This is a genomic window from Streptomyces toyocaensis (assembly GCF_000725125.1).
Taxonomy (GTDB): Bacteria; Actinomycetota; Actinomycetes; order Streptomycetales; family Streptomycetaceae; genus Streptomyces; species Streptomyces toyocaensis.
The window spans coordinates 1-41,543 of sequence record NZ_JFCB01000047.1 but is presented as its reverse complement, the minus strand read 5'-3'; the positions used below and the strand labels follow the sequence as shown (position 1 = coordinate 41,543).

Sequence of the window (41,543 nt, the reverse complement as noted above, 5' to 3'; positions counted from 1 at the left end):
TGCCCGGCCGCGTCGTACATGTACAGGGCGTGGTGGGCCACCTGGTTGGAGTGGCCGTACATGCCCATCCGGACGTCCCGCGCCTCGATCATCTCGTGGATGACACCGCCGTAGGAGCCCTTGAGGTCCGGGGAGGCCGTCTCGGGCGTGGACAGGTACGCGTCGAGCTTGTCCCCGAGTCCCTTGCGCCCGCCGTACAGGTTGGCCAGACCGCGGCTGTCCTGCGCGGCGGTGAAGGCATAGCCCCAGCCGTTGGTCTCGGTGTAGTCGTGGCCCCACACGCGCGGGTCGTACTTCGACGACTGCACCCGCCAGTCTCCCTCGGCGTCCTTGCCCTGGAAGAAGCCGGCCTCGGAGTCGAAGAGGTTGACGTAGTCGCGGGCGCGGTCGAGGAAGTACGCGGACTCCTCCTTGTAGCGCTTCTCGCCCGTCCTCTTGTGCAGGGCCTCGCCCATCTTCGCGATGCCGTAGTCGTTGAGGAAGCCCTCCAGCGCCCAGGACAGGCCCTCGTGCGTCTCGGTGCTCGTGTAGCCGAGGAAGGGCGAGGTGGCCATGCCCTTGCGGCCCACACCGGACGAGGGCGGCACGACGGTGGCGTTCTTCACCGCCGCGTCGTACGCAGCCTCCGCGTCGAAGTCGACGCCCTTGACGTACGCGTCGGCGAACGCGACGTCCGAGGAGGTGCCGGTCATCAGGTCGGCGTAGCCGGGGGAGGACCAGCGGGAGGTCCAGCCGCCGTCCTTGTAGTGCTGCACGAACCCGTCGACCAGCTCACCGGCCTTGGACGGCGTGAGGAAGGAGTACGCCGGCCAGGTGGTCCGGTAAGTGTCCCAGAAGCCGTTGTTGACGTACACCTTGCCGTCCACGATCTTGGCGCCGGTGTGCGTCGGGGTGTCCGGCTGGGGCATCTTCGAGAAGGGCGAGGCGTACTTGTCCTTCCCGTCGACCTTCTCGAAGCCCGAGTTCGGGTAGAGGTACAGCCGGTAGAGGCTGGAGTAGAGCGTCGTCAGCTGGTCCGGCGTGGCACCCTCGACCTCGACCTTGCCGAGGATGCTGTCCCACTGGCGCTGGGCGCTCCTCTTGACCGCCTCGAAGTCGCGGCCCCCGGGGATCTCCTGGCGCAGGTTGTCCTCGGCCTGCTCGACACTGATCAGCGAGGTGGCCAGGCGCAGCGTGACCCGACGGTCGTCGCCCGCGTCGAACCGCAGATGGCCCTTGACACCGCTGGAGGCGCCGTCGGTGACCTTCTTGTCGAACTCGCCGTACACGAACATCCGGGTCGCGCCCGTGGACAGCCCGGACTTGACGTCCGAGTAGCCGCTGAAGGTCCCGTTCTCCCTGTCGAGGGTCAGACCGGCCTCGTCGGTCACGTTGTCGAACAGCACGCTCGCGTCGTCACCGGGGAAGGTGAAGCGCATCATCGCGGCGTGGTCCGTCGGCGCCATCTCGGCCTTCACGCCGTTCTCGAACCGCACCCCGTAGTAGTACGGCCTGGCCGTCTCGTTCTCGTGCCGGAAGGCCAGTTCGCGGGCGTCCCGGCCGGTGTCCGGGGTGCCGGAGGCGGCCGAGGGCATCACCTGGAAGGTCTGCCGGTCGCCCATCCAGGGGCTGGGCTCGTGACTCGCGCTGAAGGCCTGGATCGTGGGGAGGTTGTCCGCGTTGTTGCCGCGGGCGTAGTCGTAGAGCCAGCTCAGCGATCCGGCGTTGGTGACCGGGGTCCAGAAGTTGAACCCGTGCGGCACGGCGGTCGCGGGGAAGTTGTTGCCGCGTGAGAAGCCGCCGCTGGAGTTGGTGCCCCGGGTCGTCACCGCGTAGTCGGAGAGATGGGCCTTCGGGCGCTCGGGCTTCACCGGCTTCAGCGCCACGTCGTCCAGCCAGCCGCGGAACTTCGCCGGGCCCTCGGGGGAGTCGTACGCCACCAGGATCCGGTCGACGGTCCTGCCCGCGGCCACCGAGCCGATCCGGGAGAGCACGTTGTTCCACTGGTTGACGTAGAGGACCTTCGAGGCGCCCTGTCCCCGCGGGGTCAGCGGAAACCCGTGCTGGTCGGTGGCGCCCAGATCGCTCAGGTACGTGCCGTCGGTGAAGGCGAGGTCGACGGAGACGTGGGTGGCGTCGTAGTCGAGGTCGCCGTCCGCCATCGACGGGAGGACGCGGTACGACAACTGGGTGTCCCGCCCGACCTTGACGTCGACGTCGAACACCTTGTTGTACGAGTACGCGCGTCCGTCGGCGGTGTGCCGGCCGGCGTACCGCAGCGCCCGCTTGCCGGTGAACCCGGCGCCCGACTTCGCCGTGGGCGAGCCGGTCGGGCCGCGGTCGACCAGCGAGAGCATGTCCTGCGGAACGGGCGCCTCGTCGTCGCCGGTCGAGAACTGGACGTCGGCGAGCTGGAGTATGCCGCCACTGCCGTTCTTCGTGATCTCCAGCCGGAAATGCCGGTACTCGGCGACGGCGGAGGCGTCGATGTCGTAGATCCTGGTCTGGAAGCGCTCCGCGAACGTCTCGCCCGAGCGGGTGTCGAGGGTCGTCCATTCCTCGCCGTCGGTGGAGCCCTTGAGGGTCCAGTCCCTCGGATCCCGCTCGGCGGCGTCGTTGGCGGACGTGAGGGCGTAACGGACCGCCTTCACGGGGGAGTCCAGGTCGAACTCCACCCAGCCGGTGGGCTCGAAGGCCAGCCACTTGCTGCTCGGCTCGCCGTCGACGAGGTTCTCCTTCACCTCCCCGCCGCCGGTGTTCTCCGCACTCGCACGGACGTCCGTCACCCGGTCGGTGACGTTGCCCGGTATGCCGGAGCTGTATCCGCCGTCCACGCCCGAGGCGCGCTTCCCGCCGCCCGGTGTGGTGTCCACGGTGTTCAGCCAGTCGGGGGCGGGGTCCCCCGACTCGAACGACGACGCGAACTCACGGTCCGCCTCCGGCGGTGCCTGGGGCAGGGCGACCGCGACGCCCTGTGAGCCCGCGGCCAGAGCGAAGGCGGTCGCCGCGACGACCGCCGTGCTCCATCTGTGCCGAACCCTGTGTTGCATGCGCGAGCACCTTCCCTGCGCTGGACAACGTTGTCAACTCCACTGCGCAAGGAACAGTAGTGGGTCAAGTGGCCCATGGTGTCAAGGGGTTGATTGTGGCATTCGGGACCCTCGGCGGGGACTTTTCCGTTGTGGAACATGCCGGACGCTCGCATTTCCGTGAGGTCTCAACTCGGAAAAGACGTGCGGGGAACCTTGCATTCGATCTTGCTCCGTCGGCGTGAAGTGGACTATACCTGTCGGCACTCCGGGGCATCTTCACCGCACCCGACCCGTACCAGCCGCACTTCCTGCACGACCCAGCTTGACCCGAACGCGGTGCCGGGAAGGATCCGGTTCACCGCCTGAGTCCTGGAGAAGGCGAGGACTTGAGCATGGGATCCACTTCCGCCGAGAACCACGGCACCGGCGACAACGGCACGAGCGGCGTGGGACGCCGCGCACTGATCAGGCGGTCCGCCGCGCTCGGCCTGCTGTCCGTACCCACGATGAGCTTCCTGTCCGCGTGCGCCAGCGGCGGCGGTGAAGAACAGGAAAAGGCCAAATCGGGCAAGAAGACCGAGAAGAACCCGCTCGCGGTCAACGACACCGCGCAGATGGAATTCGTCCTGTTCGACGGCGGTTTCGGCAAGGAGTACGCCGAGGACGCGGTGAAGGTCTACGAGAAGAACTTCCCCAAGGCGAAGGTCAAGTTCTCTGCGACCCAGAAGATCCAGTCGACCCTGCAGCCGAGGTTCAACCAGGGCAATCCGCCCGACCTCATCGACAACTCCGGCGCCGAGCAGATGGACATGGGTGTCCTGGTCGGCAAGAAGCAGCTCGCCGACCTCACCCCGCTGCTGGACGCCCCGTCGTACGACGACCCGAGCAAGAAGGTCCGGGACACGCTGCGCCCCGGCATCGTGGAGATGGGCCAGTTCGACGGCGACCCGGTCTGGATCATGTACTACGCCTACACGGTCTACGGCGTCTGGTACTCGCAGAAGGCCCTGGACTCGCTCGACGAGCAGTACCCGGAAACCTGGGACCAGATGCTCGCAGTCTGCGAGAAGGCCAAGAAGAAGGGCATGGCGGGCTGGACGTACGCGGGCAAGTACCCCTACTACGTCCCGTTCTCGCTCTACCCGATGATCGGCAAGGTCGGCGGCCGGGAAGTCCTCGACGCCATCGACAACCTGGAACCGGGAGCCTGGAAGCACCCCGCCGTCAAGACCTGCTTCGAGGCCTACTACGAGCTCTACAAGAAGGGCTACATCCTCAAGGGCACCCCGGGTCTGGACCACATCCAGTCGCAGACCGCCTGGGCGCAGGGCAAGGCGCTGTTCCTCCCGAACGGCTCCTGGGTGGAGAACGAGTCCGCGAAGGTCATCCCCGCCGACTTCGACCTCGCGGTCTCGGCGCCCACCGGAATCGACTCCTCCGACAAGCTGCCCTTCGGCACCATCTGGGCCTCCGGCGGTGAGCCGTTCATCGTGCCGGCCAAGGCGAAGAACGGCGCGGGCGGCATGGAGCAGCTGCGCATCATGCTGAGCGAGGAGTCCTCCAAGAACTTCACCAGCAAGGTGAAGTCCCTGACCGCGTTCAACGGCGGCACCGACGGCATCGAGCTCACCCCGGGCCTGAAGTCCGGTGTCGCGGCGCTGGACAAGGCCGGCGAGAACGTCGTGAACCCGCGCCTGCAGGACTGGTACGTGCAGCTCCAGAAGGAGAAGATCGGTGTGTCCGGGCTCGGCGAGATGATGGCGGGCCGCATCACCCCTGTCGAGGCCATCAAGAAGATCCAGGGCTTCGCCGACGAGGCGGCCAAGGACTCGTCGATCAAGCACTACAAGCACCAGTGAGGATCCGTCACCAGGGCCTGTCCGGCGCGCACGCGCCGGGCCGGCCCTGGCGGCACCCGCGCACAGATCGGGGTCGGTAGCAATGCAGCACGGCAAGTACCGGTTCATCGTGGGGTTCCTGACGGTTCCCCTCGGGCTGTACGCGCTCTTCGTCATCTGGCCGTTCATCCAGTCGATCTACTACTCCTTCACGGACTGGACCGGTCTGAGTCCCGACTTCTCCATGGTCGGATTCGACAACTACGAACGGATGCTGGACGACGACATCTTCTGGAAGTCGCTGCAGCACAGCCTGTTGTTCGCCCTGCTGCTGCCGGTGGTGACGATCGGCCTTGCCCTGTTCCTCTCCTTCATGATCAACGTGGGCGGCCGGCGGCGCCGCGGCGGCCCGGTGATCTCCGGGGTCCGCGGCTCCGCGTTCTACAAGATCGTCTACTTCTTTCCTCAGGTGCTCTCGATCGCCATCGTCGCCCTGCTGTTCGCGTTCGCGTACAACCCGGACAGCGGTGCGATCAACTCGGTGCTGCGGGCGGTCGGGCTCGACGACGTCCAGCCGCTGTGGCTGGGCGATCCGGACCTCGCCCTGTGGGCCGTGATGGGGGTGCTCGTCTGGTCCACGGTCGGATTCTTCGTGGTCCTGTTCTCCGCAGGTATGGCGTCCATCCCGGCGGATCTGTACGAGGCCGCGCTGCTCGACGGCGCCAACCGCGTGACCACCTTCTTCCGCGTCACGCTGCCGCTGCTGTGGGACACCGTCCAGTCCGGCTGGGTGTACATGGGCATCCTCGCCCTGGGCGCCGAGTCGTTCGCGGTCGTACAGATCATGACGACCGGACCCGGCGGCCCCGACTACTCGACCACCGTCATGGTCCTGTACGTGTACCAGAAGGCGTTCCGTGACGGTCAGGCCGCCTACGCCACCACCATCGGTGTCGCCCTCCTCGTCGTCACGCTGGCTTTCGCCGCCGTCGTGATGAAGCTGGGGCGGCGCGAGCGGCTGGAGTACTGATGAAGACGACCGAGCCCCCCGCCCCCGTACCGGCCGAGTCCGGTGTCACCGTCACCAAGGCCGCCGTTCTGAGCGGCGAGCCTGTGCGGGAGAAGAGAGAGGGCACCGTCCTCAATGTCTTCTCGCACGGAATTCTCGTGGTCTGGGCGATCATGGTCGTCATGCCGCTGGTGTGGGCGGTGATGACGTCCTTCAAGGACGACGCCTCCATCTTCGGCTCGCCCTGGTCGCTGCCGGACACACTGCACTTCGACAACTGGTCGCGTGCCTGGACCCAGGCCCATATGAGTGACTACTTCCTGAACACCGTTCTGGTGGTCGGCGGCTCACTCGTCGGCACGCTCGTGCTGGGTTCGATGGCGGCCTATGTGCTGGCCCGCTTCGATTTCCCGGGCAACCGCTTCATCTATTACCTGTTCATCGGCGGCATGGGCTTTCCGGTCATGCTCGCCCTGGTCCCGTTGTTCTACGTCGTCAACAACATGGGACTGCTGAACACGATCCACGGGTTGATCCTGGTCTACATCGCGTACTCACTGCCCTTCACGGTGTTCTTCCTGACCGCGTTCTTCCGGACGCTGCCCAGTTCCGTGGCGGAGGCCGCGTTCGTGGACGGGGCCTCGCACACCAGGACGTTCTTCCAGATCATGCTTCCGATGGCCAAGCCCGGTCTGATCAGTGTGGGCATTTTCAACTTCCTGGGGCAGTGGAACCAGTACATGCTGCCCACCGTGCTCAACACGGACGAGGACAAGCACGTCCTCACCCAGGGCCTGGTGCAGCTGGCCGTCAGCCAGGGTTACAAGGGCGACTGGTCCGGACTGTTCGCCGGCCTCGTCATGGCGATGCTGCCCGTGCTCGCCGCGTACATCGTCTTCCAGCGTCAGGTGGTGCAGGGCCTCACCGCGGGGGCCCTGAAGTAACGCACCGGAACCGCTTCCGCACACGCCGCTCCCGTCCCTGGGAGCGGCGTCCGTGTGTGTGTCCATGCACCCGGAAACGGTTCAACCTCTTGACGGGAGGCGACCCGAACGGCTCAGCTTAGAGTTCACTAGTTGGACATAGGGGCCTCGCCGAAGCGGCCCCGCGCGCAGGAGGTCGTCGTGGAGACTCCGGGGTCGCAGTCGTCGCTGCACCGAGCCAACCTGGAGCGGGTCGTCCGAGCAGTACGTCTTGCGGGTTCCCTCACCCAGGCCGAGATCGCGAGGACGACCGGCCTGTCCGCTGCCACGGTCTCCAACATCGTCCGGGAACTGAAGGACAGCGGAACGGTCGAGGTCACGCCCACCTCGTCGGGCGGACGCCGGGCCCGCAGCGTCTCGCTGAGCGGGGACGCCGGCATCGTCATCGGGGTGGACTTCGGGCACACCCACCTGCGGGTCGCGGTCGGCAACCTCGCCCACCAGGTGCTCGCCGAGGAGTCCGAGCCGCTGGATGTGGACGCCTCCTCGTCACAGGGCTTCGACCGGGCGGAACAGCTGGTCAGCCGGCTGATCGAGGCCACCGGGGTGGACCGCGCCAAGATCGCCGGCGTGGGTCTCGGCGTGCCCGGTCCGATCGATGTGGAGTCCGGCACCCTCGGCTCTACCGCGATCCTGCCCGGCTGGACCGGCACCAAGCCCGCCGAGGAGCTGCGGGGGCGGCTCGGCGTGCCGGTGCACGTGGACAACGACGCCAACCTGGGCGCCCTCGGCGAGATGGTCTGGGGCAGCGGCCGGGGCGTGCGCGACCTGGCCTACATCAAGGTCGCCAGCGGTGTCGGCGCGGGTCTGGTGATCAGCGGCAAGATCTACCGGGGCCCGGGCGGCACCGCGGGCGAAATCGGGCATATTACACTCGATGAATCCGGCCCCGTGTGCCGCTGCGGCAACCGCGGCTGCCTGGAGACCTTCACGGCCGCGCGCTACGTGCTCCCGCTGCTCCAGCCCAGCCACGGCACCGATCTGACGATGGAGGGCGTCGTCAGGATGGCGCGGGACGGTGACCCGGGCTGCCGTCGGGTGATCGCCGACGTCGGCCGCCACATCGGCAGCGGAGTCGCCAATCTCTGCAACCTGCTGAACCCGAGCCGGGTCGTTCTCGGCGGCGATCTCGCCGAGGCCGGCGAGCTCGTGCTCGGGCCGATCCGGGAGTCCGTCGGCCGCTACGCGATCCCCAGTGCGGCGCGTCAACTGTCCGTTCTTCCAGGGGCACTTGGGGGCCGTGCGGAGGTGCTCGGGGCACTCGCCCTCGCGCTCAGCGAAATGGGCGATTCGACCCTTCTGGACGGTACTGCGACGGGGTCCCTCGCCGTGGCCGGCTCTGCCTTCACTTAGAGAACGGATGGCACCGTTGCCATCTCGTTAAGGATTTACTTCTTGACGTCGCACGTGTGGCCGAGTTGACTTCCAGCCACCTCGGCCGCAACGACGCGGCCTCGTCAGGGAGGTTTCTGAATGAACACGCGTATGCGTCGTGCTGCTATCGCCATTGCCGCGGGTGCCATGGCCGTCTCGCTCGCTGCCTGCGGCAGCGCCGAGGAGGCGGGCGACAAGAAGGACAACGGCGGCTCCGCCGCCAAGGGCGATGACATCAAGGTCGGTCTGCTCCTTCCGGAGAACCAGACCGCGCGGTACGAGAAGTTCGACAAGCCCTTGATCGAGAAGAAGGTCAAGGAGCTGACGAACAACAAGGGCGAGGTCGTCTACGCCAACGCCAAGCAGGACGCCAGCCTGCAGAACCAGCAGGTCGACACGATGGTGACCAACAAGGTCGACGTGCTCATCGTGGACGCGGTGGACTCCAAGGCCATCGCCGGCTCGGTGAAGAAGGCCAAGGACGCCGGCATCCCGGTCGTGGCCTACGACCGCCTCGCCGAGGGCCCGATCGACGCCTACACCTCGTTCGACAACGTGACCGTCGGCAAGACCCAGGGCGAGGCCCTCCTCGAGGCCCTGGGCGACAAGGCCAAGGACGGCCAGATCGTCATGATGAACGGGTCCTCCACCGACCCGAACGCCGCCATGTTCAAGCAGGGCGCGCACTCCGTCCTCGACGGCAAGGTGAAGGTCGGCCGCGAGTACGACACCAAGGAGTGGAAGCCGGAGAACGCCAACGCCAACATGGAGGGCGCCATCTCCGCCCTCGGCAAGGACAAGATCGTCGGCGTCTACTCCGCCAACGACGGCATGGCGGGCGGCATCATCACCGCCCTGAAGGCCGCGGGCATCGACGACATCCCGGTCACCGGCCAGGACGCCGAACTCGCGGGTGTGCAGCGCATCGTCACCGGTGAGCAGTACATGAGCGTCTACAAGCCCTACCCGCAGGAGGCGGACGTCGCCGCGGAGATGGCCGTCCTGCTCGCCCAGGGCAAGTCGCTCGACTCCCTCGCCAAGGACAAGGTCGACAGCCCCACCACCAAGGCCGTCCCCTCCGTCCTCGTCCCGGTCGTGTCGCTGACCCAGAAGAACATCAACGACACCGTGATCAAGGACGGCATCTACACCGTCCAGGAGATCTGCACGGACAAGTACAAGGCCGCCTGCGACAAGATCGGCCTCAAGTAAGCAGTCCCCGAGTCCCGTGACACACGAGGGAGTCCGTGACCCGGACTCCCCGGCGGGACCGACTGCCACGCGCTTCCGCCGGCGCCCCGCACACATCAGCCCCGCAAGCTACGCGGGGCGCCGGACGGAACATCCCCCCGAAAACTTCTGCACAACCTCCCGCCGGGTCAGGCGGCGAAGGAGATGGTTCACGTGTCCGCTACGCCCGTGCTGGCGTTGCGCGGGGTCTCCAAGCGGTTCGGTGCCGTCCAGGCGCTCACCGACGTAGAGCTTGAGGTCCACGCCGGTGAGGTGGTCGCCCTGGTGGGCGACAACGGTGCCGGAAAGTCCACGCTGGTCAAGACGATCGCCGGCGTGCACCCCATCGATGAGGGCGTCATCGAGTGGGACGGCAAGGCCGTCCAGATCAACAGGCCGCACGACGCCCAGAACCTGGGCATCGCGACGGTCTACCAGGACCTCGCGCTGTGCGACAACATCGATGTCGTCGGCAACCTCTACCTGGGCCGGGAGCTGCGCAGGCGCGGCGTCCTGGACGAGGTCGAGATGGAGCGCCGCTCCCGCGAGCTCCTGGACACGCTGTCGATCCGCATCCCCAGCGTCCGGATCCCGATCGCCTCGCTCTCCGGCGGTCAGCGCCAGGTGGTGGCGATCGCCCGGTCCATGCTCGGCGAGCCCAAGCTGGTGATCCTCGACGAGCCCACCGCCGCCCTCGGCGTCGAGCAGACCGCGCAGGTCCTCGACCTGGTCGAGCGGCTGCGCGAGCGCGGTCACGCGGTCATCCTCATCAGCCACAACATGGCCGATGTGAAGGCCGTGGCGGACAAGGTCGCCGTCCTGCGTCTCGGGCGCAACAACGGCGTCTTCGAGGTCAAGTCGACCTCGCAGGAAGAGATCATCTCCGCCATCACGGGCGCCACGGACAACGCCGTGACCCGTCGTGCGGCGCGCACCAATGGGGAGATCAAGAAGTGAGCACCGAAAAAGTGAGCACCGGTAAGACGTCCGCCGAGGACCACGCCGTGGAGAACCCCGAGGCGGCGGCCGCCGCGGTCACCGTGGTCGACCCCCGGCTGCTGGTCCGCGAACAGGGCTTCCTGGGCTACTGGAACGAGTTCAAGCGGAAGATGAAGGCCGGTGACCTCGGCTCCCTCCCCGTCGTGGTCGGCCTGCTGATCATCTGGGCCATCTTCACCAGCCTGAACCCCAACTTCTTCACCGCCGGCAACTTCTCCGACATGTCCGTCGCGATGGTCGGCACGGGCATGATCGCCGTCGGTATCGTCTTCGTCCTGCTGCTCGGCGAGATCGACCTGTCGGTCGGCTCGGTCAGCGGTGTCGCGGGCGCGGCCTTCGCGGTCATGAGCGTCACCCACGGGATGAACGAGGTGCTGGCCCTGGTGCTGGCGATCCTCACCGGCACGGTGGCCGGCGCCCTCCACGGCTTCATCTTCGCCCGGATCGGCGTCCCGGCCTTCGCCGTGACCCTGGCCGGCCTGCTGTTCTGGCAGGGCTTCATGCTGCAGATCCTCGGCAGCAACGGCACGATCAACCTCGACTCCGAGGGCCTGGTCGTCAAGCTGACCAGCTACTACTTCTCGGACGTGGCCGCCGCGTACGGCCTGGCGATCGTCGCGACCGTGGGGTACTTCCTCCTGGCCTTCTTCGACAACCGCCGCCGCGAGGCCGCCGGGGTCCCGTCCCGGCCGCTGAACGAGATCATCGTGCGGACCGTGCTGCTCGCGGTCCTGGCGTTCGTCGTCGCGATCGTCTTCAACCAGTACAAGGGCCTGCCGCTGGCCGTGGTGATCTTCCTCGCCTTCCTGGTCCTCACGGACTTCGTGCTGCGCCGCACCGCGTACGGCCGCAAGGTCTTCGCGCTCGGCGGCAGCGTCGAGGCGTCCCGCCGCGCCGGCATCAACGTGGAGATGGTGCGGATCTCGGTCTTCGCGATCGCCGGTACCTTCGCCGCGATCGGCGGCCTGTTCGTCGCCTCGAAGATCGCCTCCGCGAACCAGGGCGCGGGCACCGGTGAGTTCCTGATGAACGTCATCGCCGCGGCCGTCATCGGTGGTACGTCCCTCTTCGGCGGCCGTGGCCGCACGTGGGACGCGCTGCTCGGTGTGATGGTGATCATCTCGATCACGTACGGCCTGGCGCTGGAGGGCATCGCCTCGCCGGTGCAGTACATGATCACCGGTGGTGTGCTGCTGGCGACGGTCGTCATCGACGCGGTGACCCGGAAGACGCAGAAGACGGCGGGGCGCGCGTAGGGGGGCGACTGCGGGTCCGCTCGGGCTGATCGCGCCCACGCGGCGGAGCCGCACCTCGACCCGGCCCCGCGCCCCTCGGGTGCGTTGCTGTGGCCCGGCGCCTCACAGGTGCCGGGCCACAGCCTTGTCGTAGGACCCGTGCATCCGGGGTACTGCTGATCGGGTGATGCACGACGCACCGCCCGGAGACCGTTCGGTGGAGCGGAAGATTAGACTCGACCCGCCCGGCAACAGCTCGATCAGCTCTACTGCAAGGAGGCACGGGTGCCGCTGCTGACCCGCATCAGGGGACCGCGCGATCTGGACCGGCTCAGCCCGGAGGAGCTCGACCAGCTGGCCGGGGAGATCCGGACCTTCCTCGTCGACGCGGTCTCCAAGACCGGCGGCCACCTCGGCCCCAACCTCGGTGTGGTGGAGCTGACCATCGCCCTGCACCGGGTCTTCGAGTCGCCCAAGGACAAGGTGCTCTGGGACACCGGACACCAGTCCTACGTGCACAAGCTGCTGACCGGCCGGCAGGACTTCTCCAAGCTGAAGATGAAGGGCGGCCTGTCCGGCTACCCCTCGCAGGCCGAGTCCGAGCACGACGTCATCGAGAACAGCCACGCCTCCACCGTGCTCGGCTGGGCCGACGGCATCGCCAAGGCCAACCAGATCAAGCGGCGCGACAGCCACGTCGTCGCGGTCATCGGCGACGGCGCGCTGACCGGCGGCATGGCCTGGGAGGCGCTGAACAACATCGCCGACGCCAAGGACCGCCCGCTCGTCATCGTCGTCAACGACAACGAGCGCTCCTACTCGCCGACCATCGGCGGCCTCGCCAACCACCTGGCGACCCTGCGCACCACCGACGGCTACGAGCGCTTCCTGACCCGCACCAAGGACCTCCTGGAGCGCACCCCGGTCGTCGGCCAGGCCCTCTACGACACCCTGCACGGCGCCAAGAAGGGCCTGAAGGACTTCATCGCCCCGCAGGGCATGTTCGAGGACCTCGGCCTGAAGTACGTCGGCCCCATCGACGGCCACGACATCGAGGCCCTGGAGTCCGCGCTGGCCCGCGCCAAGCGCTTCAACGGCCCGGTGATCGTCCACTGCCTCACCGAGAAGGGCCGCGGCTACCAGCCCGCCCTCCAGGACGAGGCGGACCGCTTCCACGCCGTGGGCAAGATCCACCCCGACACGGGCCTGCCGATCGCCACCGCGGGCGCCGACTGGACCTCCGTCTTCGGCGAGGAGATGGTCAGGCTCGGGGAGGAGCGCGAGGACGTCGTCGCCATCACCGCCGCGATGCTCCAGCCGGTCGGCCTCGACAAGTTCGCCAAGCGCTTCCCCGACCGGGTCTACGACGTCGGCATCGCCGAGCAGCACGGCGCCGTCTCCGCCGCGGGCCTGGCCCACGCCGGGGTGCACCCCGTCTTCGCCGTGTACGCCACCTTCCTGAACCGCGCCTTCGACCAGGTGCTGATGGACGTGGCCCTGCACAAGTGCGGCGTCACGTTCGTGCTCGACCGGGCCGGCATCACCGGCACCGACGGCGCCTCCCACAACGGCATGTGGGACATGTCGATCCTCCAGGTCGTCCCCGGGCTGCGGCTGGCCGCCCCCCGCGACGCCGACCAGGTCCGCGCCCAGCTGCGCGAGGCCGTCGACGTCGAGGACGCCCCCACCGTGGTGCGGTTCTCCAAGGGCGCCGTCGGGCCCGCCGTGCCCGCCGTGGGCCGCGTCGGCGGCATGGACGTGCTGCGCGAGCCCGGCACCGACGCCCCCGACGTCCTGCTGGTGTCCGTGGGCGCCCTGGCCCCGATGTGCCTGGAGATCGCCTCCCTCCTCGACCGGCAGGGCATCTCCACCACCGTCGTCGACCCGCGCTGGGTCAAGCCCGTCGACGAGGCGATGGCGCCGCTCGCCGAGAAGCACCGCGTCGTCGTCACCGTGGAGGACAACTCCCGCGTCGGCGGTGTCGGCTCCACGATCGCCCAGGCGCTGCGCGACGCCGGGGTGGACGTACCGCTGCGCGACTTCGGCATCCCGCCGCGCTTCCTCGACCACGCCTCCCGCGCCGAGGTCATGGCCGAGATCGGCCTGACCGCCCCCGACATCGCCCGTCAGGTGACCGGCCTGGTGGCGAAGCTCGACGGGCGGTACGAGCGGTCCTCCGTCGACGCGGTGGAGCCGGCCCGCGACTGAACGGACGTCCACGCGTCGCCCGGACGGGCCGCGCGTGCCACTGTGAGGAGTGGCGCGCGCGGCCCGTCTGCGTGAAAGCGCCCGCGCCGGGGCATACGAGCTACGCCCCCTCTCGATCATGTCGAGGACGACAAGCGTGGGAGGTACCCGTGACAAGCCCCCTCTTCCGGACGAAGAAGGTGGAGCAGTCCATCCGCGACACCGAGGAACCCGAGCACGCGCTCAAGAAATCGCTGTCCGCGCTGGATCTGACCGTCTTCGGCGTCGGTGTCATCATCGGCACCGGCATCTTCGTCCTCACCGGTACGGTCGCGAAGAACAACGCCGGGCCGGCCACGGCCCTGGCCTTCGTGGTGGCCGGTGTCGTCTGCGCGCTCGCCGCGCTCTGCTATGCCGAGTTCGCCTCCACCGTCCCGGTGGCGGGTTCCGCCTACACGTTCTCCTACGCCTCCCTGGGGGAACTGCCCGCGTGGATCATCGGCTGGGACCTGGTCCTGGAGTTCGCGCTCGGCACGGCGGTGGTGGCCGTCGGCTGGTCGGGCTACATCCAGTCGCTCATGGACAACGCGGGCTGGCAGATGCCCGCCGCGCTGGGCAGCCGGGAGGGCTCCGACGTCTTCGGGTTCGACATCCTCGCCGCCGCCCTGGTGCTGGTGCTGACCGGCATCCTCGTCCTCGGCATGAAGCTGTCCGCCCGCGTCACCTCGATCGTCGTGGCGATCAAGGTGATCGTCGTCCTCGTGGTGATCGTCGCGGGGGCCTTCTTCATCACCGCCGACAACTACGACCCGTTCATCCCGGGCTCGGAGCCGGTACCCGCGGGTGACAGCCTCAATTCGCCGCTCATCCAGCTGATGTTCGGCTGGGCCCCGGCGAACTTCGGGGTGATGGGCATCTTCACCGCCGCCTCGGTGGTGTTCTTCGCGTTCATCGGTTTCGACATCGTCGCCACGGCCGCCGAGGAGACGAAGAACCCGCAGCGCGACATGCCCCGCGGCATCCTCGGCTCCCTGTTCATCTGCACCGTGCTGTACGTCCTGGTGTCGATCGTCGTCACCGGCATGCAGAACTACCGGGACCTGTCCGTGGACGCCCCGCTCGCCGACGCCTTCAAGGCCACCGGGCATCCCTGGTTCGCGGGCTTCATCAGCTTCGGCGCCGCCGTCGGCCTGACGACCGTCTGCATGATCCTGCTGCTCGGCCAGACGCGCGTCTTCTTCGCGATGAGCCGCGACGGACTGCTGCCCCGGTTCTTCTCCCGGGTCCACCCCCGGTTCAGGACGCCGCACCGGCCGACCATCCTGCTCGGTGTCCTCATCGCGGTCCTCGCGGGCTTCACCCCGCTGAACGAGCTCGCCGCGCTGGTGAACATCGGCACCCTGTTCGCCTTCGTGATCGTCGCGATCAGCGTGATCATCCTCCGCAGGACCCGGCCCGACCTGCACCGGTCGTTCCGCACCCCCTGGGTGCCCGTCCTGCCGATCGTGTCGGTCGCCGCGTCCCTGTGGCTGATGCTGAACCTGCCCGCCGAGACCTGGGTCCGGTTCGGCATCTGGATGGCGATCGGCATCGTCGTCTACTTCCTCTACAGCCGCACCCACAGCCGGATGGCCCGCACACCGGAGGAGACCCCCGCCCCGCCCGCCCGCTGACCACGCCCAGGGCCCTTCGCCCCCGTCCGACGGGGCACGGGGCAGGCCCGGGCCCCCGTGGGAGCCGGCGTCAGGGGCGTACCGTGCGGGGGCCCGTGACCTCCGCGCCCAGGGACGTCACCCTGCGGCGCAGCTCGCGGTCCGCCGTCACCACCAGGACCGGCCGGCCGTCCCCCGCCCCGGCCACCAGCGTGACCACGCGGTCGTCACCGCTGCCCGGGGCCGGGTCCACCCGGACACCGGGGACGGACTCCACCCCGCGGGCGGCCCCCTCCACCACCAGGACGATCTCCACCGGCCCGGTACGGCCGGGCAGGCCGTCCGCGGCCAGCCGGTCACGGAGACGCTCCGCGGCACCCCGGCGGTCCCGCCACCATCCGTCGGGCACCGACCCGACGACATTCGCGGCGTCGACGATCACGAGCAGGGCGGCGGTGTCGTTCATGCGGCCAGGGTCCCACGCGAGGCCGCGCCGCCGCCGTTCCGGCGGGCGGACGGAACCGAGGTCTCCGCACGGTGTGGGGGAGTCGTGCCTCCGGCGCCCCGCTGCCCCGTCGCCGCGGCCGGTCCCGGCCCCGACGTCCCGGCCGTGCGCCGCGACACCGGGTGGGGCACGACCGCACGGTGCCGGCCGAGCGCTCCGCCAACCGCCTCATCGCGTTCGCCGCACACCCCGACCGAGCGGGAGCGAGCCGGTGCCCGGTGGGCCGGGTCCGGTCCGGCGGCCGAACCGACGGGACAGAGGCCGGGGAAGAGGTGAACGATCAGCATATGATGTGCCGAGTTTTCGGGGTCCCGTGTCGGTGATGCGGCGGGCTTCAGGAAGGTGCACCAGGCGATGCGGAGAAGGCCGGCAGGCCCCAGGGGTGCCTCCGTCACAGGCGGGCGCGCCGCCGAGGAGTGTCACGGGATCGCGACCGGAGCGGCCGACGGAGAATGGCTCACCCGCGGCAAGGACGGTCGGCTGACGCTGTACGCCCCCACCGGGGGCGGCCTGCTGCGCTGGACGGAGACCACCGTCGGCGGCCCGGAGTGGAGCGGGCCGCGCTTCGTTCCGGTGGCCGGACTGACGCATCTGACGGTGGTCCAGGGAGCCAACACCTATGTCCACTTCCTCGGCCGCCGGGAGCGTCCCGGTCCCGACGGCGGACGGAACGTGGACATCGTGCACGCCGTCCAGTACCAGACCGGACTCGCCTTCAGCGACTGGCGGTCCCTCGGCAGCCCCCACCGGGACCCGGAAAAGGCCGGTCCGCCCGTTGCGCCGTCCGCGACGGTCGCCCCGGACGGCACTGTGCACGTCTTCCTCCGCGGTGAGCACGGAGGTCTGGCGCTCCGGCGCGAGGCCCCGAACGGCACCTGGCGGGCCTGGGAGAACCTGGGCGGTGGCGGTATCGGCGCCCGGCCCGCGGCGATCGCGCTCACCGACGGACGGATCGAGGTCTGCGCCGCTGCCGAGACGGGCGTGCTCGTCTGGCGCCAGCCCGCTCCCGGCGGCGACTTCACGGGCCCCCGCGGCTTCTCGCTGCGGCCCGTGCCGGGCACGGTCGCGGCCCTGGAGACCGGGCCCGGCCGTGCCACGTTCTTCTGGACCGATGCGGAGAGCGGCGGGGCCGCGGCCTGGCGGGCGGGCGGCTGGCCGGTCGCTCTGGGCGGCACCCCGGCCGGGCGGCCGTACGCGGTGCTCCGCACGTCGCTGGACGGCTACGACTGTGTCGTTCTCGCCTGTCGCGACCGGGACGGCGCGGCCGTGCTCGGCATGGGCGGCACCGAGAACGAGGACGCCGGATTCTGGTGGTACGCGCTGGCCGAGTCCTGCCAGGGCGCTCCGGCCCTGGCCCTGGACGGACGCGGCCGTGTGGTGATGGCCCTGATCGGCACCGACGGCAGACCCAGGGTCGCCCGCCAGGAGGAGGGCGACGGTCTCGCTCTCACGCGTTGGGACACGCTGGGGAGTTGAGCGGCCGGTGCCGTGGCGCCGCCGTGCCGGAGGTCAGCCGCCCGTCGCGGGTGACTTCTTCGCGGACTCGGGGATCTCCGCGTCGGAGCGAATCGCCTCCCACAGCTGATCGGCCCGGGGACGTGCGGCCACCACCCGGTTCGGATCGGTCTTGTCGTACTGCACCGGCAGCATGACCGTTTCCATGGACGCCGGGTCGACTCCGTTCATGCTGCGTGCGAACTCGGCCAGACTGGTCAGTGAGGCCAACTCGGAGTCGGTGGTCAGCGCCGAGGTCAGCGTGTCGGCGATCTTGTACGTCTTGGTGGGACTGCCGAACAGGTCCTGTCGCTTCACCTCGCTCAGCAGGGCGATCATGAACTGTTGCTGGAGTCCTATGCGGCCCAGGTCGCTGCCGTCACCGACGCCGTGCCGGGTCCGCACGAACGCCAGGGACTGGGTGCCGTCCAGCTTGTGGGTCCCGGCGCTCAGATCGAGGCCGCTGGAGGTGTCCTTGATGGGCTCCTCGACGGTTACGGTCACACCGCCGATGGCGTCGACCAGCCCCTTGAAGCCGGCGAAGTCGATCTCCATGTAGTGGTCCATGCGGACGCCGGACATCTTCTCCACGGTCTTGACCACGCAGGCCGGACCGGCCGTCGAGTACACGGAGTTGAACATGACGCGCTCGGCCTCCGGGAGGGTCGAGCCGTCCGCCTTGGCGCACTCCGGGCGGGTGACGAGCGTGTCGCGCGGGATGCTCACGGCGACCGCCTGCCGGCGCCCTTCGGGGATGTGCATCACCAGTGCGGTGTCCGACCGGGCGCCCGAGACCTTACCGGTGCCCAGTCCGGCGTTCGCGCCCCCGCGTGAGTCCGAGCCGAGGACCAGCACGTTCTGTCCGGATGTCGGCAGTTTCTCCGGACGGTCCTCGCCGAGGGCCTTGTCCAGGTCGACTCCGTCGATGTTGCCGTTCAGGTCGCTGTAGAGCCAGTATCCCGTGCCGCCTGCCGCGAGCAGGACGGCCAGGAACGACAGCAGGACGATGCGTCCCCAACGCCGGCGGGGGCGCTGCGCCCGGCGGCGTCTGTCGCCGGGCGCCGACTGCGCACGCCCTGACTCCCTGGTGGCGCTGTGCGTCATGGTGTTCGGTTCCTCTCCTCACGGGCTCCGCGTGGCGGAGTGGCAGGGCCCGGGTGGGGGGAAGACCGGCCCACTGATGCGGTCACGTCAGTGGGAGAACTATAGGCAGCGGCTCATGACTCGGTGCCGAGTGGGTGCGAATAGCACGGCTGAGCGGTGAATGCCACATGAATCAATCTTGACCACCTATAAGGGTGGCTTAAGATGTGTGGAACCTGTGGCCGGTGTGGAGGGGGGCTCTCGCGGGGCCGGGGGTGTTGGCGGGGTATCGCGGCAGGCGTCGCGGTGCGCCGCATTTGGGGTGGAGCGTCCGGTGTGGACTGCTGAGGTCCTGGTGGGCGAAATGTCTTGGTAGGAGTACGTTGGTGGTTTACCCGCGCCTGAGTGTCGTCGTGCCCTTTCAGGACGTCGAGGCCTATCTCGCCGAATGCCTGGAGTCCATTGCGCGCCAGTCGTTCCGTGATTTCGAGGTCGTCCTCGTCGACGACGGATGCACCGACGGATCGGTGCGAATCGCGGCCGACTTCTGCGCTGCCGACCGCCGCTTCCGCCTCGTTCGCCAGCACGCCCACGGGCCGGGGCACGCGCGCAACACCGGTCTGCGCAACACCCATCCCGCGGCGGAGTTCCTCGCCTTCGTGGACGGCGACGACGTCATCCCCGAGTACGCCTACGAGCTCCTGGTGCGCACCCTCGAGGAATCCGAGGCGGATTTCGTCTCGGGCAACGTGCAGATGATGAACTCCACCAAGAAGTGGCAGTCACCGCTGCACAAGGGCCCGATGCAGAAGAACCGGCGGGGCACGCACATCACGAAGTTCGACGCGCTGATCTACGACCGCACCGTCTGGAACAAGCTCTTCCGGCGCTCCTTCTGGGACCACCACTCCATCAGGTTCCCCGAAGGCGTGATGTACGAGGACTCGTGGGTCAACATGTACGCCCACTTCAGCGCTGCCAAGGTCGACGTCATCACGGACATCGTCTACTTCTGGCGCCGCCGGGAGGGGGGAGCGGCACCTTCCATCACCCAGCGCCACTCCGAACTGTCGAACCTGCGCGACCGGGTCGCGGCCGTGCGGTCCGTGAGCCGCTTCCTCGGCGACCAGGACTCCCAGGAGTACGCGGACGCCAAGCGGAAGTACGATCTCACGTGCCTGAAGTCCGACCTCATGCTCCACCTGAAGGTACTTCCGGACGCCGACGAGGAGTACCAGTACTCCTTCATGCAGTGGGCCAACGAGTTCCTCGACGAGACCGACCTCACCATCATCGACGAGCTGCCCGCGGACGCCCGCGTCAAGTGGCTGCTGGTGCGCGAGGGCCGGCTGGCCGAGCTCCTCGACGTCATCGAGTTCGAACGTCGTGGCGGTCCCATGCCCGTGCAGCGGCGGTTCCGGCGCTACCTCAACTACCCCTACCTCGGCGACCGGGAGGTGGGCCTCGACAAGAAGGCCTACCGGCTGGACAAGGAGTTCTCCCTGCACGGATCGCTGTCCGGCGCCAGATGGGGCTCCGGGTCCGACACGCTCATCCTCACCGGGACCGCCTACGTCCGGTTCATCAACGTGCACAAGAAACACATGTCGGTGAAGGCGATCGCCCTGCGGAACAAGAAGCAGGGCCGCATGACGATCACCACGGCGAAGACCGTCTACGCGCCGCAGGCGACCGAGGATTCGAAGCAAAATCGTTATTGCTACGACTGGGCAGGCTTCGAGGCGCGGATCGACACCACGCGTCTGAAGCGCAAGGGCCAGTGGGTCGAGGGCACCTGGGACGTGGCCGCCGGTGTCCTCAGCCGGGGGCTGTTCCGCTACCGGGGCATCGACCGGGGCGGCGCGGGCAGCGCCGCCAACCCGCCCTACCGGTACGTCGACAAGAACACGCGTCTCCTCCCGGTCTTCCTGCAGGGCAAACTCAAACTGCGCGTCGAGGTCGTGCGCTGCCGGATCACCCAGCACCGTCTCGTCGGTGACCAGCTGGAGCTGCGTGGCGTCTATCTCGGCCCCAAGGTGCCGGAATGGGGCAAGCTCCGGGTCACCAGCATGAGCGGAGCCGGGCGGCACGACGCACGTGTCCACTTCACGCCCGGCGGCGACGGGTGGTGCACGTTCTCCGCCAAGCTGCCCCTGAGCAGCCTCGTACCGAAGTCCCGCGTCCTCACCGGGGCGGGCGTGGACGTCCCGCAGGCCTGGGGCATGGGCAGCAACGGGTGGAAGACGACCTTCCATGTCGAGGGCCGCAAGATGACCATGTATCCGGTCATGGCGGAGGAGACGGTGGACGGGCACTACCGCATGCCGGCGTCACTGCAGACCAGGGAGGGCGACCGCGAGGTCGTCGTCCACCGCAACGGATCCGGCTATCTCGTGCTCTTCGAACGCGCGACCCTTCCCACCGCGACCCGGTGCGCGTGGCGGGAGGACGGCTCGTTGGAGATCCGGGGCCGTTACCTGGCGGCGGACCGACTGACCCAGGAGCAGTACCGGGCCGCTCATCTGGTGGTCCGTTCGCGTGCGCACGGCGCGGAGCGTTCCGTACCCCTGATCTGGGACGGCTACGAGTTCCGCTGCGTGCTGGCCCCCGCCGCCATGCGGACCCTGGCCGGTGACATCCCGCTCGCGGCCGGACGGTGGGACTTCTTCCTGCGCCGCCAGGACCTCTCCGCGGTGGCGCGCGAGGAGCGCCTCGAAGACCTGATGGTGAAGATCGAACAGGATGCCATCGAGGCGTTCCCGCAGGAGTACGAGAGAGACGAACGCCGCTACGAGACACAGGCCGAGGCCTACGACCGGCTGTCGCTCCTCGTCCACTCGGCGATGCCCGACCGCGCCCGCGGCCCCTACCGGCAGAAGCTGCTGCGCACGAAGGCCTACCCCGCGGCACGTCGGGAGCCGGTGCGCGACGCCGTGCTCTTCGACGCCTTCAAGGGCACCCAGTACTCCGACAGCCCTCGCGCCCTGCACGAGGAACTCGTGCGCCGTCGTGTCGACCTCGAACACCTGTGGGTGGTACGCGACGACCAGGTTCAGGTGCCGCCCACCGCGACGCCCGTCCGCATGTGGTCACCGGAGTGGTACGAGGCCCTCGCCACCAGCCGGTACGTCGTCGCCAACAACCACCTCCCGGACTGGTTCGAGAAACGGGACGGCCAGGTCGTCGTGCAGACGTGGCACGGCACACCGCTGAAGAAGATCGGCCACGACATCGAGTCCATCCACTTCGCCGACCAGCGCTACCTGGAACGCGTCGAGAAGGAGGTGCAGAACTGGGACATGCTGGTGTCCCCCAACAGCTTCTCCACCCCGATCCTCAAGCGCGCCTTCGGCTTCCCCGGCGAGATGGTGGAGAGCGGCTACCCGCGCAACGACATCCTGCGCCGGTCCGGCACGGAAGTCCGGGAGCAGCAGATCCGCCACAGGATCGGAGTGCCGGAGGGCAAGCGGGTGGTGCTGTACGCCCCGACCTGGCGCGACGACCAGTTCTACGCGCCCGGAAAGTACAAGCTGGACTTCCGTATCGACCTGGAGGCCGCGCGCGCGCAGCTCGGGTCCGACCACGTCCTCATGGTGCGCCGCCACCCCAATGTCGTGGACCCGGTGCCGGGCGCCGGCGACGGATTCGTCTTCGACGTCTCCGACTACCCGGACATGGCCGACCTCTCGCTGATCACCGACGTGATGATCACCGACTACTCCTCCCTGATGTTCGACTACGTCAACACCGGCCGGCCCATCCTGTTCTTCACCTACGACCTGGACCACTACCGCGACACCCTGCGCGGGTTCTACTTCGACTTCGAGGGCAGCGCCCCGGGCCCCCTGCTCCACACGTCCGAGGAACTGGTGACGGCCGTCCGCGACATCGACCGGATCCAGGACCTCTACGCCGAGCGGTACCGCTGGTTCCAGCGTGAGTTCTGCGACCTGGACGACGGTTACGCCGCCGCACGGCTCGCCGACCGGATGCTGGTCGCGGGCGGGGACCTCGAACCCGGGCAGGCGCACGCACCGGCCGTCGGTACCGTCGACACCCAGCACGCGGGAAGGCCGATGACCCCCGTTCACCGGGGCACGGCGCAGTGGTTCACCGGCCACCACGCGCACGCGGGGCTGATGGGCGCCGTACCCGCCCAGCCCGCCGCGGCGCAGACATTCGAAGAAGTGATCGTGTGACGGCGACGGCTTCGCCGGGTGGCCTGCCGTCGGCGTGCCCGGCCGTTCCGGCCGGTCCGGGCATCCGATGACCCGCCCCCCGCTCATTCCCCCCGGTACTGCCTCAGCCGCTGCCGGTGTCCACCCGGATCAGCAGGGCCAGGTGGTCGGAGACGCCGGTGTCGCGCACCCGGCACTCGAGCACGGGCAGTCCGGTGAAGAGGTAGTCCAGCTTGTGCCGCGAGACATGGGTCGCCCGCGCCGGTCCCGGCCGGCCGGACCCCTGGTCGCACTCCCGGTGGACGCGGTACGGCCGGTCCGGCCACACCCAGGAGTCGGGGTTGTTCCCTCCCGGCGGACCCACGTTCAGGTCTCCGCCGTAGACGGTCCGTCGTCCGGGCACCGCGCCCACCAGCGCGTTCAGTTGGTCGTCGCGGAGCTCTCGGCCGGGCTCGGACCGGTCGCTGCGGGGCGGGCTGAGATGGGCGGCGCACACCCTGACGTCCTGCGCCGCGATCGATACGCAGAGGATGCCGCGCCGCACGCCGACCGAGGGCTGCCGCGAAGGCACCGTGCGCACGGCGGACAGGGGGTACGCCGAGAGCACGGCACGACCGGCGGGCCCCGCCGTGCCGCACCGCACCGTGCCCGTACGCCCGGTGCGGTCCCTCCACGTGTAGGGGTGGAACGCGGTGTGCCAGGAGGGGCCCAGGTCTCTGCGCACCGCCTCCACGTCCGCGGCGCAGGCTTCCTGCAGCAGGATCACCTCCGCTCCGAACCGGGTGGCGAGACGCTGCAGTTCCTGTCTCTTCGCGGCACGGCTCCCGGTGCCCCCGCAGTTCCACTCCCGTACCCCGCACATGTTCCAGGTCGCCGTGCCCAGTGTCCGGGGCGGGATGGAGAAGCGGGAAGGGCCCGCCGTCCGCACGACGGCCACCGTGCTCACGAGTCCCAGCAGCGCGGCCGAGACGGCCAGGCACCGGACCCTGCGACGCCTGCGTGCGAAGGACGGGGACGGGGAGACGGCGCGCGGCATCCCTACATGATCTCCGATCGGAAAGCGGCGCACCGACGTCCGGTTCACCGTCGCACGGTACGTCACGGCGCGGACGTGACCGGGGCCGGCCCTCCCGGGACACGACGTCGTGTCCTTCCCGGCGACGAGCGCCACGGCCGGTGCGACATCTGCAGGGTACCGAGTACGCGACCTGCCACGGAGGTACCTGTCGCCCGCCTTTCGAGACACAACAGAGAGTGGAGTTCGCACCATGTCCAAACCACCCCCGAAGGGCCGGCAGCTGCTCACGGGTATCGAGGCGTCCGGGACCTTCCCGGTCGAGTACCGCTTCGCCCACGCGCAGAAGGGCAACCGCCACCTGGTCGTCGTCTTCGCGAACTTCGCCGCGCCCGGTGACTACGGCTGGTCCAACGGCGTGTTCGACAAGCTCCGGGCGAACATCCTCTGGATCCGCGACAAGTTCGAGGACAACCGGAGCTACTACCTGTGCAAGGAGATGGACTTCTCCCTGGAACAGTCCGTCGTCACCCTCATATCCAAGGTGATGAACGCTCTCGACCTGACCCCGGAGTCCGTCACCCTGTGGGGCGGTTCGAAGGGCGGCAGCGCGGCCCTCTACTTCGGTCTGAAGTACGGCTTCCGCAACATCGTCGCCATCGCCCCGCAGTTCTCGATCGGCACGTACGTCCGGGACGTGCATCCGGGCGTCGCCCGGTTCATGCTCGGCGAGGGCGTGCCCGAGCAGAACGTGCGGATCGTGGACGCGCTCATCCCGGACCTGCTGCGCGCGGGGGCCAACCGCACAGCCAACATCTACCTGGTGTCCGCGGCTCAGGACGACCAGTACCCCCTTCAGGTGGAGCCCTTCCTGGGACTCTTCCAGCACTACGAGAACTTCAACTTCATCTTCAGCGACTCCCCGCACATCGCCGACCACACCCAGGTGGCGGGGCGCAACGTCCCTGTCCTGATGGGCATCGCCAACTTCCTGATCGACGGGATCGCGCCGCGCCTGGGCCACGTGCGCAACGGGTACGAGGAACCCGACCGTGACCGGCGGTCCATCACGTCGTACCTCTCCGCCACGTCGGTGGTCAGGGGCCCGGAGTTCCCGCCGCCGGTGATCACCGCGCCCGCCGTGCAGGAGGAGGTGCGCAGGGACGCCGTGCGGTTCACGGGCCACGCCGGCGGTGCCGTCCGGGTGATGGTCTGGGAGCACGGCAAGTACCTGGGGCAGACCGACGTGCGCGCCGACGGCACCTGGTCCTGGGAACTGGGAAGGGCCTGGAGCACGGGCAGGCATCCGGTGAAGGTGTACGCGGTGGACGCGGCGGGCTACCAGACCGAGCGGACCGAGGTGAACTTCACGGCGGTCGAGGCACCCACCGGGGGCGCAGTCCCGCCCTCGCCCGGGACGGCCGGCACGGACTGGGGCTTCGGGGTGTCGACGGTCGGGCAGAGCGCCGGGGCACCGGTGGTGCTGGAACCGGTGGCCCACGAGCAGGTGATGGATGCCAGGGTCGTCTTCACCGGGTCCGCCACGAACGCCGCGCAGGTCGGTTTCCGGGAGAACGGTGTGCTCCTGGGCGGCGTCGCGGTCGGCCCGAACGGCACCTGGTCGTGGGAGTCGGGCTGGGCCTGGAGCCCGGGCGCGCACGTCGTCGACGTCTTCGCCGTGCACGCCTCGGGAGCGGAGTCCCCGGTCACGCAGCTTCCCTTCACCGTGATGGACGTCGCGTCCATGGGGACGAGGGACGTCTACTACGGCGGAATCCACTGAGGGAAGGAAGAAGGGCCCCCGCACACCGCGGAGGCCCTCTTCAGCCGCGTACGGCCGTCACGCCGGGACCGAGGCCACCCCGGGCTCCAGGAACCGCTTGCCGTTGACGCGCTCGGAGACGCCCTCACGGTCCAGGTACGGCGTGATGCCGCCCAGGTGGAACGGCCAGCCGGCGCCGGTGATCAGGCACAGGTCGATGTCCTGCGCCTCGGCGACGACACCCTCCTCGAGCATGAGCCCGATCTCCTGCGCCACCGCGTCCAGCACCCGGGCCCGCACCTGCTCCTCGGTCAGGACGGTGTCGCCCTGCTGGAGCAGCGCGGCGACCTCGGGGTCCAGCTCGGGCTTGCCGCTGTCGTAGACGTAGAAGCCGCGCTTGCCCGCCTCCACGACCCTCTTGAGGTTCGGGGAGACCGTGAACCGCTCCGGGAACGCCCGGTTGAGGGTTTCCGACACGTGCAGACCGATCGCGGGACCGACCAGCTCCAGCAGCACCAGCGGCGACATCGGCAGACCGAGCGGCTCGACGGCCCTCTCGGCGACCTCGACCGGGGTGCCCTCGTCGATGACGTTCTGGATCTCGCCCATGAAGCGGGTCAGGATGCGGTTCACGACGAACGCCGGGGCGTCCTTCGTCAGCACCGCGGTCTTCTTCAGCTTCTTGGCGACACCGAACGCCGTGGCGAGCGAGGCGTCGTCGGTCTGCTCGCCGCGGACGATCTCGAGCAGCGGGAGGACGGCGACCGGGTTGAAGAAGTGGAAGCCCACGACCCGCTCGGGGTGCTTCAGCTTCGACGCCATCTCCGACACGGAGAGCGAGGAGGTGTTGGTGGCGAGGATCGCGTGTGCCGGGGCGACCGCCTCGACCTCCGCGAACACCTGCTGCTTGACGCCCATTTCCTCGAAGACGGCCTCGATGACGAAGTCGGCGTCCGAGAAGCCCTCGGCCTTGTCCAGCACACCGGAGACCAGAGCCTTGAGGCGGTTGGCCTTGTCCTGGTTGATCCGGCCCTTGCCGAGCAGCTTGTCGATCTCGGCGTGGACGTAGCCCACACCCTTGTCGACGCGCTCCTGGTCGATGTCGGTCAGCACGACCGGCACCTCGAGGCGGCGCAGGAACAGCAGCGCGAGCTGGGAGGCCATCAGGCCGGCGCCGACGACGCCGACCTTGGTGACCGGGCGGGCCAGGCTCTTGTCCGGGGCGCCCGCGGGACGCTTGCCGCGCTTCTGCACCAGGTTGAACGCGTAGATGCCGGAGCGCAGTTCACCGCCCATGATCAGGTCGGCGAGCGCCTGGTCCTCGGCGTCGTAGCCCTGCTGGAGGTCGCCGTTCTTGGCGGCGGCGATGATGTCCAGCGCGCGGTAGGCGGCCGGGGCGGCGCCGTGCACCTTGGAGTCGGCGACGAAGCGGCCGCGCGCGACGGCCTGGTCCCAGGCCTCGCCGCGGTCGATCACCGGGCGCTCGATCGTGATCTCGCCCTTGAGGACGGACGCGGTCCAGATCAGCGACTGCTCCAGGAAGTCCGCGCCCTCGAAGATCGCGTCCGCGATGCCGAGGTCGTAGACCTGCTCACCCTTGAGCTGCTTGTTCTGGTTGAGGCTGTTCTCGATGATCACCGAGACGGCCTTGTCGGCGCCGATCAGGTTCGGCAGCAGGGTGCAGCCGCCCCAGCCAGGGACCAGACCGAGGAAGACCTCGGGCAGGGAGAACGCCGGGAGGGCCGCGGACACCGTGCGGTAGGCGCAGTGCAGACCGACCTCGACGCCACCGCCCATGGCGGCGCCGTTGTAGTACGCGAAGGTCGGCACGGCGAGCGTCGACAGCCGCTTGAAGACGTCGTGGCCGCCCTTGCCGATGGCGAGCGCGTCCTCGTGCCGCTTCAGCAGCTCGACGCCCTTGAGGTCGGCGCCGACGGCGAAGATGAACGGCTTGCCGGTGACGCCGACGCCGACGATGTCGCCGTCCGCGGCCTCCTTCTCGACCTGGTCGATGGCGGCGTCGATGTTCGCCAGCGACTGCGGGCCGAGGGTGGTCGGCTTGGTGTGGTCGTGACCGTTGTCGAGGGTGATGAGCGCGAAGCGCCCCGCACCCAGCGGCAGGTCGAAGTGGCGTACGTGCGCGCTGGTGACGACCTCGCCGGGGAACAGCTCGGCCGCACCCTTCAGAAGCTCTGCGGTGGTGCTCACTTGTCCCCCTCGAAGTGCGGGTTCTCCCAGATGACCGTCGCGCCCATGCCGAAGCCGACGCACATGGTGGTGAGGCCGTAGCGGACCTGCGGCTGCTCCTCGAACTGGCGGGCCAGCTGCGTCATCAGACGGACGCCGGAGGAGGCCAGCGGGTGGCCGAACGCGATGGCGCCGCCGTACTGGTTGACGCGCGCGTCGTCGTCGGCGATGCCGTAGTGCTCCAGGAACGCGAGGACCTGGACGGCGAAGGCCTCGTTGATCTCGAACAGACCGATGTCGGAGATGGACAGGCCCGCCTGGGCCAGCGCCTTCTCCGTCGCCGGGATCGGGCCGTAGCCCATGACCTCCGGCTCCACGCCGGCGAAGGAGTAGGAGACCAGGCGCATCTTCACCGGGAGCCCGTTCTCGCGGGCGAAGTCCTCGGAGGCGATGAGCGAGGCGGTGGCGCCGTCGTTCAGGCCGGCCGCGTTACCGGCGGTGACCCGGCCGTGGACGCGGAACGGCGTCTTGAGGGTCGCCAGGTTCTCCAGGGTGGTGCCCGGACGCATCGGCTCGTCGGCGGTGACCAGGCCCCAGCCGGTCTCGCCGGCCTCTTCGTTGGTGCGGCGCACCGAGATCGGCACCAGGTCGGCCTGGATCTTGCCGTTGGCGTACGCCTTGGCGGCCTTCTCCTGGGAGCGCACCGCGTACTCGTCGGCGCGCTGCTTGGTGATGCCCGGGTAGCGGTCGTGCAGGTTCTCCGCGGTCATGCCCATGAACAGGGCGGACTCGTCGACCAGCTTCTCGGAGACGAACCGCGGGTTGGGGTCGACGCCCTCGCCCATCGGGTGGCGGCCCATGTGCTCGACACCGCCCGCGATGGCGACGTCGTACGCGCCGAAGGCGACGGAGCCGGCCACCGTGGTGACGGCGGTCAGGGCGCCCGCGCACATGCGGTCGATGGAGTAGCCCGGGACCGAGGTGGGCAGGCCCGCGAGGATGCCGGCCGTGCGGCCGATGGTCAGGCCCTGGTCGCCGATCTGCGTGGTCGCGGCGACGGCGACCTCGTCGATCTTCTTCGGGTCGAGACCGGGGTTGCGGCGCAGCAGTTCCCGGATCGCCTTCACGACGAGGTCGTCGGCACGGGTCTCGTGGTAGATGCCCTTCGGGCCCGCCTTGCCGAACGGGGTGCGGACGCCGTCGACGAAGACGACGTCCCTGACGGTACGAGGCACGATGGCTCTCCTCCAGGTACGGGATGCTGAGCGCTTGCTTACGGGTCATGCTACTTGCGGGTAACGTGACTGCCCAGTCCCGGTCCCCGGAGCGGCGAACATCACACGGACGGCGGCACCCGCTGAGTGGTTCCCGCCCCCGCCGCCCCTTCCCTTCCCCGGGGCCCCGCCCCAGGGACCCGCTCCTCGAACGCCGGAGGGGCTGGATCGGGGGCTGGGGCGCGCAGCCCCCGGGGCGGGACGGGAAGACCCTTCCTCTGCATGCCCTCCGAGGATCTTGGCGTGATCTCGACGTCCCTGTTCCGGTTCGAGGGTCCCTTCGGAGCGCACGGGGGAGGTCATCTCGGCGGGCGCCGTACCGGTCGTCCCGCCCACCCAGCTCGTCTTCCCCTTCCTCCGGCGCTTCATCTGCGACGGCTTCATCAGGGGGCGACGAAGCGAGCGGAGGCTAGCCGGACAACGCGGCGACGAGCACGGGGGTGACCTGCTCGATCTGCCACGTACGAGCCCCGTGGCCCGCCAGCGCGGCCGCCACGGACTCCCCGCTGACCACCGCCGGAGGTTCCCAGCACACCCTCCGCACCGTGTCCGGCGTGATCAGGTTCTCGGCCGGCATCCCCAGTCGCTCGGCCAGCGCGCTCACGCCCGTCCGCGCGGCGGACAGCCGCGCCGCGGCCTCCGGGTCCTTGTCCGCCCACGCCCGTGGCGGCGGGGGGCCGGTCACCGGCTGGCCGGGCTGGGGCAGCTGTGCCTCGCTCAGCGCCCTCGCCCGGTCGACGGCCGCCTGCCACTGCTCGAGCTGGCGCCGTCCCACACGCTGGCCGAAGCCGTTCAGCGCGGCCAGGGCGTGCGCGTCGGCCGGCAGGGCGAGAGCGGCCTCGACGATGGCCGCGTCGGAGAGCACCTTGCCCGGGGAGACGTCACGGCGCCGGGCGATCCGGTCGCGGGTCTGCCACAGCTCCCGCACGACGGCCATCTGCCGGCGGCGGCGGACCTTGTGCATGCCGGAGGTGCGCCGCCAGGGGTCCTTGCGGGGCTCCGGCGGCGGCGCCGAGGCGATCGCGTCGAACTCCTGCCGGGCCCAGTCGAGCTTGCCCTGCCGGTCGAGCTCCTTCTCCAGACAGTCCCGCAGGTCGACCAGCAGCTCCACGTCGAGGGCGGCGTAGCGCAGCCAGGGCTCGGGCAGCGGGCGGGTGGACCAGTCGACGGCGGAGTGGCCCTTCTCCAGTACGAAGCCCAGCACGTTCTCGACCATCGCGCCGAGCCCGACCCGGGGGAATCCGGCCAGGCGTCCGGCCAGCTCGGTGTCGAAGAGGAGGGTGGGCACCATGCCTATCTCGCGCAGACAGGGCAGGTCCTGCGTGGCGGCGTGCAGCACCCACTCGGCACCGGACAGCGCCGCGCCCAGACCCGACAGGTCGGGGCAGGCGACGGGGTCGATCAGTGCGGTGCCCGCGCCCTCGCGGCGCAGCTGGACGAGGTAGGCGCGCTGGCCGTAGCGGTAGCCGGAGGCGCGTTCGGCGTCCACGGCGACGGGGCCGGTGCCGGCGGCGAAGGCGGTGATCGCCTCGGCGAGCGCGGCCTCGTCCGCGATGACGGGCGGAATGCCCTCGCGCGGTTCGAGCAAGGGGGTCGGCGCCTCCCCAGCAGAACCGCCGTCGTCCGGAGGGGCGCCTCCGGTGGTTCGCAGTGAAGTGTCTGCTGCGGTGTCGTGGGCGTCGGTCACCTGTCAAGAGTATCCGTACGGGCCGGCGCCTGACCTGCCCCTACGCGCCAGAGCAGGGCCGACCAGCGAAAACAGGCCTCGGCGGATCCCCGGACGGCCGCACGCGCGAGGGCGCCCGCCGACAGCGGTGTCGACGGGCGCGGGCGGAACGGTCGTCGGGACGGCGGAAGGGTCAGTGGATGATGCCGGTGCGCAGGGCCACGGCCACCATGCCGGCGCGGTCGCCCGTGCCGAGCTTGCGGGCGATGCGGGCGAGGTGGCTCTTGACGGTCAGGGCGGACAGGCCCATGGAGACGCCGATCGCCTTGTTCGACTGGCCCTCCGCAACCAGTCGCAGCACCTCGACCTCACGGCCGGACAGTTCGCGGTAGCCGCCCGGGTGGCTCGGAGCACCCGGGGGGCGGCGGTGCAGACGGGCGGCGGCGGCGCCGATGGGAGCGGCGCCGGGCCGGGTGGGGAGCCCGAGGTTGGTGCGGGTGCCGGTGACGACGTACCCCTTCACACCGCCGGCCAGCGCGTTGCGCACGGCACCGATGTCGTCGGCGGCGGACAGGGCGAGGCCGTTGGGCCAGCCCGCGGCGCGGGTCTCGGAGAGGAGGGTCAGGCCGGAACCGTCCGGCAGGTGGACTTCGGCGACGCAGATGTCGCGGGGGTTGCCGATGCGGGGACGAGCCTCCGCGACGGACGAGGCCTCGATGACATCGCGTACTCCGAGCGCCCACAGATGGCGGGTGACGGTGGAACGGACGCGGGGGTCGGCCACGACCACCATGGCGGTCGGCTTGTTCGGGCGGTAGGCGACCAGGCTTGAGGGCTGCTCGAGGAGAACGGACACCAGGCCTCCTGGGGTGCGGGACGGGGCCGGCTCGCGGGGGGTGAAGCCGGGGGGAACCGTGCTTTCAAGGTCACAGACGTCTTCGGCAGCAAACCTGGTGTCCTTTAGGAAATGATCACGATCTAGTGAGTAACAATCTGGGCAATTCGGACGCGCGATCGATCATTCGAAGATCGAACGGTTTCGGTCTGCGTCACAACGTTTCCGAAAGTGGCCGTATCGACAAAGAGATGGGCAGGAATGATTGCCGGGGGCCCGTGGCGGGAAACTCAGCGCGACTGCGGTCCCCTCCGCTGCGGGAGCGTCACCACCGACGCGTCCCCGGGAGCGGCCGGCGGCAGCCCCGCGACCTGCGCCAGCAGATCGCACCACGCGATCAGGTGGGCGCCCGCGTCCGGCACCCCGGCCGGCCCCTCCCGGGGCGTCCAGGAGGCCCGGATCTCGATCTGCGAGGCCGCGGGCCGCGCCGAGAGTCCGCCGAAGTAGTGGGAACTCGCCCGCGTCACCGTGCCGCTCGGCTCGCCGTACGCCAGGCCCCGCGCCGCGAGCGCGCCGGTCAGCCAGGACCAGCACACGTCCGGCAGCAGCGGATCCGCCGCCATCTCCGGCTCCAGCTCCGCGCGCACCAGCGTCACCAGGCGGAAGGTGCCCCGCCAGGCGTCGTGCCCGGCCGGATCGTGCAGCAGCACCAGCCGGCCGTCGGCCAGATCCTCCTCGTCGTCCACGACCGCCGCCTCCAGCGCGTACGCGTAGGGAGCGAGGCGCTTCGGCGCGGGTACGGGATCCACCTCGATCTGGGGCCGCAGACGCGCGCCGCGCAGCGCGTCGACGGCGGCCCGGAAGGGCCGCGGTGGCGCACCCCCGTGCCCGAGGTCCCCTCCGGTCTCGTTCGGTTCGTCCATTCCGCCAGCGCCGTCCGACAGTCGTCCCTGAGCCGCAGCCATGCGGGGAAGATTAAGCGGAACGGCGTCCCGGCGCAGGGAGGGACACCCGCGCCGGCCGGGGGTGTCCTGATCGTGTCCCACGCGCGCCGCGTATACCGGTGACCTGAGGTCCGGGGCGGCTGCCCGGCCGTGCGAGACTGGCCGGTGTGAGTGCCAACGCAAGCCCGACGGGCCAGACGCCGACCACGACCTCCGACACCGTCAAGAGCGACGCGGTCGAGGATTCGGCCTTCCTCAAGGCGTGCCGGCGCGAGCCGGTGCCGCACACGCCGGTGTGGTTCATGCGGCAGGCGGGGCGCTCACTGCCGGAGTACCGCAAGGTGCGCGAGGGCATCGGGATGCTCGACTCCTGCATGCGGCCCGAGCTGGTCACCGAGATCACGCTCCAGCCCGTGCGCCGCCACCACGTCGACGCGGCGATCTACTTCAGCGACATCGTCGTCCCCCTCAAGGCCATCGGCATCGACCTCGACATCAAGCCCGGCGTCGGCCCGGTCGTCGAGCAGCCGGTCCGCACCCGCGCCGACCTGGCCCGGCTGCGCGACCTCACCCCCGAGGACGTCTCCTACGTCACCGAGGCCATCGGGATGCTGACCCGTGAACTCGGCTCCACCCCGCTGATCGGCTTCGCGGGCGCCCCGTTCACCCTCGCCAGCTACCTCGTCGAGGGCGGCCCGTCGCGCACGTACGAGAACGCCAAGGCGATGATGTACGGCGACCCCGGGCTCTGGGCCGACCTGCTCGACCGCCTCGCCGACATCACGGCCGCGTTCCTCGAGGTCCAGATCCGGGCCGGCGCCGCGGCCGTCCAGCTCTTCGACTCCTGGGCCGGCGCCCTCGCCCCGTCCGACTACCGGCGCTCGGTGCTCCCCGCCTCGGCGAAGGTGTTCCGCAAGGTCGCGGGGCACGGCGTCCCGCGCATCCACTTCGGCGTCGGCACCGGTGAGCTCCTTGGGCTCATGGGAGAGGCCGGAGCCGACGTCGTCGGCGTCGACTGGCGCGTCCCGATGGACGAGGCCGCCCGCCGCGTCGGTCCCGGCAAGGCGCTCCAGGGCAACCTCGACCCGACCGTCCTGTTCGCCGGCCGCGAGGCCGTCGAGACGAAGGCGCGGGAGGTCCTGGACACGGCGGCCGGCCTGGAGGGCCACATCTTCAACCTCGGCCACGGCGTCATGCCGTCCACCGACCCGGACGCCCTGACCCGTCTCGTGGAGTACGTGCACACCCAGACCGCGCGCTGACCCACCGCCGTACGCGCCCGACCCGGGCCCCGGCCGCCCCGGCCGCCTGCGGCGTGCGGTGGGACGCGCGGTGAGCGGGGCGAGGGCGCCGGGCCGAGCCGGTGGGAGACGTCGGGGACGGACACGCGGGCCTCGTGCGCGGCCGGTGCGCGGGCCGTCCCCCGCGGCGCGGGCCGGATTCCTGCCCTTACCGGGCCCGCCGGCCGAGGAGGACGCCGCGTGGCTCCGGCGGTGGGGGAGTGCCGGCCTTGAGCGGCCAGGCGAGGAGCATGCCGACCGCGAATCCGGCCACGTGGGCCGCGTAGGCGACGGTGCCGGCCTCGGACACGCCCTGGCCGGCCGAGTAGAACGCCTGGAGCACGAACCACAGGCCCAGCACGATCCAGGCGGGCAGCCGCAGCGGCAGGAAGATCAGGAACGGCACCAGCACCCAGACCCGCGCCCTCGGATACAGCACCAGATAGGCGCCCAGCACCCCGGCGACGGCCCCGGAGGCACCGATCAGCGGCTCGCCCGAGCCGGCGTCGAGCAGGGCGAAGCCGTACGAGGCCGCGTAGCCGCAGACGAGGTAGAACAGCAGGAAGCGGACGTGCCCCATGCGGTCCTCGACGTTGTTGCCGAAGATCCACAGGAACAGCATGTTGCCCAGCAGGTGCAGCCAGCCGCCGTGCAGGAACATCGCCGTGAGGACGCTCAGCTCCGGGGACTTCTCGTACCCGGGCGGACCCACCACGCACCCCGGGCCCTGCGGGCCCACGCCGGTGGCTCCCGTGGGCACGAGACCCGGCAGACGGTGATGGATCAGCTCCCGCGGCACCACCGCGTAGCGGTCCAGGAACGCCTCGAGCCGGCACAGCTCCGCCAGGCTGCTCCCGCCGGTCAGCGAACCGACGACGCCCGGGGTGAGGACCACGAAGACGACGACGTTGGCGGCGAGGAGCGCGTACGTCACCCACGGGGTGCGCCGCGCGGGGTTCACGTCATGGACCGGGATGACCACACCCCCCATGTGCCCGGGCGGTGGCCGGCGAATCCGCGGGACCGCTGAACACCGCCGCCCGGGGGCCCGTATGACTCGTCAACCGCCCGCGGCGCGGGGAAGGCGCCGCGGGGCCGACGTGAGGAAACTGGCGATGAACGACCGAGTGACTCCCGCGATGCACGCGCTGCCCGACGGCGAGGCCGAGCTCACGCTCGTGGTGCGTCTGCCCTGGGAGGACGTCGCGCGGCTCGGCCAGGAGGCGGGGCGGCTCGCTTCCCAGACGCAGCGGCCGGTGACGCTGGACGAGGCGGTGAGCCACCGGCTGCGGTCCGCGAAGGCCGCCGCGCACGCGCGGCCGGCGGGGGAGCAGCCGCCGCCCGTGCCGTCGAGCGCCTCGGTGTCCTCGCTGCCGTCACGCCCCCCGGCGGAACAGGCGCGGCAGGCCATCGAGAGGATCAACGGGACGCGCTGAGAGGGCCGGCCAGGGCCCCTCCGGGGGCCGGGCGCGCTGCGGGGTGCCGGTCCGTGGTGGCTCGGCGCGCAGTTCGCGCCCCTTCCGGTGGCGCCGCGCGGCCCCCTCACACGGCTGCCCCGACCTTCGCCGTCGCCTTGCGTGCCGCCACCAGTACCGGGTCCCAGACCGGGGAGAACGGCGGCGCGTACCCCAGGTCCAGGGCCGTCATCTGCTCCACCGTCATACCGGCCGTGAGGGCGACCGCCGCGATGTCGACCCGCTTGCCCGCGCCCTCGCGGCCGACGATCTGGACGCCGAGGAGACGGCCGGTGCGGAGTTCGGCGAGCATCTTCACCGTCATGGGTGCGGCGTTCGGGTAGTAGCCCGCGCGGCTGGTCGACTCGACGGTGACCGACTCGAACCGCAGACCCACGCGGCGGGCGTCCTTCTCCCGCAGGCCCGTGCGGGCGATCTCCAGGTCGCACACCTTGCTGACCGCCGTACCGACCACGCCCGGGAAGGTGGCGTAACCCCCGCCGACGTTGGCGCCGATGATCTGGCCGTGCTTGTTGGCGTGGGTGCCGAGCGGGACGTGCCGCTGCTGCCCCGAGACCAGGTCCAGCACCTCCACGCAGTCGCCGCCGGCCCAGACGTTCTCGTGCCCGCGCACCCGCATCGACCGGTCGGTGAGCAGCCCGCCGTGCTCCCCGAGGGGGAGTCCGGCGGCCCGCGCGAGGGTCGTCTCGGGCCGCACGCCGATCCCGAGGACGACGACATCGGCCGGGTACTCGGCCTGCTCCGTGACGACCGCCCGCACCCTGCCGTCGTCGCCCGTGAGCAGCCCGGTCACCTCGGCGTCGTTCACCATGGTGATGCCCATGCCCTCCATGGCCCGGTGCACCAGACGGCCCATGTCGGGGTCGAGGGTCGCCATGGGCTCCCTGCCGCGGTTGACGACCGTCACCTCGTAGCCGCGCTTGATCATCGCCTCGGCCATCTCCACGCCGATGTACCCCGCGCCGACCACCACCGCGCGACGGCCGCGCGTGGCGGCCAGCGTGTCCAGCAGCGCCTGCCCGTCGTCCAGGGTCTGCACGCCGTGCACCCCGGGGGCGTCCATGCCGGGCAGCTCCGGGCGGACGGGCCGCGCACCGGTCGCGATCACCAGGTGGTCGTACGACGTCCAGGACTCGGTGCCCGACGCCAGGTCACGCGCGCGCACCCGTCCCCGGGCGGGGTCGAGTTCCGTGACCTCCGTACGCAGCCGCAGGTCGATGTCCCGCGCGCGGTGCTCCTCGGGGGTGCGCGCGATCAGCCGGTCCCGGTCGGTGACGTCGCCGCCCACCCAGTAGGGGATGCCGCACGCCGAGTAGGAGGTGAAGTGGCCGCGCTCCAGGGCCACGATCTCCAGCTCGTCCGGGCCCCTCAGCCGGCGGGCCGCCGACGCCGCGGACATCCCCGCGGCGTCACCGCCGACCACCACCAGACGTTCCCTCGCACCGCGCGCGTCGCTCATGTCCATGGGGCCACGCTACGGGGCACGCACCGCACGGGGTTCCCGGGCCGTTCAGTCCCTCGGGGTTCCCGGCTCGCCGGCCGGGGGCCCCGGGTGCACCGCCCGCGGGCGCCGCGCCAGCAGGGGGCGTACGGCCTTCAGCCACAGCAGCGCCAGCAGGGCCGCCACCGCGGCGAACGGCAGGACCGCGCCGATCGCGAGCGCCAGCCAGCGCAGCACCGTCCAGAACGCGTCCCAGCCGCCCGTGAGCGCGTCCACGAAGCCCGGATCGTCGTCCCGCGCCGCCTTCTCCGCCGGCGCCCCCGACAGGGAGAGGGTGATCGTCGCCAGGCTCGTGCGGTCCTTCAGGGATTCCTGCCGGGCGAGCAGGGACTCCAGTTCCGCCTGACGGGTGCTCAGTTCCCCCTCCAGGGTGACCACGTCGCTGAGCCTGGACGCCCGGTCCATCAGCTCGCGGACCCGGGCCACGCTGGCCCGCTGCGACGCGATGCGGCTCTCCACGTCGACCACCTGGTCGGTGACGTCCTCCGCCTTCGCACGGCGTTCGACGAGCTTGCCGGCCCCCTCCAGGTCGGCGAGGACGTCGGCGTACCTGCCGACGGGCACGCGCAGCACCACGCGGGTGTGCTCGTGGCCCTCCGCGTCCCGGCGGGTGGTCTCGGCGCCGACGTAACCGCCGGCGTTCTCGGTCGTCGCGCGGGCCTCGTCCAGCGCCTCGGACACGTCCTTGACCCGCACGGTCAGCGAGGCGGTGCGGATGATGTGGTTCGCGGTGACCTTCGGCGGCGTGGTCCGTGCCGGACCGTCCGCCGCCGAGCCGCCCGGAGCGCCCTGCTTCGCGTCTGAGCCCGCCGCCTCCCGCGCGGGCGCGGCGGCCTTGTCGGCGGCCCCGGAACCGGCGGAGCCGCCGCCCGCGGCGCTGCACCCGCCGGTGGCGAGCGCCGCCGCCAGCAGGACCCCGGCCAGGGCGTGGGCGGGTCGTACGGATCGTCGTGTGCGCATGTGGGGCTCCCCCGGTGTCGTGACGACTGACGATCCTTCGACGCCGCAGGGGCACCGGACGTTGGGGTCCGGCGGTCCCGATGCGGTCACGGTAGGGACTCGGCAGGGCCACATGGCCCTGGCGGGAGCGGCGGTGACGTTTGAGAGGGTGGAACCATGAGCGGATCACATGCGGGCGGCGGACGCCGCGTCGTCGTCGTCGGAGCCGGCATCGCCGGGCTGGCGGCCGCGCACCGGCTGCTGGAGAGCGGGGCGCGGGTCACCGTGCTGGAGGCCTCTGACCGGGTCGGCGGCAAGCTGCTGCCGGGAGAGATCGCCGGCGCCCGCGTCGACCTCGGCGCGGAGTCTCTGCTGGCCCGCCGGCCCGAGGCGCTCGGCCTCGCCCGCGACGTGGGCCTCGCCGACCGGCTTCAGCCGCCGGCCACCGCCGCGGCCGCGCTGTGGACCCGCGGCGCCCTGCGCCCCATGCCCAAGGGCCACGTCATGGGCGTCCCCGGCACCGCCGCCGCCCTCGCGGGTGTGCTGTCCGACGAGGGGATCGCCCGGATCGAGCGCGACGCCGACCTGCCCCGCACCGAGATCGGCGACGACGTGGCGATCGGCGCGTACGTGGCCGCGCGCCTCGGCCGCGAGGTCGTCGACCGCCTCGTGGAGCCCCTGCTGGGCGGGGTGTACGCGGGCGACGCCTACCGCATCTCCATGCGCGCGGCGGTCCCGCAGCTCTTCGAGGCCGCCCGCACCCACACCTCCCTGACCGAGGGCGTCCGCGCGATCCAGGCGCGGGCCGCCGCCGCCCGGCAGACCGGCCCGGTGTTCATGGGCATCGCCGGGGGAGTGGGCACCCTCCCCGTCGCCGTCGCGGAGTCGGTGCGGGCGCGCGGAGCCGAGATCCTGACCGGTGCGCCGGTGACGGAGCTGCGCCGCGAGCCCGATGACGGCTGGCGGATCGTCGCCGGCGACCGGATGCTGCGCGCCGACGGGGTCGTCCTCGCCGTACCCGCCCCGGCCGCCGCCGGCCTGCTGCGCGCTCACGCCCCCGGAGCGGCCGCCGAACTCGCCGCGGTGGAGTACGCCTCCATGGCGCTGATCACCCTCGCCTACCGCCGCGCGGAGACCGATCTGCCCGAGGGCAGTGGATTCCTCGTGCCGCCGGTCGACGGGCACACCATCAAGGCGTCCACCTTCGCCTCCCGCAAATGGGGATGGATCGCCGAGGAGAACCCGGACCTGGTCGTCCTGCGCACCTCCGTGGGACGCCAGGGGGAGACGGAGATCCTCCGCCGCGACGACGCCGACCTCGTGGAGGTCTCCCGGCACGACCTGAAGGCGGCCACCGGCCTGACCGCCGCGCCGGTCGCGACGCGCGTCACCCGCTGGCAGGACGGCCTGCCCCAGTACCCCGTCGGCCACCACGCGCGCGTGACCCGCGTCCGCGAGCACCTCGCGGGCCTCCCCGGGCTCGCCGTGTGCGGCGCGGCCTACGACGGCGTCGGCATCCCCGCGTGCATCGCGAGCGCGTACGCCGCCGCCGACCAGATCAACGGTGACCTGCACGGTGTGCAGGAGCTCACCGCCCACCCGGTGCAGAGCCTCCACGGAGGAGCAGGAGAATAAGGGACATGAGTGACGACGCCACCACCCCCGCCCCCGACCGGATCCCGAACAAGGGCAAGCTGGCCAAGGACCTCAACGAGGTCATCCGCTACACCCTCTGGTCGGTCTTCAAGCTGAAGGACGTCCTGCCCGAGGACCGCGCCGGGTACGCCGAGGAGGTCCAGGAGCTGTTCGACCAGCTCGCCGCCAAGGACGTCACGATCCGCGGCACCTACGACGTCTCGGGTCTGCGCGCGGACGCCGACCTCATGATCTGGTGGCACGCCGAGACCGCGGACCAGCTCCAGGAGGCGTACAACCTCTTCCGCCGCACCAAGCTGGGCCGCGCCCTGGAGCCGGTCTGGTCGAACATGGCGCTGCACCGCCCCGCCGAGTTCAACCGCTCGCACATCCCGGCGTTCCTCGCCGACGAGACGCCCCGCAACTACGTGAGCGTCTACCCCTTCGTGCGCTCCTACGACTGGTACCTGCTGCCCGACGAGGACCGCCGGCGCATGCTCGCCGACCACGGCAAGATGGCCCGCGGCTACCCCGACGTGCGCGCCAACACGGTCGCGTCGTTCTCCCTCGGCGACTACGAGTGGATCCTCGCCTTCGAGGCCGACGAGCTCGACCGCATCGTCGACCTCATGCGCCACCTGCGCGGCTCGGAGGCCCGGATGCACGTCCGCGAGGAGGTCCCGTTCTACACGGGCCGCCGCAAGGACGTCGCGGACCTGGTGGCGGGCCTGGCCTGAGCGACGGGACCCGCCCGGCGGGCGGGTCCTTCCCCGCCCGCCGGGCGCCGTCTACCCGGCCTGCCGCTCCACCGGCCGCGTCCGCGGCCCCGGCCCCGGTTCCGGGTGCGGCGCGCACGAGGCGCGCCGCCCCGGAACGCGGCCCTCGAGCAGATACGCCTCCAGATGCCCGTTCACGCAGGCGTTGGGCCCGCCCGCGACGCCGTGGCTGCCTGCGTCCCGCTCGGTCACCAGCGTCGAACCGGCCAGCCGCCGGTGCAGCTCAAGGGCGCCGTCGTACGGGGTGGCCGCGTCCCGCTCCGCCGCCAGGACCAGCGTCGGCGGCAGCTCACCGCGGCCCGCGCGCACGTCAAGCGGCCGCTGCCGGGGGGCCTTCCAGTAGGCGCAGGGCAGATTCGTCCACACATTGCTCCAGGTCTCGAACGGCGCCCGGCGCGCGAGCCGGGTGTTGTCGCGGTCCCACACCGCCCAGTCCGTCGGCCAGGGCGCGTCGTTGCACTCCACGGCGAGGTACACCGCCCGTGCGTTCTCGGCCTCCGCCGCCGCCTCCGGGTGTTCCCGTGCCTGCTCGACCAGCGGCGCGGGGTCGCCCTTCAGATACGCCGACAGTGCCCGCGCGCTCTGCGGCCAGTGGTCGTCGTAGTACCCGGCCCTCAGCAGGGCCGCCTGCAGTTGTTCCGGTCCGACCTTCCCGCCCGCCGGCGTCCTCGTCAGCCGCGCCCGGGCCCTGTCGTACGCGGCCTGCACCTCGCGCGCGGTGTCGCCCAGCCCGTACACGTGGTGGTGCCGGGCGACCCAGGCCCGGAAGTCCGCCCAGCGGTCCTCGAACGCGGCCGACTGGTCGAGGTTGTTGCGGTACCAGATCTGCTCCGGGTCCGGGTTCACGGCCGAGTCGAACACCATCCGCCGCACGTGCGAGGGGAACATCGTGGCGTACAGCGCGCCGACGTAGGTGCCGTACGACGCCCCCAGGAACGTCAGCCGGTTCTCGCCGAGCGCGGCGCGCAGGACGTCCAGGTCACGGGCGTTGTTGAGCGAGTTGTAGTGCCGCAGGGAGTCCCCGGCCCGTTCGGCGCAGCCGCGCGCGTACGCCTTGGCCCGCCCGGCCCGCTCGCGCTTGTACGCCGCCGAGGGGTGGACCGGCGCCGGAGTGGGGCCCTTGTGGAACGCGGCGGGGTCCGTGCAGGACAGCGGGGCCGAACGGCCCACCCCGCGCGGGGCGTAGCCGACGAGGTCGTAGGCCGCCGCGACGCGCTTCCACTCGGGAAGCACGCCCATCATCGGGAAGTACATGCCGGTGGCGCCCGGGCCGCCCGGGTTGTGGACCAGGGCTCCCTGCCGGCGCACCGTGCGCCTGCCGCCCGACGGGTCCTCGCCGGTGGCGCGGGCGCGGCTGACGGTGAGCTCGATCTGCCGGCCGTTCGGGCGGGCGTAGTCGAGCGGGACCCGGACGGTGCCGCACCGGACGGTGCCCGGGAGCTGCTGCGCGGCGGGGCACGCGCCGAAGTCGACGCC

Annotated in this window: 29 protein-coding genes and 1 pseudogene; 17 read left to right on the top strand and 13 right to left on the bottom strand. The window is 70.6% G+C overall.

From position 1 onward, the window contains the following. The coding region (locus BU52_RS30725; protein WP_037940708.1) for a GH92 family glycosyl hydrolase at positions 1–3,029 on the bottom strand (3,029 nt) is incomplete at its 3' end. A gap of 374 nt (positions 3,030–3,403) precedes the next feature. Here BU52_RS30725 and ngcE point away from each other — a divergent pair. From ngcE to BU52_RS30680, 9 genes are all read left to right on the top strand, one after another. Then, positions 3,404–4,870 carry an N-acetylglucosamine/diacetylchitobiose ABC transporter substrate-binding protein gene (gene ngcE, locus BU52_RS30720; RefSeq protein ID WP_037940707.1) on the top strand — a complete coding sequence of 489 codons (1,467 nt, stop codon included), beginning with the start codon at positions 3,404–3,406 and terminating at the stop codon, positions 4,868–4,870. Between the two features lie 82 nt (positions 4,871–4,952). Continuing rightward, complete coding sequence (locus BU52_RS30715) at positions 4,953–5,879, top strand: carbohydrate ABC transporter permease (protein WP_037940705.1); 927 nt, start codon at positions 4,953–4,955, stop codon at positions 5,877–5,879. Continuing rightward, a complete protein-coding gene (locus tag BU52_RS30710) occupies positions 5,879–6,802 on the top strand; it encodes a carbohydrate ABC transporter permease (RefSeq protein WP_037940704.1) in 924 nt (307 codons plus the stop codon). Before BU52_RS30715 ends, BU52_RS30710 begins: the two co-directional genes overlap by 1 nt. A gap of 180 nt (positions 6,803–6,982) precedes the next feature. Next, positions 6,983–8,194, top strand: a complete 1,212-nt coding sequence (locus BU52_RS30705) for an ROK family transcriptional regulator (RefSeq protein ID WP_037940703.1) — start codon at positions 6,983–6,985, stop codon at positions 8,192–8,194. A 120-nt stretch (positions 8,195–8,314) separates the two neighbouring features. Continuing rightward, a complete protein-coding gene (locus BU52_RS30700) occupies positions 8,315–9,427 on the top strand; it encodes an ABC transporter substrate-binding protein (protein WP_107061313.1) in 1,113 nt (370 codons plus the stop codon). Positions 9,428–9,610: 183 nt separating this feature from the next. Then, positions 9,611–10,402 (top strand): ATP-binding cassette domain-containing protein, encoded by a 792-nt coding sequence (locus BU52_RS30695; RefSeq protein WP_037940698.1) that lies wholly within the window; start codon positions 9,611–9,613, stop codon positions 10,400–10,402. Between the two features lie 11 nt (positions 10,403–10,413). Next, on the top strand, positions 10,414–11,700 hold the full coding sequence (locus tag BU52_RS30690; RefSeq protein WP_407702080.1) for a sugar ABC transporter permease: 1,287 nt from the start codon (positions 10,414–10,416) through the stop codon (positions 11,698–11,700). A gap of 264 nt (positions 11,701–11,964) precedes the next feature. Then, the gene (dxs, locus tag BU52_RS30685) at positions 11,965–13,887 is read left to right on the top strand and encodes a 1-deoxy-D-xylulose-5-phosphate synthase (RefSeq protein WP_037940695.1); all 1,923 of its coding nucleotides are present in this window, start codon (positions 11,965–11,967) and stop codon (positions 13,885–13,887) included. Positions 13,888–14,036: 149 nt separating this feature from the next. Then, positions 14,037–15,539 carry an amino acid permease gene (locus BU52_RS30680; RefSeq protein ID WP_037940693.1) on the top strand — a complete coding sequence of 501 codons (1,503 nt, stop codon included), beginning with the start codon at positions 14,037–14,039 and terminating at the stop codon, positions 15,537–15,539. A gap of 70 nt (positions 15,540–15,609) precedes the next feature. Here BU52_RS30680 and BU52_RS30675 read toward each other — a convergent pair whose 3' ends face one another. Beyond that, on the bottom strand, positions 15,610–15,984 hold the full coding sequence (locus tag BU52_RS30675) for a PIN domain-containing protein (RefSeq protein ID WP_037940691.1): 375 nt from the start codon (positions 15,982–15,984) through the stop codon (positions 15,610–15,612). 393 nt (positions 15,985–16,377) lie between these two features. Here BU52_RS30675 and BU52_RS30670 point away from each other — a divergent pair, with 393 nt between their 5' ends. After that, entirely contained in the window at positions 16,378–17,499 is a 1,122-nt protein-coding gene (locus BU52_RS30670) for a hypothetical protein (protein ID WP_037940690.1), read from the top strand. A gap of 33 nt (positions 17,500–17,532) precedes the next feature. Here the strand turns inward: BU52_RS30670 and BU52_RS30665 are convergent, their stop codons facing one another. After that, positions 17,533–18,621 (bottom strand): LCP family protein, encoded by a 1,089-nt coding sequence (locus BU52_RS30665; RefSeq protein ID WP_037940688.1) that lies wholly within the window; start codon positions 18,619–18,621, stop codon positions 17,533–17,535. A 365-nt stretch (positions 18,622–18,986) separates the two neighbouring features. On the opposite strand from BU52_RS30665, the gene BU52_RS30660 reads away from it, so the two are divergent. Then, the gene (locus BU52_RS30660; protein WP_078903534.1) at positions 18,987–22,799 is read left to right on the top strand and encodes a bifunctional glycosyltransferase/CDP-glycerol:glycerophosphate glycerophosphotransferase; all 3,813 of its coding nucleotides are present in this window, start codon (positions 18,987–18,989) and stop codon (positions 22,797–22,799) included. A 103-nt stretch (positions 22,800–22,902) separates the two neighbouring features. Here the strand turns inward: BU52_RS30660 and BU52_RS30655 are convergent, their stop codons facing one another. Next, positions 22,903–23,814, bottom strand: coding sequence for an endonuclease/exonuclease/phosphatase family protein (locus BU52_RS30655; RefSeq protein WP_037940687.1), 912 nt, complete (start codon positions 23,812–23,814; stop codon positions 22,903–22,905). 232 nt (positions 23,815–24,046) lie between these two features. Here BU52_RS30655 and BU52_RS30650 point away from each other — a divergent pair, with 232 nt between their 5' ends. Beyond that, positions 24,047–25,576: an Ig-like domain-containing protein gene (locus BU52_RS30650; protein WP_037940685.1), complete on the top strand. Its 1,530-nt coding sequence runs from the start codon at positions 24,047–24,049 to the stop codon at positions 25,574–25,576. 57 nt (positions 25,577–25,633) lie between these two features. Here BU52_RS30650 and BU52_RS30645 read toward each other — a convergent pair whose 3' ends face one another. Both BU52_RS30645 and BU52_RS30640 read right to left on the bottom strand, forming a co-directional pair. Further along, positions 25,634–27,763 (bottom strand): 3-hydroxyacyl-CoA dehydrogenase NAD-binding domain-containing protein, encoded by a 2,130-nt coding sequence (locus tag BU52_RS30645; protein WP_037940682.1) that lies wholly within the window; start codon positions 27,761–27,763, stop codon positions 25,634–25,636. Continuing rightward, complete coding sequence (locus tag BU52_RS30640; RefSeq protein ID WP_037940681.1) at positions 27,760–28,977, bottom strand: thiolase family protein; 1,218 nt, start codon at positions 28,975–28,977, stop codon at positions 27,760–27,762. The genes BU52_RS30645 and BU52_RS30640 overlap by 4 nt, the downstream gene beginning before the upstream one ends. A gap of 249 nt (positions 28,978–29,226) precedes the next feature. Here BU52_RS30640 and BU52_RS36665 point away from each other — a divergent pair. Next, positions 29,227–29,407 (top strand): annotated as a pseudogene (locus BU52_RS36665) (carbohydrate ABC transporter permease); the annotation flags it as partial. Between the two features lie 18 nt (positions 29,408–29,425). Here the strand turns inward: BU52_RS36665 and BU52_RS30635 are convergent. The 3 genes from BU52_RS30635 to BU52_RS30625 form a co-directional block, all read right to left on the bottom strand. Continuing rightward, complete coding sequence (locus BU52_RS30635; protein WP_078903533.1) at positions 29,426–30,703, bottom strand: ribonuclease D; 1,278 nt, start codon at positions 30,701–30,703, stop codon at positions 29,426–29,428. A gap of 172 nt (positions 30,704–30,875) precedes the next feature. Then, entirely contained in the window at positions 30,876–31,538 is a 663-nt protein-coding gene (locus BU52_RS30630) for a helix-turn-helix transcriptional regulator (RefSeq protein ID WP_006130493.1), read from the bottom strand. A gap of 269 nt (positions 31,539–31,807) precedes the next feature. After that, a complete protein-coding gene (locus BU52_RS30625; protein ID WP_078903532.1) occupies positions 31,808–32,482 on the bottom strand; it encodes a DUF3000 domain-containing protein in 675 nt (224 codons plus the stop codon). Between the two features lie 146 nt (positions 32,483–32,628). Here BU52_RS30625 and hemE point away from each other — a divergent pair, with 146 nt between their 5' ends. Continuing rightward, a complete protein-coding gene (gene hemE, locus BU52_RS30620; protein ID WP_037940677.1) occupies positions 32,629–33,723 on the top strand; it encodes a uroporphyrinogen decarboxylase in 1,095 nt (364 codons plus the stop codon). Positions 33,724–33,910: 187 nt separating this feature from the next. On the opposite strand, the gene BU52_RS30615 is transcribed toward hemE, so the two are convergent. Then, complete coding sequence (locus BU52_RS30615) at positions 33,911–34,723, bottom strand: rhomboid family intramembrane serine protease (protein WP_037940710.1); 813 nt, start codon at positions 34,721–34,723, stop codon at positions 33,911–33,913. Positions 34,724–34,856: 133 nt separating this feature from the next. Between BU52_RS30615 and BU52_RS30610 the strand changes: the two genes are divergently transcribed. Next, positions 34,857–35,177 carry a hypothetical protein gene (locus tag BU52_RS30610; RefSeq protein ID WP_037940675.1) on the top strand — a complete coding sequence of 107 codons (321 nt, stop codon included), beginning with the start codon at positions 34,857–34,859 and terminating at the stop codon, positions 35,175–35,177. A gap of 106 nt (positions 35,178–35,283) precedes the next feature. Here the strand turns inward: BU52_RS30610 and BU52_RS30605 are convergent, their stop codons facing one another. Beyond that, entirely contained in the window at positions 35,284–36,681 is a 1,398-nt protein-coding gene (locus tag BU52_RS30605; RefSeq protein WP_037940673.1) for an FAD-dependent oxidoreductase, read from the bottom strand. A 45-nt stretch (positions 36,682–36,726) separates the two neighbouring features. Next, entirely contained in the window at positions 36,727–37,677 is a 951-nt protein-coding gene (locus tag BU52_RS30600) for a DUF4349 domain-containing protein (protein WP_037940671.1), read from the bottom strand. Between the two features lie 156 nt (positions 37,678–37,833). Between BU52_RS30600 and hemG the strand changes: the two genes are divergently transcribed. Both hemG and hemQ read left to right on the top strand, forming a co-directional pair. Next, positions 37,834–39,291, top strand: coding sequence for a protoporphyrinogen oxidase (gene hemG / locus BU52_RS30595; protein ID WP_037940669.1), 1,458 nt, complete (start codon positions 37,834–37,836; stop codon positions 39,289–39,291). A gap of 5 nt (positions 39,292–39,296) precedes the next feature. Further along, complete coding sequence (gene hemQ, locus BU52_RS30590; RefSeq protein ID WP_037940668.1) at positions 39,297–40,028, top strand: hydrogen peroxide-dependent heme synthase; 732 nt, start codon at positions 39,297–39,299, stop codon at positions 40,026–40,028. A 51-nt stretch (positions 40,029–40,079) separates the two neighbouring features. On the opposite strand, the gene BU52_RS30585 is transcribed toward hemQ, so the two are convergent. Beyond that, positions 40,080–41,543, bottom strand: a 1,464-nt coding sequence (locus BU52_RS30585) for an alpha/beta hydrolase (protein ID WP_037940667.1), incomplete at its 5' end; no start/stop codon positions are given.

Coding starts and splice junctions, on each gene's coding strand:
- ngcE (WP_037940707.1), top strand. CDS start 3,404: ATGGGATCCACTTCCGCCGAGAACCACGGCACCGGCGACAACGGCACG.
- BU52_RS30715 (WP_037940705.1), top strand. CDS start 4,953: ATGCAGCACGGCAAGTACCGGTTCATCGTGGGGTTCCTGACGGTTCCC.
- BU52_RS30710 (WP_037940704.1), top strand. CDS start 5,879: ATGAAGACGACCGAGCCCCCCGCCCCCGTACCGGCCGAGTCCGGTGTC.
- BU52_RS30700 (WP_107061313.1), top strand. CDS start 8,315: ATGAACACGCGTATGCGTCGTGCTGCTATCGCCATTGCCGCGGGTGCC.
- BU52_RS30695 (WP_037940698.1), top strand. CDS start 9,611: ATGGTTCACGTGTCCGCTACGCCCGTGCTGGCGTTGCGCGGGGTCTCC.
- BU52_RS30675 (WP_037940691.1), bottom strand. CDS start 15,984: ATGAACGACACCGCCGCCCTGCTCGTGATCGTCGACGCCGCGAATGTC.
- BU52_RS30670 (WP_037940690.1), top strand. CDS start 16,378: ATGCGGAGAAGGCCGGCAGGCCCCAGGGGTGCCTCCGTCACAGGCGGG.
- BU52_RS30665 (WP_037940688.1), bottom strand. CDS start 18,621: ATGACGCACAGCGCCACCAGGGAGTCAGGGCGTGCGCAGTCGGCGCCC.
- BU52_RS30655 (WP_037940687.1), bottom strand. CDS start 23,814: ATGCCGCGCGCCGTCTCCCCGTCCCCGTCCTTCGCACGCAGGCGTCGC.
- BU52_RS30650 (WP_037940685.1), top strand. CDS start 24,047: ATGTCCAAACCACCCCCGAAGGGCCGGCAGCTGCTCACGGGTATCGAG.
- BU52_RS30625 (WP_078903532.1), bottom strand. CDS start 32,482: ATGGCTGCGGCTCAGGGACGACTGTCGGACGGCGCTGGCGGAATGGAC.
- BU52_RS30610 (WP_037940675.1), top strand. CDS start 34,857: ATGAACGACCGAGTGACTCCCGCGATGCACGCGCTGCCCGACGGCGAG.
- BU52_RS30605 (WP_037940673.1), bottom strand. CDS start 36,681: ATGGACATGAGCGACGCGCGCGGTGCGAGGGAACGTCTGGTGGTGGTC.
- BU52_RS30600 (WP_037940671.1), bottom strand. CDS start 37,677: ATGCGCACACGACGATCCGTACGACCCGCCCACGCCCTGGCCGGGGTC.
- hemG (WP_037940669.1), top strand. CDS start 37,834: ATGAGCGGATCACATGCGGGCGGCGGACGCCGCGTCGTCGTCGTCGGA.
- hemQ (WP_037940668.1), top strand. CDS start 39,297: ATGAGTGACGACGCCACCACCCCCGCCCCCGACCGGATCCCGAACAAG.